Genomic DNA, 55,861 nt, shown 5'->3' on the forward strand with positions numbered 1-55,861 from the left:
GGCGTGACATGTGTATTCCTCAACAGTGGCTCAATGGACAGTGAAGGCTCCAGAGCAAGCACCGTACCAATCCCTGGAAGCCGCGCCCCGCCTGGGCTGGCGCGAAATGGCCGACCCCCGCCGGTGTCGCTGGTGCGACGTGCTGTGGAATGGCTGTTGCTGGGGCAACAGTGGCTGGCGCAACAGCGGCAGGTGCGGCAGCCACTGTTATAGAGGAAGCAGGCTTATGCCGTAAAAGACCAAGAAGTAATCCAAATAGATCACCAAAGAATATACCCCCCCGTTGCAGCGGCCGCAGGCCGCGTCCCCCCCCACCATCGAGGGCAAAAAATCCAATAGCCACTATTGAGAGCAGTGATTGTTCCTCCAAGGGCCCCCGGCAGTAACCTTTCCACATCGAATCAGCCACATGAAGCACCCCAGGGTGCAGGAGGCCCCCCATGAAAACCGCCCTCGCGTTCAGCCTTGCAGTCCTCACCGCCGCCCTCGCCGGTTGCGCCGACAACCACCCTGAAACTCGCGGCTACAGCGTCGAGGAACAGCATGAACTGGCGCTGGAAAACCTCAGCCGCCGCGGCCTGTCGTTCGACGAATACCAGCGTGAACGCGCCCGCATCGAACGCTCGCAGACCCGCGAAGTCATCGGCCAGCACGCCGTTGCCGGCAAAGGCCTGAGCGAAGGCTGATCAGGAATACCGCGGTGAGTGGTGCGGATATTTCTCCAGCCGCGCGCCTATCACCATCTCGCTGACCCACTGGGTCAGGATCGCGCTGTAGGCTTTCTGGTTGGCATCGGTGGACAGCGCGTGATCGGCGCCATCGACGATGCGATGGGTCATGGAATGCGCCCCCACGAACGCCGAGCGGTAACTCATCAGGGTCGTGTGCGGCACATAGTCGTCCTGCTCCGATTCCACCAGCAACACGTCCCCTTCGAATTCTGCGCACGCCGCCAGGGCGCGATTGTCCGCGGGCCCCAGGTTTTCACGCCGGTAGATCTGCAGGCCACTGCGGTCCAGGGCGTACTTGGGTACGTTCCATTCGTTGTCCCAGTACAGCGCCGGCACCCGTAGTGCCAGCCAGCGCACCGGGCGCAGGCGGGTGAGGATGGCGGCCAGGTAGCCGCCGTAGCTGCTGCCGATCACGGTGATGGCGCGGCTGTCCACCGCCGGGTGGCTGACCAGCAGGTCGTAGGCGGCCAACAGGTCTTCCAGGTTCTGCTCGCGGGTCACGCTTTCGCGCTGGCTGGCGGTTTTCTCGTGGCCGCGCAGGTCGAAGGTCAGGCACACGCAGCCAAGCCCGGTGATGTTCTTGGCCCGCGCCAGGTCGCGCTGCTGGCTGCCGCCCCAGCCGTGCACGAACAGAATCCCGGGGACCTTGCTGCCGGGGCTTAGTAGCGTGCCAGCGATGGTCTCGCCGCCTACCTGGATGTCGATGGGTTCGCTATGGACGCTCATAGTCGCGGATCCTTGCATATTTGCTCAGGCGGCCGAGTTCGGTGTCGTCGCCCTGGTAGAACAGGGTGGCGTCGGCCGGGATGGGGCTGTTGTCGAACACTTCATGGGTGGAGGCCTGCACGCAGGCCAGCGCCGGGTCGGCGGCGAAGGCCTGCAGCGCGAGGATTTCGGCGCTGCTGGCGCCACCCACCCGCCAGGATTGTTCCAGCACGCCGCTGCGCGGCCGGCCGCGATGGTCGAGGCCGCGGGCGACGTCGTAGTTGCGCCGCGAGGCGACGAAGCCGGGGAAGGCGTTGCGCGCGGCCTGTTCGTAGCGCCGCGCCTGGTCCACGGCCAGGCGGGTGTCATCGTCCAGCGGCAGGGCCAGCAGCTGCTCGTAGCCACCGCGCACTACCACCAGGTCCGAGCCGCCGTACACCAGCTCGCCGCGGTGGTCTTCGGTCAACTGCTGGGTGCCGTGGTACGAGGCGGTGATGCCCGCCACCTGCACCTGGCCGACGCTGTAGGTGCGTACCTCGGTGAGGTTCTGCTCCAGCACCAGGCCCCACAGGCGAATTTCTTCGTCGTCGAGGTGGTTGAGCACCGAGTCCAGCTCCTGGCTGTCACGGATAATGGTCTGCCCGCGCCCGGCGGTGGCGCGCACCGGCTTGAGCCGCAGCGGCGCCTCCTTGAGCAGGTGCGCCGCGGCTTTGCGGGCGTCCTCCAGGTCGAACACGGTGTGGCCGTCCAGCAGCGCGTCGCCAGCGTGCGCGGCAAAGGCGTCGGCCCAGCCGGTGGGCGCTGCACCGCCCTCGACGCGGGGGTGGGAAATGGCCTTGGTGATCATGAACGGCTGGCTGACCAGGCCGCCGAAGAAGTCGTCCACGCAGGTGATGCCGCAGCGCTGGCGCCAGGCCTGGGGGTCGATGAGGGTGTCGGCGGGCAGGTAGTAGAGCTCGTGCTCCGGCACGCCCTGGCGTTCGTCCTCAGCGAGGAACCGGGTGCCTAGCAGCGTGGCGATGCGCTTCGCCAGGCCCAGGTGCACGGCGCGTTCGTGGTCCGGCGTCGGCGTGGCGCCGGGCAGCAGGACAACCCCGGATTTGCGTGGCGTGCTGGGCATGGGCGGCTCCCGTGGAGTGGGGCGGGCGGTCTTTGCAGTGTTTGAATGGTGGGGTGGGGAGATAGTTCAGTTTGTGGGGCGGCGAGGGGAGGACGCAGCCTTTGGCAGCTGCTACGGGGAAGCGGTAGCAGCGGCCGCAGGCCGCGTCCCTGGCTCAGTAGCGGTATTCCACACCCACGTACGCGCCAATCCCGTCGCCGGGGTACAGCGCCGCGGTGTCCTGCCCCTGTACGTTATACGCCGGCTGCACCGCCGTGACGTACTTCTTGTCGGTCAGGTTCTTCAGGTCCAGCGAGACCTTCCACTTTTTGCTAGGGGCCTCGTAGCCGACGTTGGCGCCGTAGATGGTGTAGGAAGGCGCATAGAAGGTGTTGGCGTAGTCCACCGCCGTGCGCGAGCTCGATTGCACGTTGACGCCGGTGTAGAAGCCGCCGGGCTGCTGGTATTGCAGTTCGCCCTGGTAGACGTGCTTGGGAATGCCCGGCAGCTGGTTGTCGCCAAAGGTGGCGTCGTGGCGGTAGTGGAAGTCGCTGTAGGTGTACACCTGGCGGAAGTTGACCTTGTCGCCGTTGGCGCCTTGCCACAGTTGCGTGTTCAGGCCCGCCTCGATGCCCTGGTGAATGGTGGGCGAGGCGTTGAACGCGCCGGTGACCGCGGCGGCGGTGGAGGTGGCAGCGATCAACTGCACGTTGAGCAGTTCGTCGCGCAGCCAGGAGCGGTACAGCGTCAGGCTGCCATCGAAGGGCCCGGACGAGCCCTTGATGCCGAACTCCACGGTGTTGGCCTTCTGTTCCACCAGTGGCCGCACGTACGGCTGGGTAGGGCCGGAGCCGGAGTATTCCCAGTCGGCTGGCGGGTCGATGCTGCGGCTGACGTTGGCGAACACCTGCAGTTGCGGGGTGAGTTCATAGCGCAGGCCGAGGCGTGGGGCGAGGCTCCAGTTGTTGTAGTCCACCGAGCCTGGGTATTCGCTGGTGTTGGCCACCAAGGATGATTTCACGTCGACGTCGCGCTTGACGTTGATGGCCGACAGGCCGCTGGTCAGCCACAGGCCATCGGTCAGTTCCAGGTCGTTGCCCAGGGCGAACACGCGGTCGAACGAGCCGTTGTAGTCGACGAACTTGCGGCTGGCCTTGTTGGCGAAGGTGGAGTCCACCTGGCCGCGGATGTGGTCAGTGGTGGTGAAGGACAGGCTGGAGCGGGTCTGGTGGCCCAGCAACTCGTCGCTGCGCTCGTAGTCGAGCAGCGCGCTCAGGTCGGTCCACTCCCAGTAGCTGGGGTTGGTGGGGCTGTTCGGGCTGTTGTGGTGGTTGTACTTGTAGTAGGTGAAGCCCACGGCCAGGGTCGAGTCGTCGTCGAAGGTGTAGGTGGTCTTGCTGTCGGCCCACAGGCTGCCCGGGCGGCGGCTGCCGGCGCCGCTGGACGCCGCGGTGGCGCTGGCCTGGGACGGGTGGTGCAGCACCTGGGAGAGGGTGGTGGGGCTGGGGTCGTCGTGGAACTCGTCGCGGTAGCGCAGCAGCAACTCGGTCTTCAGGTTCGGGTTGATCTGGTAGCCGAAGTTGGCCACCACGCCCTGGCTCTTGGCCAGGCTGTAGTCGCGGTAGCCGTCGTTGCGGTAGTTGTCGACGTTGATGTAGTAGTCCAGCGGCCCTTCGACGCCGCCGTAGCTGGCGCTCTGCTTGTTGTAGCCGTAGCTGCCGGTTTCCGCGCGCACGCGCAGGCCGGGGGCGGTGTAGCCGGTCTGGTTGACGAAGTTGATCGCCCCGCCCAGGCTCAGCGCCCCGTACTGGAACGCGTTGGCGCCGCGCAGTATCTCGGTGTAGTTCACCCCGGCGCCGCCCAGCAGTTCATAGGGCGTGCCGCCGGGACCGGTGATGGGCAGGCCGTCGAAGAGGAACTTGATGCCCTCGCGGAAATAGCCTGGCGAGGTGTTGGCGCCCGAGCCGCGAATGGAAATCTTCGCCGCGTCGGTGCCGCCGGTGGACTGCACGAACACGCCGGGCTGGTAGGCGAGGGTGTCCTGCAGGGTGGCGGTGCGGCCCTTGGCCACGTCCTCGCTGTCGACCACGCTGGTGCCGCCTGGCACTTCGTCCAGCTGGCTCTTGGCGGCCTGCACCGGGGTCTGTTTCTTGACCTCCACGGTCACGGTCTTGAGCTGCGGCGTGGTGGCGTCGTCGGCGTGCGCAGTGTTGGCCAGCATCAGCGCCGAGCCTAGCCCCAGGGTGGCCAGGCGAATGGCCCGGGCCAGTTGGTGTGATTCTCCCCATGAAACCGAATGCATAAAGTCGTCCTGCTGAATAGATGATTGGGCTCAGCTTTCTATTCGTATAGTCATGCTTGGTAGGTGAATGGCATTTTTTATGCCAATTCGTTTGGCGTGGTTTTTCGCGAGGATTAGGCGAGTGCAGAGGTGGGGAGCTGTTGATAGGGCCGGGTTGTGTGGAAGCGCTGTTGTTCGCTGAACAGCCGGACACATGCCGCAAGCAGTGCCACGGTTGCCCGCCGGCCGGCGCTGCTTCATTATCGGCTTCTTATAACGATGAACACCGTGGCCGCAGGAGTGAGCATGAGCACGCAGTCTTCAACCCCTAACCAGGTGCCAGCCCGCCTGGCGCAAATCCGCGCGGTGATGGCCCGCGAAGGCGTCGATGCGCTGCTGGTGCCATCCGCCGACCCGCACCTGTCCGAGTACCTGCCCGGCTACTGGCAGGGGCGCCAGTGGCTGTCCGGCTTCCATGGTTCGGTGGGTACCCTGGTGGTCAGCCAGCAGTTCGCCGGCCTGTGGGCCGACAGCCGTTACTGGGAGCAGGCCGAGAAGGAACTGGCGGGCAGCGGCATCGAACTGGTGAAACTGGGGCCGGGCAAGCCGGGGCCGCTGGAGTGGCTGGCCGACAACACCCCGGACAACGGCACGGCGGCGGTGGACGGCGCGGTCATGGCCCTGGCTTCGCGCCGCACCTTGGACGAAAAGCTGCGCAGCCGCGGCGCCACCTTGCGTATCGACCGTGACCTGCTGGGCGAGATCTGGCACGACCGCGAGGCTCTGCCGGCTGCGCCGGTGTATGCGCACCTGCCGCCCTACGCCACGGTCGCGCGCACCGACAAGCTCGCTGGCGTGCGTGCAGAGATGAAGGCGCGTGGCGCCGACTGGCACTTCATCGCCACGGTCGATGACATCGCCTGGCTGTTCAACCTGCGCGGCAGCGACGTGTCCTACAACCCGGTGTTCCTGTCGTTCGCGCTGATCAGCCAGGACCAGGCTTTGCTGTTCGTCGGCGCCGGCAAGGTGGACGCCGAGCTGGCGCGCACCCTGGCCGCGGAAGGCGTGACCCTGCGTGACTACCACGACGTGGGTGGCGCCCTGGCCGAAGTGCCGGCCGGCGCGCGCCTGCTGGTCGACCCGCTGAAGGTGACCTGTGGCCTGCTGGACAACCTGGGCGCCGAGGTGGTGCTGGTGGAGGGCATTGCGCCGAGCACCTTCGCCAAGTCGCGCAAGAGCGAGGCCGACGCGGTGCATATTCGCCAGGCCATGGAGCAGGACGGCGCGGCCTTGTGCGAGTTCTTCGCCTGGCTGGAGCCGGCATTGGCCCAGGGCACGGTCACCGAAGTGGACGTCGACACCCACCTCACCGCCGCCCGTGCCCGCCGCCCGAACTATGTTTCGCTGAGCTTCGCCACCATTGCCGCGTTCAACGCCAACGGCGCCATGCCGCACTACCGCGCCACGGATGAATCCCACGCCGTCATCCAGGGCGATGGCCTGCTGCTGATCGACTCCGGCGGCCAGTACCTGGGCGGCACCACCGACATCACCCGCATGGTGCCGGTCGGCACACCTACCACCGCGCAGAAGGCGGATTGCACGCGGGTGCTCAAGGGCGTCATCGCCCTGTCCCGCGCGCGCTTCCCCAAGGGCATCCTGTCGCCACTGCTGGACGCCATCGCCCGTGCGCCGATCTGGGCCGACAACGTCGACTACGGTCACGGCACCGGCCATGGCGTGGGCTACTTCATGAACGTGCACGAAGGCCCGCAGGTCATCGCCTACCAGGCGGCGCCAGGCCCGCAGACGGCCATGCAGGCCGGCATGATCACCTCGATCGAACCGGGCACCTACCGTCCGGGCCAGTGGGGCGTGCGTATCGAGAACCTGGCGATGAACCAGGACGCGGGCAGCAGCGAGTTCGGCGAATTCCTCAAGTTCGAGACCTTGACCCTGTGCCCGATCGACACCCGCTGCCTGCTGGTGGAAAAACTGACGGCCGAGGAACGTGAGTGGCTGAACGCCTACCACCGCCAGGTGCTGGAGCGCGTCGGGCCGTTGGTGGAAGGCGCGGCGCTGGCGTGGCTGCAGGCCCGTACTGCGGCCGTTTGACCTGCGGCCGCTGCTACGCGAAACCCGTAGCAGCGGCCAAAGGCCGCGTCCTCCGCATCAATTGCGCAACAACGCCTCGCGCACAAACTCCAGCCGGTCCTGGCCAAAGTACAACTCATCGTCAACGAACAGGCTCGGCGCGCCAAACACCCCGCGCTGCAGCGCCTGCTCGGTGGTGTCCTTGAGCCGTTCCTTCACCGCTTCGTCCAGCACCAGCGCCTGCAACGCCTGGCTGTCAAAGCCATCGGCCTCCAGCACCTCTTGCACCACGGCCGGGTCGCCCAGGTTCAGCCCGCGTACCCACAGCGCCGAAAACAGGCAGTCCAGCAGGCTGAGAAAGCGCTCGGGCTGGCGCATCTGCACGCCGGTGACCATGCGCATAAGCGGTAGCGTGTTGATCGGGAAGTGGGCACTGAAGCGCAGCGGCACCTGATAACGCTCGGCGTAGCGCTGCAGGTCGCGGTTCATGTAGCGGCCCTTGGCCGGAATGCTCGCCGGCGACGCATTGCCGGTGGCCTTGAACACGCCACCCAGCAACATGGGGTGGTACACCAGCTGCCCGCCGGTCTCGGCGCACAACGCGGGCAACTGGGTCCAGGCCAGGTAGCTGGCGGGGCTGCCCAGGTCGAAGTAGAACTCAACGGTCTTGGTCATGATGGTGGCTCCCGGTGGGTAGAGGGTGAGTTACCAGCGTTCGCCCCAGGGGCGCAGGTCAAGCTCGAAGGTCCAGGCGTCCCGTGGCTGGGTGTGCAGGAACCAGTAGTTGTCGGCGATGTGCTCGGGGTTGAGGATGCCGTCCTGGTCTTTCTCGGCGTACTTTTCGGGGAACTGGGTGCGGATGAACTCGGTGTCGATGGCGCCGTCGACGATCACGTGGGCTACGTGCAGGTTCATGGGGCCCAGCTCGCGGGCCATGCTCTGGGCCAGGGCCCGCAGCGCGTGCTTGGCCCCGGCGAACGCGGCGAAATGGGCGGCGCCGCGAGTGCCGGCCGTTGCGCCGGTGAACAGCAGGGTGCCACGCTTGCGGGCGACCATGCGCTTGGCCACCTCGCGGGCCGTGAGGAACGCCGAGAAACAGGCCATTTCCCAGATCTTGAAATACTTGCGTGCGGTTTCGTCGAGGATGCTGCAGGGCACGTTGGCGCCGATGTTGAACACGTAGGCCTCGATGACGCCCACCTCGCGTTCTATGCGCGCCACCAGGTCGATGACGTCTTCCTCCTTGCGCGCATCGCAGCCATAGCCAATGGCCTGGCCGCCGTCGGCGCGGATGCTGTCTACCAGGGGTTGCAGCTTGTCGGCGCTGCGGCGTACCACGCAGGCGATATAGCCTTCGCGGGCGAAACGGCGGGCAATGGCGCCACCGGTGGCATCACCGGCGCCGATCACCAGCACGACTTTGTTGTTGTCGGAAGCAGAAGCCATGGGGCGGTTCCTTCGTTTGTCGATGGAACGATCCTAGGCGGGGACGTGCGGGCCGGCAACCAGTGGCCGGCCCTTTCTGAAGGGTGAATCCGCTATATCACAGGGCTACTTGCAGATGACGATCATGCTGCGGCTGGTGTAGCCGGCCGGGTTCAGGCCGAACGGGTAGTCGCCCGGGTCTTCGACCGCGTCGCCGGATTTGGCCAGCACCTTGTAGCCCTTGGTGCCGCAGGCGTCGGCCGCCGCCTGATAGCACTTGTCCCACGACGAGGACAGGCCCGAGCAGTTGATGTGCAACCCCTTCCTGCCGTGCTTGACGGAGGTGTGCGAAGTGGCAGCGCAACCGGCGATGGCCAGGATGGCTGCCATGATCAGCAAATGTTTCATTGATGTCCTTAGTGGCATGCCCGGATCTAGTGCCCAGGTCTGATTATCGGCTTATCACCTGACCCGCTTTGGACCTCCATGTCACGGTCGAAAAACTTCAAGTTTGTCGAAGGGTTACAGCCTAAAGGGGCTGGCCCTTTGCCGCAATTGCCAATGACGACTTTTCTGTATCGATTTTCACTTCAATCCGCCACCGGCGTAGGGTGCGGTTCGCGTTGCATGGTCAGGGTGGCGCCGATGGACGCGGTAATGATGGCCGCGATCGCCAGCCATTGGGCGAGCGACAGCACTTCGTGCAGGAACAGCAGGCCGGACAGCGCGCCAAACGCCGGTTCGATGCTCATCAGCGTGCCGAAGGTGCGCGCCGGCAACCGGGTGAGGGCCACCATCTCCAGGCTGTAGGGCAGGGCGGTCGACAACACCGCTACCCCCAGCGCCACGGGCAGCAGGGCAGGGGAGAGCAGCGCGCTACCTGCGTGCACGATACCGATGGGGGCGATGAACAGCGCGGCGATCACCACGCCCAGGGCTGCGGTCTGGATACCGTTGTCATTGCCGGCCTTCTGTCCGAACAGGATATACAGCGCCCAGCAGGCGCCGGCGCCCAGGGCGTAGGCAACGCCGGTCAGGTCGAGGCTGGCCTTGGCATCCCCCATGGGGATCAGCAGGATCAGGCCCAGCACGGCCAGCGCGATCCACACGAAGTCCAGCGGCCGGCGCGAGGCGTACAGCGCCACCGCCAACGGCCCGGTGAACTCCAGGGCCACGGCGATCCCCAGCGGCACGCTGCGCAGTGCCATATAGAAGAGGAAGTTCATCCCGCCCAGGGAAATGCCGTAGATGACCACGGTCAGCAGCGAGCGCGCCGTCAGCGTCGCACGCCAGGGGCGTAACAGCAGCACCATGATGACCGCAGCGAACATCAGCCGCAGGGTGGTCGTGCCCTGGGCGCCGATCACCGGGAACATGGTCTTGGCCAGCGACGCGCCAGACTGGATGGAGGCCATGGCAATCAGCAGCAGGCCGATGGGAAACAGCGAGGAGGCCAGGCTGCGGGTCTTGTTGTTCATCGCGGAGTGGGTCCGTCTATATAGAAGAAGGGATCAGGTGGGAGCATGATGGGGGGGAAATCGGGTTTGGGCAATATATTGCGCAGGGGGATGTCGTGAGATTGCATTAGGGCCGCCAGGTGCATGTCGTTGTTTTTCTGGCGCCCTTGAGATCGAGCGCCGCCCGCGCGGCGCATCGCGGGCAAGCCCGGCTCCTACATCTGTTTCGGGCCAGTCATGGCAGTGCCATCGTGGTGTCCGCCTTGTTGGTTCACTGCAGCTCTGCGTTGGTGCGACCAGGCGCAACACCTATCTATAGCGGGGCACGTTGCAACAGATGTAGGAGCCGGCCTTGGCCGCGATGCGCCGCGCGGGCGGCGCTCGATGTCGTGAGGCCTGAACCTCTCCCGACATGCACCTGGCGGCCCTGATACGGTGGGATGTGGGGAGGCTTTTGACTCTAAAGACAATTCCTCGAAATTAACCCTTGACCCGCCCCCAAATCTCTCTATAATTCGCCCCACTTCCGGCGCAACCGAAACGGAAAACTCCTTGAAACTCAACGAGTTAACCGAAGTAAGCAGCTCCGAAAGGTTTCGATCTTAACGTCGAAAGCGGTGAAGAAGGCAGTTGACAGCAACGCAAGTTGCTGTAGAATTCGCCTCCCGCTAACGAGAGATCGAAGCGAGCCAAGTGGTTGAAGTTGTTAGAGATTCTCTGAAAAACTTCAAAATAAACGCTTGACAGGCTCTGAGGAAAGCGTAAAATGCGCGCCTCGGTTGAGACGAAAGAATCAACCAACCGCTCTTTAACAATTGAATCAAGCAATTCGTGTGGGTGCTTGTGACTCAGACTGATAGTCAAAAAGATTATCAGCATCATAAGTTACTCCACGAGAAATCATGGTTTAACCAACGATTGCTGAGCCAAGTTTATAGGGTTTTCTCAAAACCCGATTGCAGTATTGAACTGAAGAGTTTGATCATGGCTCAGATTGAACGCTGGCGGCAGGCCTAACACATGCAAGTCGAGCGGATGAGAAGAGCTTGCTCTTCGATTCAGCGGCGGACGGGTGAGTAATGCCTAGGAATCTGCCTGGTAGTGGGGGACAACGTTTCGAAAGGAACGCTAATACCGCATACGTCCTACGGGAGAAAGCAGGGGACCTTCGGGCCTTGCGCTATCAGATGAGCCTAGGTCGGATTAGCTAGTTGGTGAGGTAATGGCTCACCAAGGCGACGATCCGTAACTGGTCTGAGAGGATGATCAGTCACACTGGAACTGAGACACGGTCCAGACTCCTACGGGAGGCAGCAGTGGGGAATATTGGACAATGGGCGAAAGCCTGATCCAGCCATGCCGCGTGTGTGAAGAAGGTCTTCGGATTGTAAAGCACTTTAAGGTGGGAGGAAGGGCAGTAAGCTAATACCTTGCTGTTTTGACGTTACCGCCAGAATAAGCACCGGCTAACTCTGTGCCAGCAGCCGCGGTAATACAGAGGGTGCAAGCGTTAATCGGAATTACTGGGCGTAAAGCGCGCGTAGGTGGTTTGTTAAGTTGGATGTGAAATCCCCGGGCTCAACCTGGGAACTGCATCCAAAACTGGCAAGCTAGAGTATGGTAGAGGGTAGTGGAATTTCCTGTGTAGCGGTGAAATGCGTAGATATAGGAAGGAACACCAGTGGCGAAGGCGACTACCTGGACTGATACTGACACTGAGGTGCGAAAGCGTGGGGAGCAAACAGGATTAGATACCCTGGTAGTCCACGCCGTAAACGATGTCAACTAGCCGTTGGGGACCTTGAGTCTTTAGTGGCGCAGCTAACGCATTAAGTTGACCGCCTGGGGAGTACGGCCGCAAGGTTAAAACTCAAATGAATTGACGGGGGCCCGCACAAGCGGTGGAGCATGTGGTTTAATTCGAAGCAACGCGAAGAACCTTACCAGGCCTTGACATCCAATGAACTTTCCAGAGATGGATTGGTGCCTTCGGGAACATTGAGACAGGTGCTGCATGGCTGTCGTCAGCTCGTGTCGTGAGATGTTGGGTTAAGTCCCGTAACGAGCGCAACCCTTGTCCTTAGTTACCAGCACGTTATGGTGGGCACTCTAAGGAGACTGCCGGTGACAAACCGGAGGAAGGTGGGGATGACGTCAAGTCATCATGGCCCTTACGGCCTGGGCTACACACGTGCTACAATGGTCGGTACAGAGGGTTGCCAAGCCGCGAGGTGGAGCTAATCTCACAAAACCGATCGTAGTCCGGATCGCAGTCTGCAACTCGACTGCGTGAAGTCGGAATCGCTAGTAATCGCGAATCAGAATGTCGCGGTGAATACGTTCCCGGGCCTTGTACACACCGCCCGTCACACCATGGGAGTGGGTTGCACCAGAAGTAGCTAGTCTAACCTTCGGGGGGACGGTTACCACGGTGTGATTCATGACTGGGGTGAAGTCGTAACAAGGTAGCCGTAGGGGAACCTGCGGCTGGATCACCTCCTTAATCGACGACATCAGCTGTATCATGAGCTCCCACACGAATTGCTTGATTCATTGAAGAAGACGATATCGGTAACAGCTCTTAACTGGGTCTGTAGCTCAGTTGGTTAGAGCGCACCCCTGATAAGGGTGAGGTCGGCAGTTCGAATCTGCCCAGACCCACCAGTTTCTTGTTGGGGCCATAGCTCAGCTGGGAGAGCGCCTGCCTTGCACGCAGGAGGTCAGCGGTTCGATCCCGCTTGGCTCCACCACCTACCGACAAAGCTTAGAAATGAGCATTCGCATCGAATGTTGATTTCTGAACTTTATCAGAATCGTTCTTTAAAAATTTGGGTATGTGATAGAAAGATAGACTGGATAGCACTTTCACTGGTGTTTATTCAGGCTAAGGTAAAATTTGTGATTGTATTGCAAATTTTCGGCGAATGTCGTCTTCACAGTATAACCAGATTGCTTGGGGTTATATGGTCAAGTGAAGAAGCGCATACGGTGGATGCCTTGGCAGTCAGAGGCGATGAAAGACGTGGTAGCCTGCGAAAAGCTTCGGGGAGTCGGCAAACAGACTGTGATCCGGAGATGTCTGAATGGGGGAACCCAGCCATCATAAGATGGTTATCTTGTACTGAATACATAGGTGCAAGAGGCGAACCAGGGGAACTGAAACATCTAAGTACCCTGAGGAAAAGAAATCAACCGAGATTCCCTTAGTAGTGGCGAGCGAACGGGGACCAGCCCTTAAGTGGCTTTGAGATTAGCGGAACGCTCTGGAAAGTGCGGCCATAGTGGGTGATAGCCCTGTACGCGAAAATCTCTTAGTCATGAAATCGAGTAGGACGGAGCACGAGAAACTTTGTCTGAATATGGGGGGACCATCCTCCAAGGCTAAATACTACTGACTGACCGATAGTGAACTAGTACCGTGAGGGAAAGGCGAAAAGAACCCCGGAGAGGGGAGTGAAATAGATCCTGAAACCGTATGCGTACAAGCAGTGGGAGCAGACTTGTTCTGTGACTGCGTACCTTTTGTATAATGGGTCAGCGACTTATATTCAGTGGCGAGCTTAACCGAATAGGGGAGGCGTAGCGAAAGCGAGTCTTAATAGGGCGTTTAGTCGCTGGGTATAGACCCGAAACCGGGCGATCTATCCATGGGCAGGTTGAAGGTTAGGTAACACTGACTGGAGGACCGAACCGACTACCGTTGAAAAGTTAGCGGATGACCTGTGGATCGGAGTGAAAGGCTAATCAAGCTCGGAGATAGCTGGTTCTCCTCGAAAGCTATTTAGGTAGCGCCTCATGTATCACTGTAGGGGGTAGAGCACTGTTTCGGCTAGGGGGTCATCCCGACTTACCAAACCGATGCAAACTCCGAATACCTACAAGTGCCGAGCATGGGAGACACACGGCGGGTGCTAACGTCCGTCGTGAAAAGGGAAACAACCCAGACCGTCAGCTAAGGTCCCAAAGTCATGGTTAAGTGGGAAACGATGTGGGAAGGCTTAGACAGCTAGGAGGTTGGCTTAGAAGCAGCCACCCTTTAAAGAAAGCGTAATAGCTCACTAGTCGAGTCGGCCTGCGCGGAAGATGTAACGGGGCTCAAACCATGCACCGAAGCTACGGGTATCACCTTTGGGTGATGCGGTAGAGGAGCGTTCTGTAAGCCTGTGAAGGTGAGTTGAGAAGCTTGCTGGAGGTATCAGAAGTGCGAATGCTGACATGAGTAACGACAATGGGTGTGAAAAACACCCACGCCGAAAGACCAAGGTTTCCTGCGCAACGTTAATCGACGCAGGGTTAGTCGGTCCCTAAGGCGAGGCTGAAAAGCGTAGTCGATGGAAAACAGGTTAATATTCCTGTACTTCCGGTTATTGCGATGGAGGGACGGAGAAGGCTAGGCCAGCTTGGCGTTGGTTGTCCAAGTTTAAGGTGGTAGGCTGGAATCTTAGGTAAATCCGGGATTCTAAGGCCGAGAGCTGATGACGAGTTGCCTTTAGGCGACGAAGTGGTTGATGCCATGCTTCCAAGAAAAGCTTCTAAGCTTCAGATAACCGGGAACCGTACCCCAAACCGACACAGGTGGTTGGGTAGAGAATACCAAGGCGCTTGAGAGAACTCGGGTGAAGGAACTAGGCAAAATGGCACCGTAACTTCGGGAGAAGGTGCGCCGGTGAGGGTGAAGGACTTGCTCCGTAAGCCCATGCCGGTCGAAGATACCAGGCCGCTGCGACTGTTTATTAAAAACACAGCACTCTGCAAACACGAAAGTGGACGTATAGGGTGTGACGCCTGCCCGGTGCCGGAAGGTTAATTGATGGGGTTAGCTAACGCGAAGCTCTTGATCGAAGCCCCGGTAAACGGCGGCCGTAACTATAACGGTCCTAAGGTAGCGAAATTCCTTGTCGGGTAAGTTCCGACCTGCACGAATGGCGTAACGATGGCGGCGCTGTCTCCACCCGAGACTCAGTGAAATTGAAATCGCTGTGAAGATGCAGTGTATCCGCGGCTAGACGGAAAGACCCCGTGAACCTTTACTATAGCTTTGCACTGGACTTTGAATTTGCTTGTGTAGGATAGGTGGGAGGCTTTGAAGCGTGGACGCCAGTTCGCGTGGAGCCATCCTTGAAATACCACCCTGGCAACTTTGAGGTTCTAACTCAGGTCCGTTATCCGGATCGAGGACAGTGTATGGTGGGTAGTTTGACTGGGGCGGTCTCCTCCTAAAGAGTAACGGAGGAGTACGAAGGTGCGCTCAGACCGGTCGGAAATCGGTCGTAGAGTATAAAGGCAAAAGCGCGCTTGACTGCGAGACAGACACGTCGAGCAGGTACGAAAGTAGGTCTTAGTGATCCGGTGGTTCTGTATGGAAGGGCCATCGCTCAACGGATAAAAGGTACTCCGGGGATAACAGGCTGATACCGCCCAAGAGTTCATATCGACGGCGGTGTTTGGCACCTCGATGTCGGCTCATCACATCCTGGGGCTGAAGCCGGTCCCAAGGGTATGGCTGTTCGCCATTTAAAGTGGTACGCGAGCTGGGTTTAGAACGTCGTGAGACAGTTCGGTCCCTATCTGCCGTGGACGTTTGAGATTTGAGAGGGGCTGCTCCTAGTACGAGAGGACCGGAGTGGACGAACCTCTGGTGTTCCGGTTGTCACGCCAGTGGCATTGCCGGGTAGCTATGTTCGGAAAAGATAACCGCTGAAAGCATCTAAGCGGGAAACTTGCCTCAAGATGAGATCTCACTGGAACCTTGAGTTCCCTAAAGGGCCGTCGAAGACTACGACGTTGATAGGTTGGGTGTGTAAGCGCTGTGAGGCGTTGAGCTAACCAATACTAATTGCCCGTGAGGCTTGACCATATAACACCCAAGCAATTTGCGTCGAACGACCAGATTGCGGTGTTGTGAAGATGATACGAACCGAAAGTTTGCATTTCACAAATACCATCACATACCCGATTCGCTGGAATGCCTCCCAAAGGGCATCCTGGCTACAGAATTTCTTGACGACCATAGAGCATTGGAACCACCTGATCCCATCCCGAACTCAGCAGTGAAACGATGCATCGCCGATGGTAGTGTGGGGTTTCCCCATGTGAGAGTAGGTCATCGTCAAGATTAAATTCCGAAACCCCCATCTGCGAAGGCAGGTGGGGGTTTTGTCTTTTCTGGCGTTCAATAATATTTCCGGCAACCTCGGACGCGGCCTGTGGCCGCTGCTACGTGCGGTGTACCTGACATGGCGCCCACGTGCCCCCGTAGCAGCGCCCAAAGGCCGCGTCCAAAGCCCCCGCGTAACGCACCCCTGCAAACCAAAGGTACAAAAAAGCCACCCGGTGGGTGGCTTGTGCAACGCTTTACTCAGGCCCTGAACCGCGCCACCAACCCCGTCAGCTCCTCCGCCAACGTGGTCATCTGCCGGCTTGCCGCGCTGGTACGGGTCGCCCCCTCCGATGACTGCAACGACAAATTGCGGATATTGATCAGGTTGCTGTCCACTTCCCGCGCCACGTGGGATTGTTCCTGGGCTGCGCTGGCAATCACCAGGTTGCGTTCGTTGATCTCGCTGATGGCGCTGTAGATCTGCTCCAGCACCTCTCCGCACGCCTGGGTCAAGGTGAGGTTTACCTGGGCTTTCTCGGTGCTCGAACGCATGGAGTTCACCGCTGCCTCGGTCCCGGTCTGCAACCGTACGATCATCTGTTCGATTTCACGCGTGGATTCCTGGGTGCGGTGGGCGAGGGTGCGCACCTCGTCCGCCACCACCGCGAAGCCACGGCCTGCTTCACCGGCGCGGGCCGCTTCGATGGCAGCGTTCAGCGCGAGCAGGTTGGTCTGTTCGGACACCGCGCGGATCACGTCCAGCACCTTGCCAATTTCCCGCGTCTCGCCAGCCAGTTGCTGGATCAACTCGGCGCTGCCCTGAATGTCGGCGGCCATGGCGTGGGTGCCGTCAATGGTGTCCTGCACCTGCTGGCGGCTCTGATGGGAAAGCGCGTTGGAGGCCTCCGCCGCCTGGGAGGTCGACACCGCGTTGCGCGCCACTTCTTCCACCGCCGTAGTCATTTCGGTCACGGCGGTGGCTGCCTGCTCCAGTTCCTGGTCCTGCTGCTGCACGCCGCGGTTCGATTCCTCGGTGACCGTGGTCAACTGTTGCGCGGCATCGGCCAGTTGCTGGGCCGAGGCGCTGATATGGGCGATGGTCTGGCGCTGGCTGTCCTGCATGCGGCTCAGTTCGGCAAACAGCTCGCCAATCTCGTTGCGGCTGCTCACCACGATGGGCTCACGCAGGTCGCCAGCGGCGATGCGCTTGAAGTGTTGCCCAGCCAGGCTGAGAGGGCGCAGCACCCGTGCGGCGATAAAGGTCCAGCAACTGGCGGCCAGCAGCAAGGTAATCACCAGCAGCAACACGGCCATGGTCTTGGCCTGCTGCAAGCGCGAATCGGTCAGCACCATCAAGGCCTCGCTGCGGTCATTGAGCGCCTTCATCAATGCGTTGCGCTGCTCCTGCAACGCGCCCATGGCGGAAGCCGCCTGCTGGTTCACGGTGAAATAGGCGCCCAGGTCGCCGGCGCGGGCGGCAGCGCGTTGGCCTTCGATGGTTTTGCCGTAGGCCACGAAGGATTGCTCCAGCTGCAGTCCCAGCGCGGTGTTCTGCGGTTCCAGGGTCTGGCCGAAATGGTCGACCAGTTGCGCCGACTGTTGCCAGATCTCCTCGGAGCGCGCCAGGCGGGTGGTGGACGCTTCGTGCTGGCCACCCAGGTTTTCCAGGAAAGCCGAAGACACGTTGGCGCTGGTACGGATGGCCAGCAGCAGGGCGTTGTTCAAGCGGTCTGCCTGCAACGCGGTGCGGTGCAATTCCTGCACCTGGGCGTCGCTCTGCTCGGCGTTGCGCCAGGCGCTCACAGTGGAAAACAGCAGGGCAGACACGAAGAGGGCCAGGATGCCGCACATGCTAGTGCGAATGCTGAGGTGACGAAACATGCGATCAACTCCAGGGATCGAGAGCGGGCGCGGACTCTTCACTCATCCCGGAAGGGGGAGACAAGCGCATCTGGATTGTTTTTGTCAGATTGATCCGCTGTCCTTTATATCGATAGCATGTGGCCACTCTTTAGGTCGGCCAGCCGGGTAGTGGGCGATAACCGGCCAAAACTGCGACAGATTGCCGCGCAACGGGCATAAAAAAACCACCCGCAGGTGGTTTTTCAACAACGGTATTAATCAGTCGCCGTAGTACTCGCAGCCGCTGGTGCAGGTCTCGTGGATGCGCACCTTCGACAGTTCCGGCAGCAACGGCTTCACCTGTTGCCAGATCCACTTGGCCAACACTTCGCTGGTCGGGTTTTCCAGGCCAGGGATGTCGTTCAGGTAGTTGTGGTCCAGTTGCTCGTACAGCGGCTTGAAGATCGCCTTGATTTCCGAGAAGTCGCGAATCCAACCGGTGTGCGGGTCAACCGGGCCGGTCAGGTGCAGCGCAACCTTGAACGAGTGGCCATGCAGGCGGCCGCATTTATGCCCTTCAGGGACATGTGGCAGGCGGTGAGCCGATTCGAACGTAAACTCTTTAAAAATTTCCACGTGTCTAAAACCCGAAAAGCCAATGCAATCACCTAGTCTACCAGTAACCTGACCCGGGTGTCAGAGGGGCTGCAGCACATCACCCAGCCGGCCCGTCTCCACCAGCTCCAGGAACTCGTCGCCCAGGCGCTGGCTTTCAGCCATGGCGGTGCGCCAGTAGGCCTGGCGTGCCTCGTCCTGCCCCATGAAACGCTTGAAGTCACTGCGGTCGGGCAGCTTGCCGTAGGGCAGGCCGGCCAGGTACTGCGGCGACGGCGCCAGCAACACCACGTTGCGCAAGCGCTGGGCATCGCCGCGCCGCCAGGGCAGGGTCTTGTCGAACCAGCCGGGGATGACCTTGTCGGTGAAGTGCGGGTACAGCACCAGGTCGTCGCCGCTGTAGGGCAGGTCCAGGTGATAGTCCAGCAAGCCGCCGTCGCGGAAGGTGCCGGGCCCGGCCCCCGGAATGTCACGCACGCCCTCCATCACCATGGGAATCGAGCCCGACGCCAGCAACGCCTGGCGCAGGTTGCCGGTGTTCAAGGGCAGGCAGCGCGAGGGGAAATCGGTCAGCGCGTGCAGTGGCGGCGCCAGGCGCTGGTCATGCAGGATCACCCGCTCGAAATGCCGGGACAGGCGCGCGCGGCCCAGCAGGTTGTCGGCGATCACCGAGCCCAGGCCCAGCCCCAGGTGGCCGCGGTGGTCATGGGCCAGGCGGCCGTGGCTACGCACCACCATCACGTTGAGGCGGTAATGGGCGTTGTCGAGGATGCGCGCGTCCTGGCCGGCCAGCAGTTCATCGAGCATGCGGTGGCAGCTGTGGCTGACCTCGGCCATGGTCACGCCCTTGGCGAAGCTCTGCTCGTTATAAAGGCGCCCCAGCAGGCGCAGGCCTTGCACCGGGTCGGGCAGGCAGGCGCTGGCGAAACGCCAGGAACCGATGGACGCGCCGATCAGCGAGCGCTCGCGCACCGCCCGGGGCAGCCAGTCACCGAACAGCGCCAGGTCCAGCCCCTGTATGCCCAACGCCTTGGGGCCGCCCGCGGCGCCCGGCAGGATGCCGACGTCTGCGGGCTGCAGGCCGCGCTGGCGAATCCGCGCCATGGCCTGGGTGCCGGCCTTGATGCACAGGGAAGGGGACTTGATGTGGATGGCGCTCATGGGAACCTCGTGACGGACGCCGAAATTTACCCCGCGTGGCGAGTGCATGCAAACGCGCAACCCCGCGAAACGTCCTACATAACTCGTTGCCTTTGCCCTGCCGACACGCTTCCCTTCGTCCGCTACCATGATGGCCATTCAATTTCAGTTTCAATTAAGTTGTTCCGGTTAGCCTCTGCTCCGTACACACTTGACTGATAACGGAGCCGCCCATGAACCATTTCACTGCCTTCACCGCCGCCATCACCCTGGGCCTTTGCGCCACTGCCACCCAGGCCCGTGACCTGGGCCCCGACGAGGCACTGCGCCTGCGCGACGCCGGCACCATCCAGTCGTTCGAGAAGCTCAACGCCGCCGCCATCGGCCGCCACCCCGGCGCCACGGTCAAGGAGACCGAGCTTGAGGAGTCCTACGGCAAGCACCTGTATCAGGTTGAACTGCGCGACGCCAAGGGCGTCGAATGGGACCTCGAACTGGACGCCGCCACCGGCGAAATCCTCAAGGACCACCAGGACACCTGATGAACGTGATGACCCGGCCAGGCCTGCTGTTGGCCCTGGCCGCCTGCTGTACCTTCGCCCACGCCCATGACCTGAGCCAGGATGAAGCCTTGCGGCTGCGCCAGGCCGGCGTCATCCTGCCCCTGGAACAGCTGCTGGAGAAAGCGCTGCAGCGCTACCCGGGGGCCAAGCTGCTGCAGGCCGAGCTGGAAGAAGATGACGGCGTGTATACCTACGAAGTGGAACTGCTGACCCGCGACGGCGTGGTGCGCGAGATCGAGCTGGAGGCGGCCACCGGCCACCTGCGCAAGGATGAGGAAGACGACTGATGCGCCTGCTGCTGGTTGAAGACAACGTGCCACTGGCCGACGAGCTGGCCGCCGGCCTCAAGGCCCAGGGTTACGCCGTGGACTGGCTGGCTGACGGCCGCGACGCTGCCTACCAGGGCGCGGTCGAGCCCTATGACCTGATCATCCTCGACCTGGGCCTGCCCGGCTTGCCCGGCCTTGATGTATTGGCGCAATGGCGCGCGGCGCGGCAGGCCACCCCGGTGTTGATTCTCACGGCGCGGGGCTCGTGGGCCGAACGCATCGAAGGCCTGAAGGCCGGCGCCGACGACTACCTGACCAAGCCGTTTCACCCCGAGGAACTGCACCTGCGGGTGCAGGGGCTGCTGCGCCGCGCCCGCGGCCTGAGCAACCAGCCCACGCTGCAGGCCGCCGGCTTGCAACTGGACGAGGGCCGCCAGTGCGTGAACCAGGCGGGGGCAGAGGTGCAACTGACGGCAGCGGAGTTTCGCCTGTTGCGCTATTTCATGCTGCACCCCGGGCAGATCCTCTCCAAGGGCCACCTGGCCGAGCACCTGTATGACGGCGAGACCGAGCGCGACTCCAACGTGCTGGAAGTGCACGTCAACCACCTGCGCCGCAAGCTGGGCCGCGCCGTGATCGAAACCCGCCGTGGCCAGGGCTACCTGTTCGGCGCCGGCGGCGGATGAAGTCGATCCAGGGGCGCCTCAGCGTCGGGCTCATCAGCGTGCTGGTGGTGGTCGGCGTGGCGGTGGCGCAGTTGAGCCTGTGGCTGTTCGAAGTGGGCTTGCAACGCTACCTGGAGGCAGGCCTGCGCAATGAAAGCGAGAGCCTGCTGGTGGCCCTGGTGCGCGGCCCCAGTGGCCTGCAGCTGGACGACCGGCGCATTTCGCCTGCCTACGAGCGGCCGTTCTCCGGCCACTATTTCCGTGTCGACTTTCCCGACAGCCACTGGCGCTCCCGCTCGCTCTGGGATCAGGAATTTGCCCAGCCCGAGGCGCCGGGGCTGCACGCCAACCTGACCCTGGGCCCCGAGGGCCAACTGCTGCTGGTGCTGCGCTCGGACTACAAGCGCCTGGGCCAGTCGCTGTCCATCAGCGTGGCCCAGGACTACACGCCGGTGCGCGCCAGCTTCCAGCGCATGCAGCAGATCGGCTTGGCCATGGGCCTGGGGGCGCTGCTGCTGATCCTGGTGCTGCAACGGGTCACGGTAAAACGGGCGCTGCGGCCGCTGGAGCGTGCGCGCGAACAGATCGCCCAGCTGCAGCAGGGCCAGCGCTCGCAACTCGACACCCAGGTGCCGCTGGAGCTGGAACCCCTGGTGGCGCAGATCAACCACCTGCTGGCTCATACCGAAGACAGCCTGCGCCGCTCACGGCATGCCCTGGGCAACCTGGGGCATGCGCTGAAGACGCCGATGGCGGTGCTGTTCAGCCTGGTGGCGGGGGAACGCCTGGCGGCCCACCCCGAACTGGCCAGGGCGCTGCGCGAACAGCTGGAGCAGATCGAGCAGCGCCTGGGCCGCGAGCTCAACCGCGCGCGCCTGGCCGGCGATGCCTTGCCCGGCGAGCTGTTCGACTGCGCCACCGAGCTGCCTGGCCTACTGGCCACCCTGCGCATGATTCATGGCCAGGAGTTGCTCATCAGCTGCAGCCAGCCGCCGGGCCTCAAGCTGCCGTGGGACCGCGAGGACCTGCTGGAAGTGCTGGGCAACCTGCTGGACAACGCCTGCAAGTGGGCCGATAGCGAGGTGCGCCTGACCCTCACCAGCAGCCCGCGCGGCTATGTGCTGGAGGTGGACGACGACGGCCCCGGCATCCCCCAGGCCCAGCGCGACGCGGTGCTGAACCGCGGTTCGCGGCTGGACGAGCAGGTCAGTGGCCACGGCCTGGGCCTGGGCATCGTCCGCGACATCGTCGACGCCTGGGGCGGCACCCTGGCGTTGCTCGCCAGCCCCCAGGGCGGCCTGCGCGTGCGCATCGGCCTGCCCCGGCGCAGCGCCTGAATTCTCGCCGCGATCCGTTGCCTAACACCTGTGCGGCCGTTGCCGCACCGCGTGACCTGACATGGACCGGACATGAACGAAACCCTGCTGCAACACAAGGCACTGATGGTGCTGCTGACCCTGGTCACCCTGGCGTTCATCTGGATCATGCTGCCCTTCTACGGGGCGATCTTCTGGGCCGTCATCCTCGGCATCGTCTTCGCGCCGCTGCAGCGGCGCCTCAAGCTCAAATTCAACCGCAACCCCAACCTGGCCGCCCTGGCCACGCTGTTGATCTGCCTGGTAATCGCCATTATCCCGGTGATCATCGTCAGTGCGCTGCTGGTGCAGGAGGGCACCGGGCTGTACAAGAACATCGAAAGCGGTGAACTGGACATCGCCGGCTACATCACCCAATTCAAGCACGCCTTGCCAGCGTCGCTGCAACACCTGGCCGACCGCATGGGCATGGGCAACCTCGAAGGCCTGCGCGACAAGATCAGCAAATGGGCGATGCAGGGCAGCCAGTACCTGGCCTCCCAGGCCTTCAGCTTCGGCCAGGGTACCTTCGACTTCATCATCAGCTTCGGCATCATGCTGTACCTGCTGTTCTTCTTCCTGCGCGATGGCCCGGACCTGGTGCGCCGGGTGCGCAACGCCGTGCCCCTGGCCGAACAGCAGAAACGCCGGCTGCAGCTCAAGTTCAACCGCGTGGTACGCGCCACGGTGAAGGGCAACCTGCTGATGGCGGTGGTGCAGGGCGCCTTGGGCGGTCTGATCTTCTGGTTCCTCGACATCCCCAGCGCCTTGCTGTGGGCCGTTGTCATGGCCTTCATGTCGCTGCTGCCGGCCGTGGGCGCGGGCGTGGTGTGGGCGCCGGTGGCGGTGTTCTTCCTGCTCAATGGCGCCCTCTGGCAGGGCGCCTTGCTGACCGGCTACGGCCTGCTGGTGATCGGCATGGTCGACAACGTGCTGCGCCCCATCGTGGTGGGCAAGGACACGCGCATGCCCGACTACCTGATCCTGGTGTCGACCCTGGGCGGGTTGGCGGTGTTCGGGCTCAATGGCTTTGTCATCGGGCCATTGATTGCGGCACTGTTCATGTCCAGTTGGTCGATTTTCGTCGCCACCAAAAAACAGGTACGTTTGCCGCAGGATCCAGGAACTTCTGGGGTATCATGAGCAGGATCCAATTTTTTTGGCAGAGTGTTCATGAGTAAACCCGGACAAAGGGTATTGGTTGCACTGCGCAAGATGATCGCCGCGGGGGAGATCGCGGCGGGCGAGCGCGTGTTCGAAGTCACCGTGGCCGAGGCCTTGGGCGTGTCGCGCACGCCAGTGCGCATTGCCTTCCGTACCCTGGAGCAGGAGGGCCTGCTGGTGCAGTACGGCGCCCGTGGCTACCAGGTGCGCAAGGTCAGCGAGGAAGACATCGCCGGCGCCATCGAGGTGCGCGGGGTGCTGGAAGGGCTGGCAGCGCGGCAGTTCGCCGAACGCGGCGTCAGCGACGAAGAGCTGGCCGCCCTGCGCCAGTGCCTGGCGCAGGGCGATGAAATCTTCGCCAAGGGCCATGTCACCGAAGACGACCTGCAGCTGTACCACGACCTCAACATGCGCTTCCACCAGATCATCCTGCAGGGCAGCGGCAACCCCGCCATCGCTGCCGCGCTGCAGCGCAACGACCACATGCCGTTCGCCTCGGTGACGGCGCTGGCGGTTGACTGCGACAACCTGAAGGACGAATTCCGTCGCTTCGACTACGCGCACATGCAACACCACTCCATCGTCGACGCCCTGGCCAGCGGGCAGGGCGCCCGCGCCGAGGCCTTGATGCGCGAGCACGCCAACGCCACCCTGCGCTACGCCCGGGTGTTCCAGGCCGCCTCCGACCAGGTCAAAGTACTGCGCGGCTGAAATCTTATTCCACCCGCACCATCAACCTTCTTTGTGGGCGTGGCAGGCAGGTTTTGTTCACTTTCCTGCCCGCACCACACCCGGCATAATCGCGCCCCGCGCAGCGGCGCTACGTCGGGCCGCGGGACATCAGCCTTGAGGCGGACCGGCTGCTTTCGTTACCATCGCGCACGCCGTGCTCATTACCTACGGCATTTGTTTCTTTTTCCTACGCGCCCGGAGGGCGTTTCACCCCCTGAAACCGGCGTTTGCCTTCGTGGGCAGGCGTGTCGAGGTGTTCGGGGACTGCTGCTTTTTTAATTTTTTTGTCGTCAGAGCGGTTTAATGCCACAACCCATTCCCCTGAAAGACCACGAAAAAGAGAAGCGCCTGGTCAATCGGCGCCTTATCGCCTGTGCGGTCTTTGTGCTGGCCCTGGCCCTGGCCCTGGTGGGCCGCCTGTATTTCCTGCAGGTCATCGAATTCGCCTACCACTCCACCATTTCCGAGAACAACCGCGTCCACGTGTTGCCCATTCCGCCGGAGCGCGGGGTGATCTACGACCGCAACGGCGTGGTGCTGGCCACCAACCGGCCCAGCTTCAACATGACCCTGACCCGCGAGCGGGCAGGGGACTACCGCCATGTGCTGGACGAAGTGGTGCAGATCCTCGGGCTCACCGAAGATGACCGCAAGCAGTTCGACAAGGAACTCAAGCGCGTGCGCCACCCCTTCGAGCCCGTGACGCTGATGTACGAGCTGACCGAGGACCAGATCGCCAAGATCGCGGTGAACCAGTACCTGCTGCCGGGCATCGACGTGGAAGCGCAGTTCGTGCGCGAATACCCGCTGGGCACGCACTTCGCCCATTCGGTGGGCTACGTGGGCCGTATCAACGAGAAAGAGGCCAAGACCCTCGACCAGACCGAGTACCGCGGTACCCAGTCGGTGGGCAAGACCGGCATCGAGCGCTTCTACGAGGCCGAACTGCACGGCCACGTGGGCTACGAGGAAGTGGAAACCAACGCCCAGGGCCGGGTGATGCGCGTGCTCAAGCACACCGATCCGGTGGCCGGCAAAAACATCGTGCTGAGCCTGGACGCGCACCTGCAGCAGGCTGCCGAGGATGCCCTGGGCGACCGTCGTGGCTCGGTGGTGTGCATCGACCCGGACACCGGCGAGGTGCTGGCCATGGTCAGCAAGCCGGCGTTCGACCCGAACCTGTTCGTCACCGGCATCAGCTTCAAGCAGTACGCCAGCCTGCGCGACTCCATCGACCGACCGCTGTTCAACCGCGCCCTGCGCGGCCTGTACGCCCCCGGCTCGACCATCAAGCCGGAAGTGGCCATCGCCGGCCTCGACAGCGGCGCCACCACCGCCCAGTCGCGGGTGTTCGACCCCGGTTACTACGAACTGCCCAACTACGACCACAAATACCGCAACTGGAACCACAGCGGTGACGGCTGGGTGGACATGGACGCGGCCATCATGCGTTCCAACGACACCTACTTCTACGACCTGGCGCACAAGCTGGGCGTGGACCGCCTGCACGACTACATGACCCGCTTCGGCCTGGGCCAGAAAGTGTCCATGGACATGTACGAAGAAGCGCCAGGGCTGATGCCGTCCCCGGCGTGGAAGCGCGCCACCCGCCGCCAGGCCTGGTTCCCGGGTGAAACGCTGATCCTGGGGATTGGCCAGGGCTACATGCAGGTCACCCCACTGCAGCTGGCCCAGGCCACCAGCCTGATCGCCGCCAAGGGCGTGTGGCGCCGGCCGCACCTGGCCGAGACCGTCGGCGGCGTGGCGCCGGTGGACGAGAACCCGATGCCCAACATCGTGCTGCGCAACCCGCAGTACTGGGAGCAGGTGAACCACGGCATGCAGATGGTGATGCACGATCCGCGGGGTATCGCCCGTGCCGCCGCCCAGGGCGCGCAGTACCGCATCGCCGGCAAGAGTGGTACCGCGCAGGTGGTGGCGATCAAGCAGGGCGAGCGCTACAACCGCCTGAAAACCCTGGAACGCAACCGCGACAACGCCTTGTTCGTCGGCTTTGCGCCGGCCGAACACCCGAAGATCGTGGTGTCGGTGATGATCGAGAACGGTGAGGCCGGCGGCCGGGTCGCAGGCCCGGTGGTGCGGCAGATCATGGACGCCTGGCTGCTGGACCAGAACGGCCACCTCAAGCCTGAGTACGCCAACCCCACGCCGCCGGCCAAGGCCGACCCGGTGGCGGCAGCGCCGCTGCACCCCAAGCACTCCCCAGCATAACCTGTAGCAGCGGCCAAAGGCCGCGTCCCCTGGCATACCGCGGTGCCGGGGGACGCGGCCTTTGGCCGCTGCTACGGGGGTTGTCTTACTTCGCGCTGAACTTGAACACCGTTGTCTGGGTGTAGGCCTTGCCCGGGTCCAGCCGCGTGCTCGGGAACGCCGGCTGGTTCGGCGAATCCGGGTAATGCTGGGTCTCCAGGGTGAACGCGCCCCAGTGCGGGTACACCGTGCCGCCCTTGCCATGAATGCTGCCATCGAGGAAGTTGGCGGTGTACAGCTGCACCCCAGGCTCGGTGGTGTACAGCTGCAGCACCCGGCCCGACGCCGGGTCGTGCACCTCGGTGGCCAGGCGTTTCACGTCGCCGTGGGTGTCCAGCACCCAGTTGAAGTCAAAGCCGCCTTGCTTGGGCTCGGCGAACTTCAGCTGCGGGTGATCATCCTTGATGTGCGCGCCAAACGCCGTGGGCTTGAGGAAGTCCATGGGCGTGCCGGCCACCGGTGCCAGCTCGCCCGTAGGGATCAGCTTGGCGGTCACCGGCGTGTAATGGGAACCGAACACGGTGGCCACCTGCTTGAGGATGTCGCCGTTGCCGGCGCCCGCCAGGTTGAAGTAGCTGTGGTTGGTCAGGTTGAGCACCGTTGGCTTGTCGGTGGTGGCGCGGTACTCGATGCGCAGCTCGTTGCGCTCGTTGAGGCTGTAGGTCACGTGGGTGGTCAGGGTGCCGGGGAAGCCCATCTCGCCGTCCGCCGACACGTAGCTCAGGGTCACCCCAACGCTGTCCTTGGCCTTGCTCGGCTCAGCCTTCCACACGTGCTTGTCGAAGCCCTGGGTGCCCCCGTGCAGGGCGTTGGGCCCGTCGTTGGTGGGAATCTGGTAGGGCTTGCCGTCGAGGCTGAACTTGCCGTCGGCCAGGCGGTTGCCGTAGCGGCCGATGGTGGCGCCGAAGTACACCGTGGGGTTGGCCTGGTAGCCCTTGACGTCATCGAAGCCCAGCACCACGTCGGCGGCCTTGCCGTGCTTGTCGGGCACCAGCAGCGACTGCAGGATGCCACCGTAGGTAATGATGGTGGCTTGCACGCCGTGGCTGTTCTTCAGGGTGTATTTTTCGATGGCGGTGCCATCGGGCAGGGTGCCGAAGCTGCCGCGTTCGGCACTGAGCCCCGCGGCGTGGGCAGTGATGCTGGCCATCATGATCGAGAGTCCCAGGCTGGCGAGGGTAAGACGTGGTTGCATGGTAAGCCTTCCTTTTTGTTGTTGTGGCGGATGCTTGCGGAAATTTCCTGTCTATTGGTCAGACTATTTACCTTCATTTTTGCAGTGGCAAGCTTATATAGTCCAAAAAACAGCACTTGAAAAATAAATGGTAATACTATTTAGTGGTGTCGTGGCCCGGTGAGGCCCGCGCGTCAACAATAAGAACAGAAGGGCGTGACATGAATTGGCAGGCACTTTCCCCCGTGCGTTACCGGCTCGCCGAAGGCGCGTGCTGGGACGTCGCCACCCAGGCCTTGTACTGGGTGGACATCGCTGGCTTCAAAGCGTGCCGCCTGCAGGGCGGCGAGCAGCGGCACTGGCAGTTGCACGAGCCGGTGTCGGCGTTCATTCCCACCCAGGCCGGCGACGCCCTGGTGACCCTGGCCAGCGGCGTGCATCGCCTGGCCCTGGATTCCCCCGAACAGGCCCCGGCCCTGCGCCTGTGGTGCCAGGCCGACCCTGTCGCCGGCAACCGCGCCAACGAGGCCCGCTGCGACCCCCAGGGCAACCTGTGGCTGGGCAGCATGCAGAACAACCTCGACGCCGAAGGCGGCGACCTGCCGCTTGAGCGCCGCAGCGGCGGCCTGTTCCGTATCGACCACCAAGGGCGCGTGGCGCCGTTGCTGGCCGGGCAGGGCATCGTCAACACCCTGCTGTGGAGCGACGACGGCGCCTGGCTGTACAGCGCCGATACCCTCGACGGCGTGATCTACCGCTACCCCCTGGACGCCCAGGGCCTGCCCGGCCCGCGCCAGGTATGGGCGGCCGAGCACCCGCGCGGCGCCCCGGATGGCTCGGCCATGGACGCCGACGGCTACGTGTGGAACGCGCGCTGGGGCGGCCATTGCCTGCTGCGCTTCGCCCCCGACGGCAGTTTGGACCGAGTCGTCGAATTGCCGGTGGAACACCCCACCAGCTGCGTATTTGGCGGCCCGGACCTGACCCGGCTGTACGTCACCAGCTCGCGCCAGAGCGGCAGCCACAACCCCCTGGACGGCGCCGTGCTGTGGGCCGACCTGGGCGTGCGCGGCCAGCCGTGCCAGCGTTTCGGCGGGTGACACTACGTTACATAGAGACACCGGATTACATGCTAAGACTGTAAATCGCGCCTTTGCGGGTGCGCCACTCAAACCGCTGGACGCTGTAGCTATATCAAATAAGAACAAGGAGTTAGCTATGTTGAGTCGCCATGGGATGCGTTCCCTGTGCTGTGCCGCCGTGTCTACCGCCATCCTCGGCCTGGGCTCCACCGCCTTCGCCGCCGACCCGGTGAAGATCGGCTTCCTGGTCAAGCAGGCTGAAGAGCCCTGGTTCCAGACCGAATGGGCCTTCGCCGAAAAAGCCGCCAAGGACAAGGGCTTCGAACTGATCAAGATCGCCGTGCCCGACGGCGAGAAAACCCTCTCGGCTATCGACAGCCTGGCCGCCAACGGCGCCAAGGGCTTCGTCATCTGCCCGCCGGATGTGTCCCTGGGCCCGGCCATCGTCGCCAAGGCCAAGGCCAACGACCTCAAGGTAATGGCCGTGGATGACCGCTTCGTCGACGCCAACGGCAAATTCATGGAGGACGTGCCGTACCTGGGCATGGCCGCCTTCGAAGTGGGCCAGAAGCAGGGCGCCGCCATGGCTGACGAGGCCAAGAAGCGCAACTGGGACTGGAAAGACACCTACGCCGTCATCAACACCTACAACGAGCTGGACACCGGCAAGAAGCGCACCGACGGCTCCATCGACGCGCTGAAAAAAGCCGGCCTGCCCGCCGAGCACATCCTTACCGCCCCGCAGAAGACCCTGGACGTGCCCGGTGGCATGGACGCGGTCAACTCGGCGCTGCCCAAGCTGCCGGCGAACGCGAAAAACCTGATCATCGGCGGCATGAACGACAACACCGTGCTGGGTGGGGTGCGGGCCACGGCCTCGAACGGCTTCGAGCCTGACCACGTGATCGGCATCGGCATCAATGGCACCGACGCCATCGACGAGCTGAAGAAACCGAAAAGCGGCTTCTTCGGCTCGATGCTGCCCAGCCCCGACAAGGAAGGCTACAACACCGCGTCGCAGGTGTTCGAGTGGGTCACCACCGGCAAGGAACCGCCCAAGTACACCGCCATGGACGACGTGACGCTGATCACCCGCGCCAACTTCCAGGACGTGCTGACCAAGATCGGGCTCTGGAAGTAACGCCGACCCCGTAGCAGCGGCCACAGGCCGCGTCCCGGCGCACCGCGACAACCGCGACTAGCGCTGACGCAGCCTGCGGCAGCTGCTACGGGTTTTGCCATCGCTAGGTGAAGAGACTTCTCATGCATGCATCCACGGCAACACAACCACACACCGCCACCGGCAGCCTGCGCTTCGACGCCATCGGCAAGAACTTCCCGGGCGTGCGCGCGCTGTCCGACATCAGCTTCACCGCCCACCCCGGGCAGGTGCTGGCGCTGATGGGCGAGAACGGCGCGGGCAAGTCCACCCTGTTGAAAATCCTCGGCGGCGCCTACCAGCCCAGCGCTGGCCAGGTGCTGATCGGCGACCAGCCCATGGCGTTCAAGTCCGCCGCCGACAGCATCGCCCACGGCGTGGCGGTTATTCACCAGGAGCTGCACCTGGTGCCGGAAATGAGCGTGGCCGAAAACCTGCTGCTGGGGCACATGCCGGCGCGGTTCGGCCTGGTCAACCGCGGCGCCATGCAGCGCCGCGCCCGCGAGCTGCTCAAGGGCCTGGCCGACGAGATCGACCCCGGCACGCGCCTGGGCGAGCTGTCCCTGGGCCAGCGGCAACTGGTGGAAATTGCCAAGGCCATGTCGCGCAACGCCCACGTTATCGCCTTCGACGAACCCACCAGCAGTCTCTCGGCCCGCGAGATCGACCGGCTGATGACCATCATCGCCCGGCTGCGCGACGAGGGCCGGGTGATTTTGTACGTGTCGCACCGCATGGAAGAAATCTTCCGCATCTGCGACGCCGTCACCGTGTTCAAGGACGGCCGCTTCATTCGCACCTTCGATGACATGGCGCAGCTGACCCACGACCAGCTGGTGACCTGCATGGTCGGCCGCGACATCCAGGACATCTACGACTACCGCACCCGCGAGCAGGGCGGCGTGGCCCTGCAGGTAAAAGACCTGCTGGGCCCCGGCCTGCAGGAACCGGTGAGCTTCAGCCTGCACAAGGGCGAGGTGCTGGGCTTCTTCGGCCTGGTGGGCGCCGGGCGCACCGAACTGCTGCGGCTGCTGTCGGGCCTGGCGCGCCACAGCGCCGGCGACATCGAGCTGGAAGGCCGCCCGCTGCACCTGAAGAGCCCGCGCCAGGCCATCGACGCCGGCATCCTGCTGTGCCCCGAAGACCGCAAGAAAGAGGGCATCGTGCCGCTGTCCAGCGTCGCCGAGAACATCAACATCGGCGCGCGCAGCCGCCATGCCCACCTGGGCTGCCTGCTGCAGGGCCGCTGGGAGCGCGACAACGCGCGCCAGCAGATCAGCGCCATGAACGTGAAAACCCCCAGCCCTGGCCAGCAGATCATGTTCCTGTCCGGCGGCAACCAGCAGAAGGCCATTCTCGGCCGCTGGCTGTCGATGCCCATGAAAGTGCTGCTGCTGGACGAACCCACCCGCGGCATCGACATCGGCGCCAAGTCGGAGATCTACCAGATCATCCACAACCTGGCGGCCCAGGGCATCGCGGTGATCGTGGTGTCCAGCGACCTGATGGAAGTGATGGGCATCAGCGACCGCATCCTGGTGATGAGCGAAGGCGCCCTGACCGGCGAAGTGAACCGTGAACAGGCCGACGAATCCCGTCTGCTGCAACTGGCACTGCCACGCACCCGTGGCTGAACAATAATAAACGAGGTGCTTATGACCACTCCCACCACCCTGCACGCGCCGCGGCAAGGACTGAACATGCGCCGGTTTCTCGATGAGTGGGCCATGCTACTGGCGGCCCTGGGCATCTTCCTGCTCTGCACCCTGTTGATCGACAACTTCATGTCGCCGATGAACATGCGCGGCCTGGGCCTGGCGATCTCCACCACCGGCATCGCCGCCTGCACCATGCTCTATTGCCTGGCCTCCGGGCATTTCGACCTGTCGGTCGGTTCGGTCATCGCCTGCGCCGGGGTGATCGCCGCCGTGGTGATGCGTGACACCAACAGCGTGTTCCTTGGCGTGTCCGCGGCCCTGGGCATGGGCCTGATCGTCGGGCTGATCAACGGCATCGTGATTGCCAAGCTGCGCATCAACGCGCTGATCGCGACGCTGGCGACCATGCAGATCGTCCGCGGCCTGGCCTACATTTTCTCCAACGGCAAGGCCGTGGGCGTCATGAACGAGGGCTTCTATGTGTTCGGCAACGGCCAGGTGTTCGGCGTGCCGGTGCCCATCCTGATCACCATCGTCTGCTTCATCTTCTTCGGCTGGCTGCTCAACTACACCACCTACGGCCGCAACACCATGGCCATTGGCGGCAACCAGGAAGCCGCACGCCTGGCCGGCGTGCATGTGGACCGCACCAAGATCATCATCTTCGCCGTGCACGGCCTGGTGGGCGCCCTGGCCGGCGTGGTGCTGGCCTCGCGCATGACCTCCGGGCAGCCCATGGTCGGGCAGGGGTTCGAGCTGACGGTGATTTCCGCCTGCGTGCTGGGCGGGGTGTCGCTGAGCGGCGGCATCGGCATGATCCGCCACGTGATCGCCGGCGTGCTGATCCTGGCGATCATTGAGAACGCCATGAACCTGAAGAACATCGACACCTTCTACCAGTACGTGATCCGCGGGACCATTCTGCTGATCGCGGTGATTATCGACCGCTTGAAGCAGCGCTAATCTTCAGACGCGGCCTTTGGCCGCTGCTACGGGCGTAGCAGCGGCCGAAGGCCGCGTCCCCCACCCACTATCATGCAATTACATATGTATCCTACGCTGAACTAGACGCGGCGCTGCCATTCAAAGGAAAATGCCGCTCCCACCCGTGTCAACGAGCCTCATGAACAACCCCGACTGGATCATTTGCGAGCATTGCGACTCCGTCTACCAGCCCACCCCCCTGGTGCGCGGGGAAAAGTCCTGCTGCACCCGTTGCGGCGCGGTGTTGGCCCGGGGCGGGCAGATGAGCGCCCAGCAGCTGTTGGCGTTGTCCATCTGCGCGGCCATCGTCTTCTGCTTCGCCAACGCCTTCCCAGTGATCTCCATCAGCCTCCAGGGCCTGAGCAACGAAGCCACCCTGTGGCAGTCGGTGCAAGCCCTGGCCCAAGGGCGCATCAGCGTCATCGCCGCAGTGGCCGGGCTGACCATCATCCTGGCGCCCATGCTGCAGATCATCCTGCTGTGCTGGGTGCTCAGCTTCGCCTGCGCCGGCGTCGCCGCGCCCGGCTTCAAGGCCTGCATGCGCGCCCTGGAGCACCTGCGCCCGTGGAGCATGCTCGAGGTGTGCCTGCTGGGCATCCTGGTCGCCATCGTCAAGCTGGGCGGCATGCTCGACGTGCACCCCGGCCTGGGCCTGTGGGCGCTGGCCATGCTCACGGTGCTGATCATCCTGATTTCGGGCAAGAGCATCCGCCGCCTGTGGCATGACCTGGAAGGGGTCATTCCATGAGCCAGCCGCCCTATGCCCACGAACTCAAGCTGGTGCTGTGCCACACCTGCGGCCTGGCCTGCGCCGAAGGCAGCCACTACTGCCCGCGCTGCGACTCGGTGGTGCACCGGCGCAAGCCCGAAAGCCTGGCACGCACCTGGGCGTTCCTGATCGCCAGCCTGGTCTTCTACATACCGGCCAACCTGCTGCCGGTGATGTACACCGACATGTTCGGCAGCGGCAGCGAAAACACCATCATGAGCGGCGTCATGGAGTTCTGGGCCGGCGGCTCCTGGGACATCGCCCTGCTGATCTTCATCGCCAGCATCGCCGTGCCGTGCATGAAATTCGTGGTGCTGGGCACTTTGCTCATCACCTGCCAGCGCCGCAGCCAGTGGGCCATGCGCGAGCGCTCGAAGCTCTACCGGCTGATCGAGATCATCGGCTACTGGTCCATGCTTGACGTGCTGGTGGTGGCCCTGGTGGCGGCCCTGGTGCAATTCCATTCCCTGAGCAGCATCGAGCCGCGCCTGGGTATCCTGTTCTTTGGTTTGGTCGTGGTGCTGACGATGTTGGCGGCCATGAGTTTTGATCCCCGGCTTATCTGGGATGCAGAGGTTGAAGATGTCTGATCACCCAAGTTCCACCCTCACGCCTTCGAGCCCCGAGATCCGGCGCCGACGTTTCAACGTCTCGCTGGTCTGGCTGGTGCCGATCGTGGCCGCCCTGATCGGCCTGTCGATGGTGGTGCACAAGGCCATGTCGGCCGGCCCGCAGATCCAGATCAGCTTCCTCACCGCCGAAGGCCTGGAAGCCAACAAGACCCAGGTCAAGTACAAGAACGTGGTGATCGGCAAGGTCACCGCCATCACCCTCAGCGAAGACCGCAGCCACATCGACGCCACGGTCGAGCTGGACCAGTCGGCCAAGGCCTTCACCGCCCGTGACGCCCGCTTCTGGGTGGTGCGCCCGCGCATCGGCGCCGGCGGCGTATCGGGCGTCGACACGCTGCTGTCCGGGGCCTTCATCGGCGCCGACCCGGGCAACTCCGACGACACCGAGAAGAACTTCGTCGGCCTGGAGAACCCGCCGGCCATCACCTACGGCCAGAAGGGCAAGCGCTTCACCCTGCACACCGGTGACCTGGGCTCGCTGGACATCGGCTCGGCCGTCTACTACCGCCGTATCCAGGTGGGGCAGGTGGTGTCCTACCACCTGGCCGACGACGGCAAGGGCGTCGACGTCGACGTCTTCATCAATGCCCCCAATGACCAGTACGTGCGCAAGGACAGCCGCTTCTGGAACGCCAGCGGCGTGGACGTCAGCCTGGGCGCCAACGGCTTGAAGGTGAACACCCAGTCGGTGGCCTCCATCCTCTCCGGCGGCATTGCCTTCGTGGAGCCCAACTACAGCGCCGACAAGGCCCAGGCCGACGAAGGCCAGCAGTTCACCCTGTTCGACGACCAGGAAACCGCGCTGGCGCCACCCGATGGCGAGGCGCGCTACGTGCAGATGCGCTTCGACCAGTCCCTGCGCGGCCTGGCCGTGAACGCGCCGGTGGAGTTCCTGGGCGTCAACGTCGGCAAGGTGGTGTCGGTGGACCTGGACTACGACGCCAAGACCGAGACCTTCCCCACGGTGATTGGCGCGGTGATCTACCCCAACCGCCTGGGCAAGGCCCACGACAAGCTGCTGGCGCAGATGGGTGGCGAGGACGATGCCAAGGGCGCACTGCTGATGAGCCAGTTCGTCAAGCGCGGCCTGCGCGCCCAGGCGCGCAGCGCCAACCTGCTGACCGGCCAGCTGTACGTGTCGATGAACTTCGTGCCCAACGCCCGCCCGGTGCCCTTCGACATGAGCGCGCGGCCCATGGTGATCCCCACCGTGCCGGGCAGCCTGGACAAGTTGCAGGAGCAATTGCAGAGCTTCGTCGACAAGCTGAGCAAGATCCCGATCGACCAGATCGCCGACAACCTCAACGGCAGCCTCGGCCAGCTCAACAAGACCCTGGAGAACGTCAACGGCCAGGTGCTGCCGGAGATGCGTGACACCCTGGTGCAGACACGCAAGACCCTGGCCACCGCCAACGACAGCTTCGCCGAAGATTCGCCGCAGCGTCAGCAACTGGGCCAGGCCCTGGACGAGGTGCAGCGCACCGCGCGTTCGGTGCGCGTGCTCACCGACTTCCTCGGCCGCCACCCCGAAGCGCTGATCCGTGGCCGCCTCAAGGATGGCAAGCCGGACGCTTACCAGCCCACTTCGTCGACCTCTCGTGAACCTGCACAGGAATGACCGCCATGACCCTCCGTTCCCTGGCCCTGCTGGCCACCCTGGGCCTGGCGGCCTGCAGCTCGGCGCCAACCCACTACTACACCCTGGTGGCCACCGCGCCGGCCAGCCCCGCCAGCGTCCCGGCGCCGGCGTTCCAGTTCGAGATGCTCAGCGTGCGCATGCCGGTGCAGGTCGACCAGCCGCAGATGGTGGTGCGCCAGAGCACCGGCGCCCTGGCCATCCTCGAAACCGAACGCTGGGGCGCGCCCCTGGCCGACGAGTTCCACGACGCCCTGGCCGGGCAGCTGGAGCAGAAGCTGGGCACCCGCGACCTGGCGGGCCTGCCCAAGGCCGCCGACAAGCCGGTGGTGTCACTGCAGACCGACGTGCGCCGCTTCGATTCGCTGCCGGGCCAGTACGCGCTGATCGACGTGGTGTGGAGCCTCAGCCAGCGCAGCGACGGCCAGAAGCGCCGCACCCTGACCTGCGCCAGCGTGATCCGCGAGGCCAGCGGCGTGGGCATGGATGACCTGGTGCTGGCGCACCAGAAAGCCATCGGCCAACTGGCCGGGCAGATCGCCAGGGCGGCCAACAGCTGGGCCTGCCCAGGCTGACCACGGCGCATAATACGCGGCGCGCACGGACGCGGCCTGCGGCCGCTGCTACGGAGTTGCGTAGCAGCTGCCGCAGGACCTTCCTGTTCCCCTGCCTGGGCCGCACTGAGCTGGATGTGCAGGACGGTCTGGCCCAGGCCATCACCGTGGAAGACTCCATGTCCATGGTCCATGCCTCGGCGGGCAAGCTGGCGCCGGCGTCGGCGTTCCTGCTGTCGGAGCCGGCCATCGTTGCCGGCATGGCCAGCGCCACGCTGCCCGACAGCAAGGTGGCGTGGAAAGCGCTTGCCGCGGACTACGACAAGATCCGCGACCTGATCGAGCAGACCATCCCCGGCCTGCACGAGGACATGGTGGTGGAGGGCGAGGACGTGCTGCGCTTGATCACCTTGCACCACCATCTACGCCCTGGACGACCGCTACCGCGGCGTGTTCGGGCGGCGTGACGTGCTGTTCATGAGCCAGGCCGACCTCGACTCGCGCGGGCTGGCCCACGGCGACCTGGTGGACATCGAGACGGTGACCGAGGGGCGGCGGATGCGCTACGAGAAAATCACCGCCATCGAATACAAGATTGCCCCAGGTTCGGTGGGGGCCTATTACCCCGAGGCCAATTCGCTGGTGCCGCTGGACTACATCGACAAGGACAGCGGCACGCCGTCGTACAAGTCGGTGCCGGTGCGGGTGATGCGCTCCGAATTCAGCGGCCCCCCGTAACCGCAACTGTCTTGTAGCAGCTGCCGCAGGCGGCGTCCTGGGCGGTATAGTGCGCGGTGCCTGGGGACGCGGCCTGCGGCCGCTGCTACGGGGGGGCGTGGGAGCTGCCGTCAGAGGCCCAGGTCGCTCAGGCCTGGATGATCATCCGGGCGGCGCCCCAGCGGCCAGCGGTATTTGCGCTCGGCCTCGGTGATCGGAAGGTCGTTGATGCAGGCAAAGCGCCGTTGCATCAGGCCATTCTCGGCGAACTCCCAGTTCTCGTTGCCGTAGGAACGGAACCAGTTGCCCGAGTCGTCGTGCCACTCGTAGGCATAACGCACGGCGATGCGGTTGTCGGCGAACGCCCACAGCTCCTTGATCAGGCGATAGTCCAGCTCCTTGTTCCACTTGCGTGCCAGGAACGCCTGGGCCTGGGCGCGGCCGTGGATGAACTCGCTGCGGTTGCGCCAGTAGGTGTCCTCGGTATAGGCCAGGGCCACCTTGGCCGGGTCGCGGGAGTTCCAGCCGTCCTCGGCGCCGCGGACCTTTTGCGTGGCGGTTTCCAGGGTGAAAGGGGGCAGGGGCGGGCGGGGCGCTTCACTCATCGGGGTGTCCTCGGCAAAGGGGGAGGTACAGCATCGCCACAATTGTGCAAAGCTTCAACCACCGGGTGGCGCGCGCAAAAATTCGACCGGCACAGCCCCGGGCAGTATCATCCCCTGGCCCCTCACCACCCTCGCTCACGGAGTCGCGATGCCCACCGAGTCCCCCACGCCCAGCAACGGCGCGCCGATGATCCCCGAGCAGCGCCGCGAACAGATGCTGCGCCAGCTGCGGCGGCACCAGGTGCTCAGCGTGCATCAGCTGATGGAGATGTTCGAGTGCTCGCACATGACCGTGCGCCGCGACATCGCCCTGCTGGAGCAGGAGGGCCATGCCTATTCGGTGACGGGAGGGGTGCGCATCGCCAGCCAGGTGCACATGGAGCCCAGCCACGATTCCAAGGCCGTGGTGGAACTGCCGCAGAAGCAGGGCATGGCGCGGCTGGCGGCCGGCCTGCTGAAGGACGACATGACCCTGTACCTGGACGCCGGCACCAGCACCCTGGAGATCGTGCCGCACATCATCGCCCGCAGCGGCATGACCGTGATCACCAACGACTTCGGCATCGTCCACGCCCTGGAAGACGCCGCCCACGTGGACGTGATCCACACCGGCGGCCTGCTTGACCACCCCAACCGCTCCTGCGTGGGCGGGCTGGCCGCCGCCACCTTGCGGCAGATCGTCACCGACATCGCCTTCATCTCCACCAGCGCCTGGGACCTGCAGCGCGGCATCACCACGCCGTCGCCGCTCAAGGTCGAGGTCAAGCAGGCGGCCATGCAGTCCGCCTCGCGCTCGGTGCTGGTAGCCAGCAGCTCGAAATACGGCACCTTCGGCAAGTACCGGATCGCCGCCCTGCAACAGTTCGACACGCTGATCAGCGACACCGCCCTGGCGCCGGCGGCGGTGGAGAGCCTGCGCAAGCTGGGTGTGGACCTGCTGCTGGCCTGACACTTTTCCAATTTTTAACGTTTTTTAACACGCCTTTGGCCAGCAGCCACGGGGTGCGTTTACGTGCCTGTTGCTTTTTCGATGTTAAAAAATGTTAAATAACGATATCACTTCACAAGATCCGATCATGGGTCCATGATCAAGCACCTGCTGGATTCACCCGAGGAGTACTGCCATGAACAACAAGAACGTCGGTGTCATCGGCCTGGGCGCCATGGGCCTGGGGATCGCCCGCTCGCTGCTGCGTGCCGGCTTCAACGTGCACGCCTGCGACGTGCGCGCGGCCGTCACCGAACAATTTGCCAGCGAGGGCGGCGTGGCCTGCGCCACTCCCGCCGTCATGGCCGCTGCCTGCGAGGTGATCATCACCGTGGTGGTCAACGCCGAGCAGACCGAAACCGTACTCTTCGGTGACAACGGCGCCATCGCCGCGCTGCGCCCTGGCAGCCTGGTGATCGGCTGCGCCACCGTGGCGCCGACCTTCGCCGTCGAGCTGGGCGCACGCCTGGCCGCGCAAAACCTGCTGTACCTCGATGCGCCGATTTCCGGCGGCGCCGCCAAGGCCGCGGCCGGGCAGATGACCATGATGACCTCCGGCCCCGCCGACGCCTACGCGGCCGCCGAAGCCGTGCTGGCCGGCATGGCCGGTAAGGTCTACCGCCTGGGCGACGTCCACGGCCTGGGCTCCAAGGTGAAAATCATCAACCAGCTGCTGGCCGGCGTGCACATCGCTGCCAGCGCCGAAGCCATGGCCCTGGGCCTGCGCGAAGGGGTGGACGCCGATGCCCTGTACGAGGTGATCACCAACAGCGCCGGCAACTCGTGGATGTTCGAGAACCGCGTGCCACACATCCTCAAGGCTGACTACACGCCGCTGTCGGCGGTGGACATTTTCGTCAAGGACCTGGGCCTGGTGCTCGATACCGCCCGCGCCAGCAAATTCCCGCTGCCGCTGTCGGCCACCGCCCACCAGATGTTCATGCAGGCCAGCAGCGCCGGTTTCGGCCGCGAGGACGACTCCGCCGTGATCAAGATCTTCCCGGGCATCGAGCTGCCCGTGGCCAAGCCCGAGCAGGAGTGAGCAAGCGCCATGACCCTTTCCCCACACCGCCCGCTGCTGGGCTGCATCGCCGATGACTTCACCGGCGCCACGGACCTGGCCAACATGCTGGTGCGCGGCGGCATGCGCACCGTGCAGAGCATCGGCATCCCTGACGAGTCGCTGGCCGCGGGCCTGGACGCCGACGCCATCGTCATCGCCCTGAAGTCGCGCACCACCCCTGTGGCCGAGGCCGTGGACGAGTCCCTGGCTGCCCTTGAATGGTTGCACGCCCGCGGCTGCGAGCAGATCTTCTTCAAATACTGCTCCACCTTCGACTCCACCGCCGCCGGCAACATCGGCCAGGTCAGCCAGGCCCTGCTGGCGAAGCTGGGTAGCGATTTCACCCTGGCGTGCCCGGCCTTCCCGGAAAACGGCCGCACCATCTTCCGTGGCCACCTGTTCGTGCAGGACCAGTTGCTGAACGAGTCCGGCATGCAGCACCACCCGCTGACGCCCATGTGCGATGCCAACCTGGTACGCGTGCTACAAGCCCAGACCGACCAGAAGGTCGGCCTGCTGCGCTACGACACCGTGGCCCAGGGCGTGGACAAAGTGCGTGAGCGCATTGCCCAGCTGCGCGCCGACGGCATTGGCATGGCCATCGCCGACGCGGTGTCGGACGCTGACCTGTATACCCTCGGCGCTGCCTGCGCCGACCTGCCGCTGCTGACCGGCGGCTCGGGCCTGGCCCTGGGCCTGCCGGAAAACTTCCGCCGCGCCGGCAAGCTGCGCGCGGTGGACGCCGCGCAACTGCCTGCGGTCGACGGCGGCGAAGTGGTGCTGGCCGGTAGCGCCTCCCAGGCCACCAACGGCCAGGTCGCGGCCTGGCTGGAGGCCGGGCGCCCGGCGCTGCGCATCGACCCGCTGGCCCTGGCCGCGGGCAAACCGGTGGTCGAGCAGGCCCTGGCCTTTGCCCGTGACGCCGGCCAGACCGTGCTGATCTACGCCACCAGCTCCCCGGACGAGGTCAAGGCCGTGCAGGCCGAACTGGGCGTGGAGCGCGCCGGTGCCTTGGTCGAACAGGCCCTGGGTGAAATCGCCAAGGGGCTGCAGGCCGCCGGCGTGCGCCGCTTCGTGGTGGCCGGTGGTGAAACCTCCGGCGCCGTGGTGCAAGCCCTGGGCGTGCGCCTGCTGCAGATCGGCGCGCAGATCGACCCCGGCGTGCCCGCCACCGTCAGCACCCAGGCGCAACCCCTGGCGCTGGCGCTCAAGTCCGGCAACTTCGGTGGCCGCGACTTCTTCAGCAAGGCCCTCAACCAATTGGCGGGAGTGTCGGCATGAGCCAGGAAAACGCGCTGCGTGAAGAGATCTGTGACATCGGCCGCCTGCTGTTCGGCCGCGGCTACACCGTGGGCAGCGCCGGCAACATCAGCGCACGCCTGGACGACGGCTGGCTGATCACCCCTACCGACGCCTGCCTGGGCCGCCTGGACCCGGCCAACATCGCCAAGGTCAACCTGGCAGGGGAGTGGGTGTCCGGCGACAAGCCGTCCAAGACCCTGGCCCTGCACCGCCAGGTGTACGACCGTAACCCCGGCGTGGGCGGCGTGGTGCACACCCACTCCACCCACCTGGTGGCCCTGACCCTGGCCGGCGTCTGGCAGCAGGACTGCATCCTGCCGCCGATCACGCCGTATCAGGTGATGAAGGTCGGGCCGATTCCACTGATCAACTACGAGCGCCCCGGCTCGCCATTGGTGGCCGACCAGGTGGCGCTGCTGGCCAACAGCGTGCGCGGGGTGATGCTCGAGCGCCTGGGCCCGGTGGTCTGGGAAAGCTCGGTGGCCAAGGCCGCCTACGCCCTGGAAGAGCTGGAAGAGACCGCCCGCCTGTGGCTGATGACCCAACCGCGCCCCGACGCCCTCGGCGCCGAGGCCCTGGAAGCCCTGCGCGCGGCCTTTGGTGCGCAGTGGTAAGCAGCGCGCTGGCTTGATGGCCCACAACAATAACAACAGGTGATACGAGAATGACTCAATCTGTTTGCATGTCCCGCCCACACGCCCGCCGTGCGGGGTGCCCGGCATGAGCCCGCTGATGCTGATGCTCACTGCCGGCGCCGGCATTGCCGTGCTGCTGGTGCTGGTGCTCAAGTACAAGTTCCAGCCCTTCGTGGCGCTGATGCTGGTGAGCATCGTCGTCGCCCTGGTGGCCGGCGTGAAGGCCCAGGACCTGGTCGCCACCATTGAAGGCGGCATGGGCAAGACCCTGGGCCACATCGCCATCATCATCGCCCTGGGCGCCATGATCGGCCGCATCATCGAGCTGTCCGGCGGCGCCGAGGCGCTGGCCAAGACCCTGATCGCCCGCTTCGGCAACCGGCGCACGCCGCTGGCGCTGACCGTGGCCGGGTTCATGGTCGGCATCCCGGTGTTCTTCGAAGTCGGCGTGATCATTCTCATGCCGCTGGCCTATGGCGTGGCCCGGGCGGCGCGCAAGCCGCTGCTGATCTTCGCCTTGCCGATGTGTGCGGCGCTGCTGTCGGTGCACGCGTTCCTGCCGCCACACCCGGGCGCCGTGGCCGCTGCCGGGCAACTGGGCGCCGACCTGGGCCGGGTGCTGATGTTCGGCCTGCCGATCGTCGGCGTGCTGTGCCTGGTGGGCTACGTCATCGCCGGGCGCATGACCCGCCGCGTCTACCCGATGACCGACGACATCCGTACCGAAGTGTACGGCCCCCATGTCACTAACCAGGACCTGGTGGCCTGGGCCAAGGGTGACTACACCCACACCAGCGAAGCCGCCCACGCCAAGACCCTGGGCCTGGAGGAAAGCGCCAGCAGCCTGAAAGCCCGCCTGCCGGTGGCGCCGCCCCCCGGCTTTGGCGTGGTCATTGCGTTGATCCTGTTGCCCATCCTGCTGATTCTGCTGGGCACCCTGGCCACCACCTTGCTGCCGGCCGAATCGGCGCTGCGCAGCGTCATGACCGTGCTCGGCGCGCCGCTGGTGGCGCTGTTGCTCGATACCCTGCTGTGCGCCTGGCTGCTGGGTTCGCGCCGCGGCTGGAGCCGCAACCAGGTGTCTGACGTGATCGGCTCGGCGCTGCCGGGCGTGGCCATGGTGATCCTGATCGCCGGTGCCGGCGGGGTGTTCGGCAAGGTGCTGGTGGACACCGGCATCGGTGCGGTAGTCTCCGAAGCCTTGCGCAACACCGGCCTGCCGGTGCTGGCCCTGGGCTTTATCCTGACCCTGCTGCTGCGCGCGGTGCAGGGCTCCACCACGGTGGCGCTGGTGACCACGGCCGGTATCCTCAGCCCGCTGATCGCCACCCTGAACCTGAGCGCCAACCACATGGCCCTGCTGTGCCTGGCCATGGGCGGTGGCGGCCTGGCCATGTCGCACATCAACGACGCCGGCTACTGGATGTTCACCAAGCTGGCCGGCTTGAACGTGGGTGACGGCCTGCGCACCTGGACCCTGCTGGTGACCCTGCTCGGCACCCTGGGCTTCCTGATGACCCTGTTGCTGTGGCCCTTTGTCTGAATTTGTCGAACACCGGAGTTAACATGCCTCGTTTCGCTGCCAACCTCAGCATGCTGTACCCGCAACACGACTTCCTCGACCGCTTCGCCGCGGCCCGGGCCGACGGTTTCGACGCCGTGGAATACCTGTTCCCCTACGACTACAGCGCCGCCCAACTCAAGCAGCGCCTGGACGACAACGGCCTGGTGCAGGCGCTGTTCAACGCCCCGCCCGGCGACTGGGCCAAGGGCGAGCGTGGCACTTCGAGCCTGCCGGGCCGCGAGGCCGAATTCCGCGCAGGCTTTGATCAGGCCCTGGAATACGCCGCGGTGCTGGGCAACAACCGCGTGCACGTGATGGCCGGGCTGCTGCCGTCCGAAGCCGAGCGCGCCCGCCACCACGCGGTGTACCTGGAAAACCTGGCCTACGCCACCGCCCAGGCCGTCAAGGTCGGCGTCACTGTGCTGCTGGAGCCGATCAACACCCGCGACATGCCTGGCTTCTTCCTCAACCGTCAGGACCAGGCCCAGGCCATCTGCCGCGAAGTGGGCGCCGCCAACCTCAAGGTGCAGTTCGACTGCTACCACTGCCAGATCGTCGAAGGCGACCTGGCGGTGAAACTGCGCCGCGACATGGCCGGCATCGGCCACATCCAGATCGCCGGCGTGCCGGACCGCCACGAGCCGGACCTGGGCGAGCTGAACTACCCGTACCTGTTCCAGCTCATCGACGACCTGGGCTACGACGGCTGGATCGGCTGCGAGTACCGCCCCAAGGGCGACACCAGCGCCGGCCTGGCCTGGCTGCGCGACTGGCGCGCCCCGTAGCAGCGGCCGCCAGGCCGCGTCCGGCTTCACGCGGTGCGGCTGATGCCGCGCGCGATCACTGTTCAACCATCCAGCCCCCACAGAAAAGTTGTCCCCGGAAATCGTGAGTATCTCTGTGGATAAAACGCCCAACCCCAGCAAAACCGGGGGTGGAGTCGATGTGATGAAATAATGACCAAACCGGTGGGTCCAGCACCGTTCGGAGGCTCTGTTAGACTCAATGGATTGACCTGCCAGGGCTTTCGGACATGAGTGAACCCATCCGCCTCACCCAGTACAGCCACGGCGCCGGTTGCGGCTGCAAGATCTCGCCCAAGGTGCTGGAGGTGATCCTCGCCGGCAGCGGCGCGCAACACCTGGACCCCAACCTGTGGGTGGGCAACGCCTCGCGTGACGACGCGGCGGTGTACGGCATCGATGGCGAGCGCGGGGTGGTGTCCACCACCGATTTCTTCATGCCGATTGTCGACGACCCCTTCGACTTCGGCCGCATCGCCGCCACCAACGCCATCAGCGACATCTACGCCATGGGCGGCGACCCGCTGATGGCCATCGCCATCCTCGGCTGGCCGGTGAACGTGCTGCCCGCCGAGGTGGCGCGCGAGGTGATCCGCGGGGGGCGCGCGGTCTGTGATGCCGCCGGCATTCCCCTGGCAGGCGGGCATTCCATCGATGCCCCGGAGCCAATCTTCGGCCTGGCAGTGACCGGCCTGGTGGAAAAGCGCTTCATGCAGCGCAACGACACCGCCACCCTGGGCAGCCAGTTGTACCTGACCAAACCCCTGGGCATCGGCGTGCTGACCACGGCGGAAAAGAAAGGCCTGCTGCGCCAGGCCGACGTCGGCGTGGCGCGCGACCTGATGTGCACCCTGAACAACGCCGGCAGCCGCTTCGCCCGGTTGCCAGGCGTCACCGCCATGACCGACGTCACCGGCTTCGGCCTGCTTGGCCACCTGGTGGAGATGGCCGACGGCAGCGGCCTGACCGCCCGCCTGCAGGTTAGCCAGGTGCCGGTGCTGGCCAACATCGAATACTACCTGGAGAAGGGCTGCGTGCCCGGCGGCACCCTGCGCAATTTCGACAGCTACGGCGAGCGCATTGGGCGCCTGACCGCCATGCACAAGCTGCTGCTGTGCGACCCGCAGACCAGCGGCGGCCTGTTGGTGGCCGTCGAACCCCACGCCCAGCAAGCGTTCCTGGCGCTGGCGGCGGAGCTGGGCATGGCCCTGGCGCCCATCGGCCACTTCGAGGCCCAACAGGCCCACGCGGTGGAACTGGATGCGTGACGACTGCCGGGACTATCGCGCGCTGTTCCTCGCCGACACCCCGCTGATCGACGTGCGCGCGCCAGTGGAGTTCCACCACGGCGCCTTCGCCCACGCCTGCAACCTGCCGCTGATGGACGACCTCGAGCGCGAGCAGGTGGGCACCTGCTTCAAGCAGCACGGCCAGCAGGCCGCCATCGAACTGGGCCACCGCCTGGTGCAGGGGGCGCTCAAGCAGGCGCGCATCGACGCCTGGCGGGCGTTCACCGAACGGCACCCTGATGGCTACCTGTACTGCTATCGCGGCGGCCTGCGCTCACAAATCAGCCAGCAGTGGCTGCGGGACGAGGCGGGCGTGCAGTACCCGCGGGTGGTGGGCGGCTACAAGGCGCTGCGCCACTGCCTGCTGAGCGTCACCGAAGAGGCGGCGCAGCAGTGTGATTTCGTGCTGCTGGGCGGCATGACCGGCACCGGCAAGACCGAGGTGCTGCAGCGCCTGGACAACGCCCTGGACCTGGAGGGCCACGCCCATCACCGGGGTTCCAGCTTCGGCAAGCACGCCACGCCGCAGCCGGTGCAGATCAACTTCGAAAACCAGCTGGCGGTGGATATCCTCAAGCAGCGCGAGCGCGGCGTGCAGCAGTTCGTGCTGGAAGACGAAGGCCGCGCCATCGGCAGCCGGGCGGTGCCGCTGGCGCTGTACCGGCGCATGCAGGGCGCGCCGCTGGTGTGGCTGCTGGACAGCGTCGAGCAGCGCGTGCAGCGCATTCTCAAGGATTACGTGGTGGACCTGTGCGCCGAGTTCGTCGGCCTGCACGGCGCCGACCAGGGCTTTGCGCTGTTCGCCCAGCGCATGCAGCAAAGCCTGGCCAGCAACGTCAAGCGTCTGGGCGGCGAGCGCTTCCAGCGCCTGGCCAGTGCCATGGACGCGGCACTGGACGAGCAGTACCGCAGCGGCGCGGTGGAGCTGCACCGGGCGTGGATCCGCGTGCTGCTGGACGAATACTACGACCCCATGTACGCCTACCAGCGCCAGGCCAAGGGCGCGCGCATCGAGTTCATGGGCAGCGCCGACGAAGTGGAGGCCTACCTCCACCACCGCCGCCGCCAAACCCCGTAGCAGCTGCCGCAGGCCGCGTCCGCTAACTTACAGGACCGCAGCCCCGATCAAGCCGGTGATCACGCCCACCACCATGGTCAGTACCGCCACCGTCACCAGCACCTTGGCATCGAAGGATTTGCGCAGCATCAGCATCGACGGCAGGCTCACGCTGGGCAGGGTCATCAGCAGCGCCACCGCCGGCGCGGTGCCCAGGCCCAGGGTCATCAGGGTTTGCACGATGGGGATTTCCGCCGCCGTGGGAATCACGAACAGCGTGCCCACCACCGCCAGCGGCACCAGCCACACCAGGCTGTTGCCCATGGCGCCGTCCACGTGGGGGAACAGCCACACCCGCGCAGCGCCCAGCAGCAGCACGGCCAGCACGTAGATCGGGATGGTGGTCCAGAACAGCTGCCACAGCGAGCGCATCCAGCGGTTGAACAGGTTGCCCTGGGGGGCGCTGGACGCATCGGCCACCGCCTCCACCGCAGGCTCAGGCAGCACTTCCGGCGCGGCGATGCGCTGGGCGTACAGGGACACGCCGACCACCAGGATTACCCCGGCCACCAGGCGCAGCACAGTGAAACCCCAGCCCAGCACGAAGCCCATGAAGATCAGCGTGGCCGGGTTGAGCACCGGGTTGGCCATCCAGAACGCCAGCGCCGCGCCCACCGACACCCGCTGGCGGCGCAGGCCGGCCACCACCGGCGCGGCGCAGCAGCTGCACATCATGCCCGGCAACGCGAACAGCCCGCCGCGCACCGTCGAGCCCAGGCCGGCGCGGCCGAACACCCGCAACAGCCAGTCGCGCGGTATCAGCACCTGCACCAGCGAGCCCAGCAGCACCCCCAGCACCGCGGCCTTCCAGATGGCCAGGAAGTACACCTGGGCGTAGGCCAGCGCGGCGGCCATGGGGTCCTGGGCGTGGTCGTCGATGATCGAGGCGCCGATGCTGTGGTTGCTGGCCGCCACGAACGACTTCAGGTAATAGGGCGACCACTTCACGTAGTACAGGCCAACCACCGCCACCAGCACGAACAGCAGCGGCTTGAGCCAGAACAGGGACGAACGCGTATGGGCGGGGGAGGTGAGCGTGCTCATGGCGGCGGTACCGGCGAGGGGGAAGGTAACGAATAATTGTAGCCGCACATTGTCTTGTGGGAGCTGGCTTGCCAGCGAGCTGTTCAGGTCTCAACAGCTCGCTGGCAAGCCAGCTCCCACAGGGAATAGCAATACACCGCGTTGCCTGCGACGCCGCCTGCGGCAGCTGCTACAGTGATTTCACCAATAAGGATAATGGCCCGATGGCCCCGCAAAACCGGGGGCATACGGGGCTTGGGCAGGACCGTCGCGGCACCCTCAGTGAGTTCCAATCATGCGCGCTCTCGTTACCGTGGCAGGCGTGGCAATGCTGGTGTTTTCCCCCTTCATACTGGCCGACGATCCTCCCGCCAGCCCCGCCAAGGCCATCCAGAAGGCCGAGGTGCTGGAGCAGAAGGCCGCCGACAAGGACACCGCCACCCCGGTGCCCAAGGCCGAGATCATCACCAAGACCGAAGCCCAGGTGGTGGACCCCGCCGGCGCCAAGCCGGTGGACGAGCCACTGACCTGCCTGGCGCGCACCATCTACTGGGAAGCCAAGGGCGGCACCCCGGCCGACATGGACGCGGTGGCCCACGTGGTGCTCAACCGCGTCGGCCACGAGGGCTTCCCCGGCACCGTGTGCGAGGTGGTGAAGGAGGGCGCCGACAAGAAGGTCTGCCAGTTTTCCTGGTGGTGCGACGGCCGCGCCGATGACGTGCAGGAGGCCGACCGCTACAGCATCGCCAAGGAAATCGCGCGCAAGGCGCTCAACCAGGAGTCGCCGGACGCCACCCATGGCGCCATGTATTTTCACGATAGAAAGGTGAAGCCGGCGTGGGCGGGCAAATACCTGCGCACGGCGCAAACCGCCGAATTCCTGTTCTACAAGCCGCGCGAAGGCAAGGCTAAATAGCCGTGGCCAGGCACTGGCGCACCACGCGCGTCAGATGCACCGGGTCGGTGAGGTAGGCGGCATGGCCCTGGCGCCGCAGCGGGTACAGGGTCAGCCCGCGCAGGCGGTCCACCAGCGCCGCCGGGCACAGCAGGCACGGGTCGTGGTCGCTGGCTTCGCCCAGCAGCATGAAGGGTTGGGCCTTGAGCGCGCGGCAGTCCTCCAGCGACGGCGTGATGGTGTCCAGCGCCGCTGCTTCGTTGACGAAGGCTGGCGCGGTGGCGACCATGGCCGGCCACAGCGGAATCTGCTTCATCAGTTCCACCTGCGCCGGGTTCATCCGCACGATGTGGGTCAGGGCGTGCACCGTGGCCGCCTCCAGCTCACCCTGCGCCACCAGCGCCTGCAGGCGCGGCAGGTGGCCGTCGCTGGCCTGGCGTGGCAGCGAGTTCATCGGTTCGTACAGCACCAGCGTACCCTTGAAACCATCGCGCAGGGCGTACATCAGTGCGCAGCCGCCGCCAAAACTGTGGCCCAGCACCGCGCAACCATCACCGGCGAGTTCCACCATGGCAGCCAGGTCGTCCAGCTCGGCGTCGAGGCAATAGGGCGCCGCGCCATAGGGGCTGGCCCCACGGCCGCGGCGGTCGTACAGGTACACCGTGTGGCTCTCGCCCAGCAGTTGCGCGAACGCCGTCCAGTCCCGCGCCTGGCTGAAGGCACCATGGCACACCACCAGCGCCGGGCCGGTGCCCCAGCGCTGGTAGCCAATGGACGTTCCATCGCGGGAAATGACAGATCCTTGCATGGGTAAGGCCTCGGCAAAAGGCCGTTAACCTAGCACATCGATAATGCGCCCGGCGATGTGCCCCACGTGGGTTTCCAGGGCGAAGTGGCCGGTGTCCAGCAGCTCGACGATCGCGTTGGGGTTGTCACGGGCGTAGGCCTGCGCGCCCGGCGGAATGAAGAACGGGTCGCCCTTGCCCCAGATCACCAGCGTGGGCAGGCGGGTGTCGCGGAAGAACTGCTGGAACGCCGGGTACAGGGTGAGGTTGTTGCGGTAGTCGTAGAACAGGTCCAGCTGGATGTCCTTGTTGCCCGGGCGCTCCATCAGCAGCGCGTCGAGGGTGTAGCTCTCGGGCGCGATCAGCTCGGGGTGGGGCACGCCTTCCTCGTACTGGTAGCGGGTGCCTTCAAGGTTCAGCACGTTGTCGTGCACCACCTGCCGGTGCTCGGCCGTGGGCTCGGCCCAGTAGCGGCGAATGGGCGCCCAGGCGTCGCCCAGGCCTTCGAGGTAGGCGTTGCCATTCTGCGACACCAGCCCGGTGACGCGCTCGGGGTGGGCCAGGGCCAGGCGCAGGCCGGTGGGCGCGCCGTAGTCGAAGATGTACATCGCGTACTGTTCAAGGCCCAGGGTGTCGACGAACGCGCCCAGGGTCAGGGCCAGGTTGTCGAAGCTGTAGACGTACCCGCGCGCCGCCGGCACCTGGGTGAAACCAAAGCCCGGCAGGTCGGGGGCGATGACCCGAAAGTGGCCAGCCAGCAGCGGGATCAGCTCGCGGAACTGGTGCGAGGATGTGGGGTAGCCGTGCAGCAGCAACAGCACCGGGGCGTCGGCGGCGCCGGCTTCGCGGTAGAACACACGCACGCCATCGGCGTCGGCATAGCGGTAGTGAACGGTCATGGTGGCGGCCTCATGTAACTGTTAATTACGATATTGGTGGTTACAGGTCTATTTGTTCATGCATTCTGTAACTAGTCAAATTGTTTTTATTGGTTACACTGTGGGCAAGACGAACGGAGACCGCACCATGACCGCAACCCTGCCAGCGCCGCTGGTGGTCGCCGACCACCCGGCCCTGGACCTGCTCAACACGCAAATGATGGTCGACGGCCAGCGCCGCGACCTGCTGACCAGCGCAGACGTGGCGCTGCAATGGCTGGAGGCCCTGGGCCTGGATGTGCCCGGTGCTGATACATCGGCTGAGCAGGCGCGGCTGCTGCTGGCGCTGAAACAGCTGCGCGACACCTTCGAACCGCTGCTCTATGCGCGGCTGGCCGGCCAGGCAGCCGACCCCGCGGCCCTGAACGCGCTGCTGCGCAAGGCCGTGGTGCAGCTGGTATGGAGGGAAGATGGCGGGGTGAGCCTGGACCGGGCCAGCGGCGACGACGCGGTCACCCGCTGCGTGAGCCAGCTGGCGCTGAGCGCCGCCGAGCTGCTGGCCGACGGCGATTTCAGCCTGGTGCGCCAGTGCGAGAGCAACGAGTGCACGCTGCTGTTCTACGACCGCACCAAGTCGCACAAGCGCCGCTGGTGCAGCATGGCCGCCTGCGGCAACCGTCACAAGGTGGCGGAATTCCGCAAGCGGCGGCAGGAAGCGGGCTTATGAAGCCAGCCTCAGAAGTCCAGCGTCAGCCCGGTGTACAGCGCGCGCCCGTCGCCGGGTGAGTGCAGCGGCGCCTGGGCGCCGTCCGGGTCGTACCACACGTACTCGTAGTAGCGGTTGGCGAGGTTCCTCAGCTGCACGTCCACGCTCAGGTGCTCGCTGAGCTTGTAGGTGGCGCCCAGGTTCAACAGCATGTAGCCGCCGAACTTGCCCTGGCGGTTGTCGTCCTCCAGGTAGTAGTCGCTCTGGCCGTTCACCCAGCCGTTCACGCTCAGCGCCGGGGTCAACTGGTAGCTGGCGCCGGCGTTGTAGACGTGGTGCGGCACGTGGTCGATCTCGTTGCCCTGGCTGTCGGGGTAGGTGGAGCCGGCCTTGAGGATTTTCGAGTACTGCCAGGAGTACGCCAGCCACGCCTGGGTGCGCTCGCCGGGGTGCAGGTTGAGCTGCAGGTCGTAGCCCCAGCGCCGGGTTTCGCCGATGTTGTCCGAGGCGCCGCTGGGGTCGTTCAAGCGGCGGCTGACCTCGCCGGACGCCTCTTGCTGCCAGTAGGCGATACGCCCGTCCAGCCAGGCCGTGGGAGTGAACTTCACCCCGGTCTCCCAACCGTCGTTGATCGACGGCGCCAGGTCGCTGGTCTGCGGCGGCACCTTGTAGCTGGACGAGCCGGTGCCCACCTGGAAGGTGCGGCCCCAGTTGGCGTACAGGCTGGCCACCGACCAGGGCGAATACACCACGCTGAGCTTGGGCTGCTTGATCAGGCCGTAGTCGTTCATGGTGTAGCTATTGCCCGTCAGCTCATCGGTGTAGTCGCCACTGAGCTTGTCGACGCGGTACGCGGGGATGATCTTCAGGCTGTCAGTGGGCTCGATGACGGTCTGCACGTAGGCGCCCAGGGTGTTGAAATCAAAATGCTGGTCGCGGGTCTGGGCGCTGCGCAGCCGTTCCACGGTGCTGTAGCGTTCGCTGACATTCTGCTGGCGCTGCACGTCCACGCCGCCTTCCACGGCCAGGGCGTGCAGCACGTCCACCTGCGGGCGCCAGGTCAGGGTGGTCATGGCGCCGTACTGGGTTTCGTAGGCGTCGCGCTCCTGCTGGGTGCTGCTGCTCCAGTAGCGGGTCCAGCGGCGGTCGTCGAAGGTGTTGAGGTAGGCCTTGGCGGTCAGCGACAGGTCGTCGGCAAGGTCCGTGTCCAAGTGCAGGCTGGCGCTGTTCATGCGCCGGGTGCCCTGGTCGCTGTCGTTGTAGCTGTTGGTCATGGTGGGGTGGCTGTGGGCGTTGGCGCCGGTGAGGTAGCCGGGCTCGTCGGCCTGGCCTTCGTAGTGGCGCAGTATCAGGCCCAGGCGGTAGGCCGCGTCATCCGGGGTGTAGAACCACTTGCCGGCCACCGACACGCGGTCCTGGTCGGCGTGGTCGCGGTAGCCGTCGGCCTTCTGGTACGCCAGGAAGTAGTTCTGGGTCCAGTTGGCGCTCTCGATGCCCTTGGCCAGTTGCGTCTCGCGGGTGCCGTAGCTGCCATAGCGCACCCGCGCCTTGGTGTAGTCGCCACCGATGCGCGTGTTGATGTTGACGTTGCCGGCGATGTTGTCCAGGCCGTAGCGCGGGTCGCTGGTGCCGCGCACCACTTCGATGCTGTCGATGTCCAGCGGGAAGACCATGTCCAGGAAGGGCATGTTGCCGTCGTTGCTGTTGCTGGGAATGCCGTCGATCAGCAGCTTCACGGCGTTCACTTCGCCTTCGCCGTTGAAGCCGCGGAAGGAGATCTTGCCGGACGTGGTGCCCTGGTTGAACTCGGTGAGCTCCACGCCGGGCAGGCGGCTGAACAGTTCCCAGCTGTAGGCGACGGGCATTTTTTCCACCACGTCGCCCCCCAGTATATCCACCGAGCTGAGCACGCTGCTGGTGGACAGGGGCCCGGTTTGGGCGCTGTTGACTGTGACGGTGCCCAGGGTCAGGGTCGAGTCCTGGGCGGTGCCGGCGAAGGCGTGGGCGCAGGTGAAGGCGCCGGTGAGCAGCAGGCAGGTGGTGCAGGCGCGGGCAGGCCGCGCGGGGTGAAGGTTGCGCTGAAAAGCCATGGTTCACGGTTCCTGGTGAGCCAAGTAAAAGTCGTGCACGGGCGCGCAGGCCCTTGGCGGGCTGCGGTGTGCGGAGCAGATGAGGGGGTACCGCTCAGGTCAGCGGGGAGGCGCGCGGGTTGAGGCTGGGCCAGCGATAACGGGGCGTTACGCTGGGCACCGTGGGTTGCAGCACCGGGCCCTGGACCACATAGCGCGGCAGGGGCGCGCGCCAGTGGCTGGCGGGCGGCCCGGCCAGGCCGCTGGCACCACAGCAACAGCAGTCGCCGTGGTGCATCTTGTGCGGGTGCGGGTCCAGCACGTCCACCAGGCGGCGAATGTCGTCGTGCATGGCCGCCATGCCCGGCATGCCGCAGTGCTCGGCCGGCATGCCTTCCATCGCCTGCATCTGCTGGGCATGCAGGGGCATGGCCAACAGATTGACCAGCACGGCAAAACAGGCAAGCCAGTGACTGAAGCGGCGGGTAACGCTCATGCGCGGTTCCGATAACGGGGCGCGCAGTGTAGCAGCAACGGTCTTTGTGGGAGCTGGCTTGCCAGCGAGCTTTTATGGTCCCAAGAGCTCGCTGGCAAGCCAGCTCCCACAGGATGTAGCGGCCGCAGGCCGCGTCCCAGACGCCGCGGTGCGTCAGGCCCGAGGCTGCGCAACCCAGGCCTGCACGGACGGTCGCTGCCACTGCCTCTGGGCATAACGCTTCAGAGCCGGCGGCACCTCGTCACCGTTCAAAATCAGGCGGTTCAGCATCAGCGCCAGATCGGTGTCGGCGATCGACCACTCACCGAACAGGTGCTCGCGCCCGTCGCCCAGCAGGGCTCCGGCGGCAGCGAACAACTTGTCCCGGCCGGCTTCGGCTTCCGCAGACAAGCGCGCTGCCTTCTGGCCGCAGAACACCACCAGCGTGGAGCGCTCCTGGCGGATGGCCGCCAAATCGCTGCGCAGCCACGCCTGCACCTGCCGCGCCCGGGCACGCGCCTCCAGGGCCTGCGGGTAGACCGGGCGGTCTGAATACAGTTCGTCCAGGTATTCGCAGATGGCCGAGGATTCCGACAGGGCGAAATCGCCGTTCACCAGGGTCGGCACGCGGCGGGTCAGGGACAAGCCGGCGTAGGGCGTGGCGTGTTGCTCAAGCGCGTCCAGGTCAACCGGGTGCACCTCGAACGGCAGGCCTTTTTCCGTCAGCGTGACGAACACGGACATGGCATAGGGGCTGGTGAACTGGGCATCGACATACAGGCGAAGACTCACGGCACGGCTCCTTGATTAGTGGGTGAAGGGGCAGCGTACGGGACGGGCGGCGGGAAATGAAATGAGGGGTTTTCATGGGGGCATTCCGGGGGGGAATTGGGGGGAGGAACCAGTTCTCCGTCAAAGATCGGAAAAGTCCTACCGCAAGCACAGGCCATTCCGTAGAGCCTTTGTATAAACATATGCGTTGAATCCCGCCTATGAAGCGGATATACAATGTATCAACATAAGAGGTGAAGAAATGGAGGCGGTCATGGATGTCAAAATCCAGCAATGGGGTAACAGTGCCGGGCTTCGAGTACCGGCAACCGTGCTCAAGCAACTGGGGATCAGCATGGGCGATACTTTGAGCCTGGATATTCTGGACGGCAATATTGTGTTGACCCCAGCCTCGAAGAAGCCCCGCTATACGCTCGCAGAACTGCTGGATCAGTGCGATAGCACGGCTCCCGAAACAGAGGGTATGGCTGATTGGCATGCCCTGCCGCCTGTAGGGCGCGAAGTATGAGACGCGGCAAGATTGATCGCGGGGACATCATTCGTATCACCTTCAACCCCACCTCTGGTTGGGAGCAGCAAGGCGACTCACGGCCCGCCATGGTGTTGTCCCCGGCTGCATTCAATGCGCTGGGCCTGGCGCTGGTGGCACCCATCACCCAAGGAGGAAATTTCTCCCGGGATGCAGGCTTCGCGGTGCCGTTGACGGGAAGCGGCTGTGAGACCCAGGGCGCGGTGTTGGTCAATCAGATTCGTTCAATGGACCTTGAGGCCCGCCAAGCCAAGCGAATCGAAAAGGCGCCGCAAGCGGTGGTAGACGATGCATTGGCCAGGGTTCAGGCCCTGTTGGAATAAGCCACCTGTAGCAGCGGCCGCCAGGCCGCGTCCGGGATACACACCGCTCTCCCGCCCCCCACCCGTAGCCGCTGCCGCAGGCTGCGCTGGCCCTCAGCCACGCTGCAAACCTTCAGCGTACGCCGGGCCCAGCGCAGCCTGGCGGCAGCGGCTACGCTTCAATTCCACCGCGCCCACCACCGCTCTTTCGGCCTTGCCCCTTCCCTGGGTAGCACCCCGGGCATGTCCCGCAACCGCACCCACGGCTCATCGCGCCAATACATCACGCGCAGCGGCTCGCCGCGCCAACTCATGGCCGTCACCGACGGTTGCTCGCAAGGTTCGCCATGGCGCAGCGCGGGAATCACCTCGTGCACCAGCCAGTGGCGTATGCCGCGGTTTTCGGGGATCTGGTTGCGCACGATCAGGGTCAGGGCCCCGCATTCACTCACCAGCAGGTGCTTGCCCCACTGGCCGTCGGCCTTCACCCAGGTGTCGCGGTGCTGGTCGCGTTCCAGGCGGTGCAGGCGGCGTTCGGGGTAGGGCAGCCCCAGCAGGCGGCCCAGGTCTTTGACGCAGAACCAGGCCTGGCCTTCGATCATCAGCGCGCGAAGCGGCCGTTGGTGGCGGAAAAACGTTGTGGCGGTGAACGCGTCCATGGCGATAGCTCCAGGGGGCCAGCGCTGCCACGGGGCGGAAGATGGTGGGTGGCAGCTGCGCGCAGGTTGACGAACCGGTCACGACCGGCAGGCCCGAAGGCCTCCCGCACGCAGCTGCCATAAGGCTTATTTTAGGCATTTTGCGCTCCAATAAGCATTATGGTGCTGCGGGTTTCGTGAATCGGGTCGTCAAACCCGGTCTTCGTTGTTTGAAGACGGTGCGAAGGGTATCGGTGCCTCGGGGCAGTGACAACCGTGAGGATGTAAGGGGAAATTGCGTAGCCGGTGAACGCCGCCTCAACCCGCCGCCAACCGCCCCCGCGCCTGCCACACCCCACCTGCCGCCGTACACACGAACACCCCGGCCGCTATCGATAGCGCCACCGGCAAGCCCACGCTGGACGCCTGCATCAACCCGCCACTGACCACCGGCCCCAGCACGCTGCCCAGGCCGAACAGCAAGCCGGCGCCCGCGTTAGCGGTCACCAGGTCCTGGCCGCGGAAGCGCT

The 55,861-nt window shown here is 64.7% G+C and carries 50 protein-coding genes, 2 tRNA genes, 3 rRNA genes and 2 pseudogenes (2 of these 57 only partly in view); 35 read left to right on the forward strand and 22 right to left on the reverse strand.

Going from position 1 to position 55,861, the window contains the following annotated elements; genetic code table 11:
- Positions 1-10: the start of an FMN reductase gene (gene msuE / locus AC0J42_RS11300; RefSeq protein ID WP_473006203.1), read on the reverse strand. The gene continues 554 nt to the left of window position 1, outside the view; 10 of the gene's 564 nt are visible here — the first part of the coding sequence; the start codon lies at positions 8-10; its stop codon lies off the left edge, out of view.
- Between the two features lie 430 nt (positions 11-440).
- Between msuE and AC0J42_RS11305 the strand changes: the two genes are divergently transcribed.
- A complete protein-coding gene (locus AC0J42_RS11305; RefSeq protein ID WP_416423647.1) occupies positions 441-686 on the forward strand; it encodes a hypothetical protein in 246 nt (81 codons plus the stop codon).
- On the opposite strand, the gene AC0J42_RS11310 is transcribed toward AC0J42_RS11305, so the two are convergent.
- From AC0J42_RS11310 to AC0J42_RS11320, 3 genes are all read right to left on the reverse strand, one after another.
- Positions 687-1,457, reverse strand: coding sequence for an alpha/beta hydrolase family protein (locus tag AC0J42_RS11310; protein WP_416423648.1), 771 nt, complete (start codon positions 1,455-1,457; stop codon positions 687-689).
- A complete protein-coding gene (locus AC0J42_RS11315; RefSeq protein ID WP_473006204.1) occupies positions 1,444-2,556 on the reverse strand; it encodes a DUF3182 family protein in 1,113 nt (370 codons plus the stop codon). Before AC0J42_RS11315 ends, AC0J42_RS11310 begins: the two co-directional genes overlap by 14 nt.
- A gap of 154 nt (positions 2,557-2,710) precedes the next feature.
- Complete coding sequence (locus tag AC0J42_RS11320) at positions 2,711-4,837, reverse strand: TonB-dependent receptor family protein (protein WP_473006205.1); 2,127 nt, start codon at positions 4,835-4,837, stop codon at positions 2,711-2,713.
- Between the two features lie 285 nt (positions 4,838-5,122).
- Between AC0J42_RS11320 and AC0J42_RS11325 the strand changes: the two genes are divergently transcribed.
- Positions 5,123-6,931 (forward strand): aminopeptidase P family protein, encoded by a 1,809-nt coding sequence (locus tag AC0J42_RS11325; RefSeq protein WP_473006206.1) that lies wholly within the window; start codon positions 5,123-5,125, stop codon positions 6,929-6,931.
- 57 nt (positions 6,932-6,988) lie between these two features.
- On the opposite strand, the gene AC0J42_RS11330 is transcribed toward AC0J42_RS11325, so the two are convergent.
- The 4 genes from AC0J42_RS11330 to rhtA form a co-directional block, all read right to left on the reverse strand.
- Entirely contained in the window at positions 6,989-7,585 is a 597-nt protein-coding gene (locus AC0J42_RS11330) for a 2-hydroxychromene-2-carboxylate isomerase (protein ID WP_416423652.1), read from the reverse strand.
- Positions 7,586-7,615: 30 nt separating this feature from the next.
- The gene (locus tag AC0J42_RS11335; protein ID WP_473006207.1) at positions 7,616-8,356 is read right to left on the reverse strand and encodes an SDR family oxidoreductase; all 741 of its coding nucleotides are present in this window, start codon (positions 8,354-8,356) and stop codon (positions 7,616-7,618) included.
- 105 nt (positions 8,357-8,461) lie between these two features.
- The gene (locus AC0J42_RS11340; protein WP_416423654.1) at positions 8,462-8,743 is read right to left on the reverse strand and encodes a hypothetical protein; all 282 of its coding nucleotides are present in this window, start codon (positions 8,741-8,743) and stop codon (positions 8,462-8,464) included.
- Between the two features lie 182 nt (positions 8,744-8,925).
- Entirely contained in the window at positions 8,926-9,813 is an 888-nt protein-coding gene (gene rhtA, locus AC0J42_RS11345; RefSeq protein ID WP_473006208.1) for a threonine/homoserine exporter RhtA, read from the reverse strand.
- A gap of 945 nt (positions 9,814-10,758) precedes the next feature.
- Here rhtA and AC0J42_RS11350 point away from each other — a divergent pair.
- The 5 genes from AC0J42_RS11350 to rrf all read left to right on the forward strand — a co-directional run bounded on the left by AC0J42_RS11350 (position 10,759) and on the right by rrf (position 15,907).
- A 16S ribosomal RNA gene (locus AC0J42_RS11350) occupies positions 10,759-12,295 on the forward strand.
- 84 nt (positions 12,296-12,379) lie between these two features.
- Positions 12,380-12,456 (forward strand) — tRNA-Ile (locus tag AC0J42_RS11355).
- A 10-nt stretch (positions 12,457-12,466) separates the two neighbouring features.
- Positions 12,467-12,542, forward strand: a tRNA-Ala gene (locus AC0J42_RS11360).
- A gap of 215 nt (positions 12,543-12,757) precedes the next feature.
- Positions 12,758-15,649 (forward strand): 23S ribosomal RNA (locus tag AC0J42_RS11365).
- Positions 15,650-15,791: 142 nt separating this feature from the next.
- A 5S ribosomal RNA gene (gene rrf / locus AC0J42_RS11370) occupies positions 15,792-15,907 on the forward strand.
- The 16S, 23S and 5S rRNA genes sit together here with 2 tRNA genes alongside, the layout of an rRNA operon.
- A 243-nt stretch (positions 15,908-16,150) precedes the next feature.
- Here rrf and AC0J42_RS11375 read toward each other — a convergent pair.
- The 4 genes and pseudogenes from AC0J42_RS11375 to AC0J42_RS11390 all read right to left on the reverse strand — a co-directional run bounded on the left by AC0J42_RS11375 (position 16,151) and on the right by AC0J42_RS11390 (position 19,510).
- On the reverse strand, positions 16,151-17,014 hold the full coding sequence (locus AC0J42_RS11375; protein ID WP_416427582.1) for a methyl-accepting chemotaxis protein: 864 nt from the start codon (positions 17,012-17,014) through the stop codon (positions 16,151-16,153).
- Positions 17,015-17,059: 45 nt separating this feature from the next.
- Positions 17,060-17,773 (reverse strand): annotated as a pseudogene (locus AC0J42_RS11380) (Tar ligand binding domain-containing protein); the annotation flags it as partial.
- A gap of 240 nt (positions 17,774-18,013) precedes the next feature.
- Positions 18,014-18,370, reverse strand: a complete 357-nt coding sequence (queD, locus tag AC0J42_RS11385; RefSeq protein ID WP_416423656.1) for a 6-carboxytetrahydropterin synthase QueD — start codon at positions 18,368-18,370, stop codon at positions 18,014-18,016.
- 60 nt (positions 18,371-18,430) lie between these two features.
- Entirely contained in the window at positions 18,431-19,510 is a 1,080-nt protein-coding gene (locus tag AC0J42_RS11390; protein ID WP_473006209.1) for a patatin-like phospholipase domain-containing protein, read from the reverse strand.
- A gap of 212 nt (positions 19,511-19,722) precedes the next feature.
- On the opposite strand from AC0J42_RS11390, the gene AC0J42_RS11395 reads away from it, so the two are divergent.
- The 7 genes from AC0J42_RS11395 to mrdA all read left to right on the forward strand — a co-directional run bounded on the left by AC0J42_RS11395 (position 19,723) and on the right by mrdA (position 26,469).
- Positions 19,723-20,031, forward strand: a complete 309-nt coding sequence (locus AC0J42_RS11395; protein ID WP_473006210.1) for a PepSY domain-containing protein — start codon at positions 19,723-19,725, stop codon at positions 20,029-20,031.
- Positions 20,031-20,339, forward strand: coding sequence for a PepSY domain-containing protein (locus AC0J42_RS11400; RefSeq protein ID WP_416423659.1), 309 nt, complete (start codon positions 20,031-20,033; stop codon positions 20,337-20,339). Before AC0J42_RS11395 ends, AC0J42_RS11400 begins: the two co-directional genes overlap by 1 nt.
- A complete protein-coding gene (locus AC0J42_RS11405; RefSeq protein ID WP_416423660.1) occupies positions 20,339-21,007 on the forward strand; it encodes a response regulator transcription factor in 669 nt (222 codons plus the stop codon). Before AC0J42_RS11400 ends, AC0J42_RS11405 begins: the two co-directional genes overlap by 1 nt.
- A complete protein-coding gene (locus AC0J42_RS11410; RefSeq protein WP_416423661.1) occupies positions 21,004-22,323 on the forward strand; it encodes an ATP-binding protein in 1,320 nt (439 codons plus the stop codon). The genes AC0J42_RS11405 and AC0J42_RS11410 overlap by 4 nt, the downstream gene beginning before the upstream one ends.
- A gap of 72 nt (positions 22,324-22,395) precedes the next feature.
- Entirely contained in the window at positions 22,396-23,484 is a 1,089-nt protein-coding gene (locus AC0J42_RS11415; RefSeq protein ID WP_416423662.1) for an AI-2E family transporter, read from the forward strand.
- Between the two features lie 30 nt (positions 23,485-23,514).
- Complete coding sequence (locus AC0J42_RS11420) at positions 23,515-24,216, forward strand: GntR family transcriptional regulator (protein ID WP_473006211.1); 702 nt, start codon at positions 23,515-23,517, stop codon at positions 24,214-24,216.
- A gap of 324 nt (positions 24,217-24,540) precedes the next feature.
- Entirely contained in the window at positions 24,541-26,469 is a 1,929-nt protein-coding gene (gene mrdA / locus AC0J42_RS11425; protein ID WP_473006212.1) for a penicillin-binding protein 2, read from the forward strand.
- A gap of 85 nt (positions 26,470-26,554) precedes the next feature.
- Here the strand turns inward: mrdA and AC0J42_RS11430 are convergent, their stop codons facing one another.
- Positions 26,555-27,703, reverse strand: a complete 1,149-nt coding sequence (locus AC0J42_RS11430; protein ID WP_473006213.1) for an aldose epimerase family protein — start codon at positions 27,701-27,703, stop codon at positions 26,555-26,557.
- Positions 27,704-27,903: 200 nt separating this feature from the next.
- Between AC0J42_RS11430 and AC0J42_RS11435 the strand changes: the two genes are divergently transcribed.
- The 9 genes and pseudogenes from AC0J42_RS11435 to AC0J42_RS11475 form a co-directional block, all read left to right on the forward strand.
- A complete protein-coding gene (locus AC0J42_RS11435) occupies positions 27,904-28,782 on the forward strand; it encodes an SMP-30/gluconolactonase/LRE family protein (protein ID WP_473006214.1) in 879 nt (292 codons plus the stop codon).
- A gap of 118 nt (positions 28,783-28,900) precedes the next feature.
- On the forward strand, positions 28,901-29,905 hold the full coding sequence (locus tag AC0J42_RS11440) for a substrate-binding domain-containing protein (protein ID WP_416423667.1): 1,005 nt from the start codon (positions 28,901-28,903) through the stop codon (positions 29,903-29,905).
- Between the two features lie 122 nt (positions 29,906-30,027).
- Positions 30,028-31,557: an L-arabinose ABC transporter ATP-binding protein AraG gene (araG, locus tag AC0J42_RS11445; RefSeq protein WP_473006215.1), complete on the forward strand. Its 1,530-nt coding sequence runs from the start codon at positions 30,028-30,030 to the stop codon at positions 31,555-31,557.
- A gap of 21 nt (positions 31,558-31,578) precedes the next feature.
- Positions 31,579-32,544, forward strand: a complete 966-nt coding sequence (araH, locus tag AC0J42_RS11450; RefSeq protein ID WP_416423669.1) for an L-arabinose ABC transporter permease AraH — start codon at positions 31,579-31,581, stop codon at positions 32,542-32,544.
- A 160-nt stretch (positions 32,545-32,704) separates the two neighbouring features.
- Positions 32,705-33,313: a paraquat-inducible protein A gene (locus AC0J42_RS11455; RefSeq protein WP_416423670.1), complete on the forward strand. Its 609-nt coding sequence runs from the start codon at positions 32,705-32,707 to the stop codon at positions 33,311-33,313.
- Positions 33,310-33,924 carry a paraquat-inducible protein A gene (locus AC0J42_RS11460; protein WP_416423671.1) on the forward strand — a complete coding sequence of 205 codons (615 nt, stop codon included), beginning with the start codon at positions 33,310-33,312 and terminating at the stop codon, positions 33,922-33,924. The genes AC0J42_RS11455 and AC0J42_RS11460 overlap by 4 nt, the downstream gene beginning before the upstream one ends.
- Positions 33,917-35,584, forward strand: coding sequence for a PqiB family protein (locus tag AC0J42_RS11465; protein WP_416423672.1), 1,668 nt, complete (start codon positions 33,917-33,919; stop codon positions 35,582-35,584). The genes AC0J42_RS11460 and AC0J42_RS11465 overlap by 8 nt, the downstream gene beginning before the upstream one ends.
- A 5-nt stretch (positions 35,585-35,589) precedes the next feature.
- The gene (locus AC0J42_RS11470) at positions 35,590-36,177 is read left to right on the forward strand and encodes a PqiC family protein (protein WP_416423673.1); all 588 of its coding nucleotides are present in this window, start codon (positions 35,590-35,592) and stop codon (positions 36,175-36,177) included.
- A gap of 47 nt (positions 36,178-36,224) precedes the next feature.
- Positions 36,225-36,894, forward strand: a pseudogene (locus AC0J42_RS11475) (molybdopterin dinucleotide binding domain-containing protein); the annotation flags it as partial.
- A 110-nt stretch (positions 36,895-37,004) separates the two neighbouring features.
- Here AC0J42_RS11475 and AC0J42_RS11480 read toward each other — a convergent pair.
- On the reverse strand, positions 37,005-37,478 hold the full coding sequence (locus tag AC0J42_RS11480) for a nuclear transport factor 2 family protein (protein ID WP_473006216.1): 474 nt from the start codon (positions 37,476-37,478) through the stop codon (positions 37,005-37,007).
- Between the two features lie 148 nt (positions 37,479-37,626).
- Here AC0J42_RS11480 and AC0J42_RS11485 point away from each other — a divergent pair, with 148 nt between their 5' ends.
- The 8 genes from AC0J42_RS11485 to mnmH all read left to right on the forward strand — a co-directional run bounded on the left by AC0J42_RS11485 (position 37,627) and on the right by mnmH (position 46,200).
- A complete protein-coding gene (locus AC0J42_RS11485) occupies positions 37,627-38,427 on the forward strand; it encodes a DeoR/GlpR family DNA-binding transcription regulator (protein ID WP_473006217.1) in 801 nt (266 codons plus the stop codon).
- A gap of 175 nt (positions 38,428-38,602) precedes the next feature.
- Positions 38,603-39,508: an L-threonate dehydrogenase gene (gene ltnD, locus AC0J42_RS11490; protein WP_473006218.1), complete on the forward strand. Its 906-nt coding sequence runs from the start codon at positions 38,603-38,605 to the stop codon at positions 39,506-39,508.
- Between the two features lie 9 nt (positions 39,509-39,517).
- Complete coding sequence (otnK, locus tag AC0J42_RS11495) at positions 39,518-40,810, forward strand: 3-oxo-tetronate kinase (protein WP_473006219.1); 1,293 nt, start codon at positions 39,518-39,520, stop codon at positions 40,808-40,810.
- Positions 40,807-41,445: a 3-oxo-tetronate 4-phosphate decarboxylase gene (gene otnC, locus AC0J42_RS11500; protein WP_473006220.1), complete on the forward strand. Its 639-nt coding sequence runs from the start codon at positions 40,807-40,809 to the stop codon at positions 41,443-41,445. Before otnK ends, otnC begins: the two co-directional genes overlap by 4 nt.
- A 106-nt stretch (positions 41,446-41,551) precedes the next feature.
- Positions 41,552-43,009 carry a GntT/GntP/DsdX family permease gene (locus AC0J42_RS11505; protein ID WP_473006221.1) on the forward strand — a complete coding sequence of 486 codons (1,458 nt, stop codon included), beginning with the start codon at positions 41,552-41,554 and terminating at the stop codon, positions 43,007-43,009.
- Positions 43,010-43,032: 23 nt separating this feature from the next.
- Positions 43,033-43,815: a 2-oxo-tetronate isomerase gene (otnI, locus tag AC0J42_RS11510; RefSeq protein WP_473006222.1), complete on the forward strand. Its 783-nt coding sequence runs from the start codon at positions 43,033-43,035 to the stop codon at positions 43,813-43,815.
- 248 nt (positions 43,816-44,063) lie between these two features.
- A complete protein-coding gene (gene selD, locus AC0J42_RS11515; RefSeq protein WP_473006223.1) occupies positions 44,064-45,101 on the forward strand; it encodes a selenide, water dikinase SelD in 1,038 nt (345 codons plus the stop codon).
- Positions 45,094-46,200, forward strand: coding sequence for a tRNA 2-selenouridine(34) synthase MnmH (gene mnmH / locus AC0J42_RS11520; RefSeq protein ID WP_473006224.1), 1,107 nt, complete (start codon positions 45,094-45,096; stop codon positions 46,198-46,200). Before selD ends, mnmH begins: the two co-directional genes overlap by 8 nt.
- Positions 46,201-46,227: 27 nt before the next feature.
- Here the strand turns inward: mnmH and AC0J42_RS11525 are convergent, their stop codons facing one another.
- The gene (locus tag AC0J42_RS11525) at positions 46,228-47,283 is read right to left on the reverse strand and encodes a permease (protein WP_473006225.1); all 1,056 of its coding nucleotides are present in this window, start codon (positions 47,281-47,283) and stop codon (positions 46,228-46,230) included.
- A 274-nt stretch (positions 47,284-47,557) separates the two neighbouring features.
- On the opposite strand from AC0J42_RS11525, the gene AC0J42_RS11530 reads away from it, so the two are divergent.
- Complete coding sequence (locus AC0J42_RS11530; protein WP_416423680.1) at positions 47,558-48,178, forward strand: cell wall hydrolase; 621 nt, start codon at positions 47,558-47,560, stop codon at positions 48,176-48,178.
- Here AC0J42_RS11530 and AC0J42_RS11535 read toward each other — a convergent pair.
- Both AC0J42_RS11535 and AC0J42_RS11540 read right to left on the reverse strand, forming a co-directional pair.
- Positions 48,171-48,965 carry an alpha/beta fold hydrolase gene (locus tag AC0J42_RS11535; RefSeq protein WP_473006226.1) on the reverse strand — a complete coding sequence of 265 codons (795 nt, stop codon included), beginning with the start codon at positions 48,963-48,965 and terminating at the stop codon, positions 48,171-48,173. The two genes, AC0J42_RS11530 and AC0J42_RS11535, sit on opposite strands and share 8 nt — an antisense overlap.
- A 24-nt stretch (positions 48,966-48,989) precedes the next feature.
- Entirely contained in the window at positions 48,990-49,841 is an 852-nt protein-coding gene (locus AC0J42_RS11540) for an alpha/beta fold hydrolase (RefSeq protein ID WP_473006227.1), read from the reverse strand.
- Positions 49,842-49,968: 127 nt separating this feature from the next.
- Between AC0J42_RS11540 and AC0J42_RS11545 the strand changes: the two genes are divergently transcribed.
- The gene (locus AC0J42_RS11545; protein WP_473006228.1) at positions 49,969-50,547 is read left to right on the forward strand and encodes a CGNR zinc finger domain-containing protein; all 579 of its coding nucleotides are present in this window, start codon (positions 49,969-49,971) and stop codon (positions 50,545-50,547) included.
- Positions 50,548-50,555: 8 nt separating this feature from the next.
- Here AC0J42_RS11545 and AC0J42_RS11550 read toward each other — a convergent pair whose 3' ends face one another.
- From AC0J42_RS11550 to yfcF, 3 genes are all read right to left on the reverse strand, one after another.
- Complete coding sequence (locus AC0J42_RS11550) at positions 50,556-52,616, reverse strand: TonB-dependent receptor (RefSeq protein ID WP_473006229.1); 2,061 nt, start codon at positions 52,614-52,616, stop codon at positions 50,556-50,558.
- A 94-nt stretch (positions 52,617-52,710) separates the two neighbouring features.
- A complete protein-coding gene (locus tag AC0J42_RS11555) occupies positions 52,711-53,091 on the reverse strand; it encodes a DUF2946 domain-containing protein (protein WP_473006230.1) in 381 nt (126 codons plus the stop codon).
- A 153-nt stretch (positions 53,092-53,244) separates the two neighbouring features.
- Positions 53,245-53,814 carry a glutathione transferase gene (yfcF, locus tag AC0J42_RS11560; RefSeq protein WP_473006846.1) on the reverse strand — a complete coding sequence of 190 codons (570 nt, stop codon included), beginning with the start codon at positions 53,812-53,814 and terminating at the stop codon, positions 53,245-53,247.
- Between the two features lie 301 nt (positions 53,815-54,115).
- Between yfcF and AC0J42_RS11565 the strand changes: the two genes are divergently transcribed.
- Positions 54,116-54,370 (forward strand): AbrB/MazE/SpoVT family DNA-binding domain-containing protein, encoded by a 255-nt coding sequence (locus tag AC0J42_RS11565; protein WP_416423687.1) that lies wholly within the window; start codon positions 54,116-54,118, stop codon positions 54,368-54,370.
- Complete coding sequence (locus AC0J42_RS11570) at positions 54,367-54,714, forward strand: type II toxin-antitoxin system ChpB family toxin (protein WP_473006231.1); 348 nt, start codon at positions 54,367-54,369, stop codon at positions 54,712-54,714. Before AC0J42_RS11565 ends, AC0J42_RS11570 begins: the two co-directional genes overlap by 4 nt.
- Before the next feature lie 158 nt (positions 54,715-54,872).
- On the opposite strand, the gene AC0J42_RS11575 is transcribed toward AC0J42_RS11570, so the two are convergent.
- Both AC0J42_RS11575 and AC0J42_RS11580 read right to left on the reverse strand, forming a co-directional pair.
- Positions 54,873-55,352 (reverse strand): BRO-N domain-containing protein, encoded by a 480-nt coding sequence (locus tag AC0J42_RS11575; protein WP_473006232.1) that lies wholly within the window; start codon positions 55,350-55,352, stop codon positions 54,873-54,875.
- Positions 55,353-55,649: 297 nt separating this feature from the next.
- On the reverse strand, positions 55,650-55,861 hold the final stretch of the coding sequence (locus AC0J42_RS11580; RefSeq protein WP_473006233.1) for an MFS transporter. Its footprint extends 946 nt past the window's final position; the window shows 212 of its 1,158 coding nt (coding positions 947-1,158); its start codon lies off the right edge, out of view; it ends in the stop codon at positions 55,650-55,652.

The sequence above is a fragment of the Pseudomonas sp. Tav-5-1A genome, assembly GCF_055755055.1.

Bases quoted from the DNA above. Each gene is read 5' to 3' on its own strand.
- AC0J42_RS11305 (WP_416423647.1), top strand. From the start codon at position 441: ATGAAAACCGCCCTCGCGTTCAGCCTTGCAGTCCTCACCGCCGCCCTC.
- AC0J42_RS11310 (WP_416423648.1), bottom strand. From the start codon at position 1,457: ATGAGCGTCCATAGCGAACCCATCGACATCCAGGTAGGCGGCGAGACC.
- AC0J42_RS11315 (WP_473006204.1), bottom strand. From the start codon at position 2,556: ATGCCCAGCACGCCACGCAAATCCGGGGTTGTCCTGCTGCCCGGCGCC.
- AC0J42_RS11320 (WP_473006205.1), bottom strand. From the start codon at position 4,837: ATGCATTCGGTTTCATGGGGAGAATCACACCAACTGGCCCGGGCCATT.
- AC0J42_RS11325 (WP_473006206.1), top strand. From the start codon at position 5,123: ATGAGCACGCAGTCTTCAACCCCTAACCAGGTGCCAGCCCGCCTGGCG.
- AC0J42_RS11330 (WP_416423652.1), bottom strand. From the start codon at position 7,585: ATGACCAAGACCGTTGAGTTCTACTTCGACCTGGGCAGCCCCGCCAGC.
- AC0J42_RS11335 (WP_473006207.1), bottom strand. From the start codon at position 8,356: ATGGCTTCTGCTTCCGACAACAACAAAGTCGTGCTGGTGATCGGCGCC.
- AC0J42_RS11340 (WP_416423654.1), bottom strand. From the start codon at position 8,743: ATGAAACATTTGCTGATCATGGCAGCCATCCTGGCCATCGCCGGTTGC.
- rhtA (WP_473006208.1), bottom strand. From the start codon at position 9,813: ATGAACAACAAGACCCGCAGCCTGGCCTCCTCGCTGTTTCCCATCGGC.
- AC0J42_RS11375 (WP_416427582.1), bottom strand. From the start codon at position 17,014: ATGCAGGACAGCCAGCGCCAGACCATCGCCCATATCAGCGCCTCGGCC.
- AC0J42_RS11390 (WP_473006209.1), bottom strand. From the start codon at position 19,510: ATGAGCGCCATCCACATCAAGTCCCCTTCCCTGTGCATCAAGGCCGGC.
- AC0J42_RS11395 (WP_473006210.1), top strand. From the start codon at position 19,723: ATGAACCATTTCACTGCCTTCACCGCCGCCATCACCCTGGGCCTTTGC.
- AC0J42_RS11400 (WP_416423659.1), top strand. From the start codon at position 20,031: ATGAACGTGATGACCCGGCCAGGCCTGCTGTTGGCCCTGGCCGCCTGC.
- AC0J42_RS11405 (WP_416423660.1), top strand. From the start codon at position 20,339: ATGCGCCTGCTGCTGGTTGAAGACAACGTGCCACTGGCCGACGAGCTG.
- AC0J42_RS11410 (WP_416423661.1), top strand. From the start codon at position 21,004: ATGAAGTCGATCCAGGGGCGCCTCAGCGTCGGGCTCATCAGCGTGCTG.
- AC0J42_RS11415 (WP_416423662.1), top strand. From the start codon at position 22,396: ATGAACGAAACCCTGCTGCAACACAAGGCACTGATGGTGCTGCTGACC.
- AC0J42_RS11420 (WP_473006211.1), top strand. From the start codon at position 23,515: ATGAGTAAACCCGGACAAAGGGTATTGGTTGCACTGCGCAAGATGATC.
- mrdA (WP_473006212.1), top strand. From the start codon at position 24,541: ATGCCACAACCCATTCCCCTGAAAGACCACGAAAAAGAGAAGCGCCTG.
- AC0J42_RS11430 (WP_473006213.1), bottom strand. From the start codon at position 27,703: ATGCAACCACGTCTTACCCTCGCCAGCCTGGGACTCTCGATCATGATG.
- AC0J42_RS11435 (WP_473006214.1), top strand. From the start codon at position 27,904: ATGAATTGGCAGGCACTTTCCCCCGTGCGTTACCGGCTCGCCGAAGGC.
- AC0J42_RS11440 (WP_416423667.1), top strand. From the start codon at position 28,901: ATGTTGAGTCGCCATGGGATGCGTTCCCTGTGCTGTGCCGCCGTGTCT.
- araG (WP_473006215.1), top strand. From the start codon at position 30,028: ATGCATGCATCCACGGCAACACAACCACACACCGCCACCGGCAGCCTG.
- araH (WP_416423669.1), top strand. From the start codon at position 31,579: ATGACCACTCCCACCACCCTGCACGCGCCGCGGCAAGGACTGAACATG.
- AC0J42_RS11455 (WP_416423670.1), top strand. From the start codon at position 32,705: ATGAACAACCCCGACTGGATCATTTGCGAGCATTGCGACTCCGTCTAC.
- AC0J42_RS11460 (WP_416423671.1), top strand. From the start codon at position 33,310: ATGAGCCAGCCGCCCTATGCCCACGAACTCAAGCTGGTGCTGTGCCAC.
- AC0J42_RS11465 (WP_416423672.1), top strand. From the start codon at position 33,917: ATGTCTGATCACCCAAGTTCCACCCTCACGCCTTCGAGCCCCGAGATC.
- AC0J42_RS11470 (WP_416423673.1), top strand. From the start codon at position 35,590: ATGACCCTCCGTTCCCTGGCCCTGCTGGCCACCCTGGGCCTGGCGGCC.
- AC0J42_RS11480 (WP_473006216.1), bottom strand. From the start codon at position 37,478: ATGAGTGAAGCGCCCCGCCCGCCCCTGCCCCCTTTCACCCTGGAAACC.
- AC0J42_RS11485 (WP_473006217.1), top strand. From the start codon at position 37,627: ATGCCCACCGAGTCCCCCACGCCCAGCAACGGCGCGCCGATGATCCCC.
- ltnD (WP_473006218.1), top strand. From the start codon at position 38,603: ATGAACAACAAGAACGTCGGTGTCATCGGCCTGGGCGCCATGGGCCTG.
- otnK (WP_473006219.1), top strand. From the start codon at position 39,518: ATGACCCTTTCCCCACACCGCCCGCTGCTGGGCTGCATCGCCGATGAC.
- otnC (WP_473006220.1), top strand. From the start codon at position 40,807: ATGAGCCAGGAAAACGCGCTGCGTGAAGAGATCTGTGACATCGGCCGC.
- AC0J42_RS11505 (WP_473006221.1), top strand. From the start codon at position 41,552: ATGAGCCCGCTGATGCTGATGCTCACTGCCGGCGCCGGCATTGCCGTG.
- otnI (WP_473006222.1), top strand. From the start codon at position 43,033: ATGCCTCGTTTCGCTGCCAACCTCAGCATGCTGTACCCGCAACACGAC.
- selD (WP_473006223.1), top strand. From the start codon at position 44,064: ATGAGTGAACCCATCCGCCTCACCCAGTACAGCCACGGCGCCGGTTGC.
- mnmH (WP_473006224.1), top strand. From the start codon at position 45,094: ATGCGTGACGACTGCCGGGACTATCGCGCGCTGTTCCTCGCCGACACC.
- AC0J42_RS11525 (WP_473006225.1), bottom strand. From the start codon at position 47,283: ATGAGCACGCTCACCTCCCCCGCCCATACGCGTTCGTCCCTGTTCTGG.
- AC0J42_RS11530 (WP_416423680.1), top strand. From the start codon at position 47,558: ATGCGCGCTCTCGTTACCGTGGCAGGCGTGGCAATGCTGGTGTTTTCC.
- AC0J42_RS11535 (WP_473006226.1), bottom strand. From the start codon at position 48,965: ATGCAAGGATCTGTCATTTCCCGCGATGGAACGTCCATTGGCTACCAG.
- AC0J42_RS11540 (WP_473006227.1), bottom strand. From the start codon at position 49,841: ATGACCGTTCACTACCGCTATGCCGACGCCGATGGCGTGCGTGTGTTC.
- AC0J42_RS11545 (WP_473006228.1), top strand. From the start codon at position 49,969: ATGACCGCAACCCTGCCAGCGCCGCTGGTGGTCGCCGACCACCCGGCC.
- AC0J42_RS11550 (WP_473006229.1), bottom strand. From the start codon at position 52,616: ATGGCTTTTCAGCGCAACCTTCACCCCGCGCGGCCTGCCCGCGCCTGC.
- AC0J42_RS11555 (WP_473006230.1), bottom strand. From the start codon at position 53,091: ATGAGCGTTACCCGCCGCTTCAGTCACTGGCTTGCCTGTTTTGCCGTG.
- yfcF (WP_473006846.1), bottom strand. From the start codon at position 53,814: ATGTCCGTGTTCGTCACGCTGACGGAAAAAGGCCTGCCGTTCGAGGTG.
- AC0J42_RS11565 (WP_416423687.1), top strand. From the start codon at position 54,116: ATGGATGTCAAAATCCAGCAATGGGGTAACAGTGCCGGGCTTCGAGTA.
- AC0J42_RS11570 (WP_473006231.1), top strand. From the start codon at position 54,367: ATGAGACGCGGCAAGATTGATCGCGGGGACATCATTCGTATCACCTTC.
- AC0J42_RS11575 (WP_473006232.1), bottom strand. From the start codon at position 55,352: ATGGACGCGTTCACCGCCACAACGTTTTTCCGCCACCAACGGCCGCTT.